Source organism: Halorubrum sp. 2020YC2 (assembly GCF_018623055.1).
In the GTDB taxonomy this organism is placed as follows: Archaea; Halobacteriota; Halobacteria; order Halobacteriales; family Haloferacaceae; genus Halorubrum.
This window is the reverse complement of sequence record NZ_CP076019.1, coordinates 279006-335964: the sequence shown is the minus strand read 5'-3', so window position 1 is coordinate 335964 and position 56959 is coordinate 279006. Positions and strand designations below refer to the sequence as shown.

General features: G+C 70.9%; 47 protein-coding genes and 1 pseudogene (2 of these 48 only partly in view). 30 read left to right on the top strand and 18 right to left on the bottom strand.

The features are described 5' to 3' along the window. Window positions 1-725, top strand: partial view of an archaeal proteasome endopeptidase complex subunit beta gene (gene psmB / locus KI388_RS01675; protein WP_215087680.1) — the 3' portion only. The gene continues 7 nt to the left of window position 1, outside the view; only the last 725 of its 732 coding nucleotides appear in the window; its start codon lies off the left edge, out of view; the stop codon is at window positions 723-725. A 95-nt stretch (window positions 726-820) separates the two neighbouring features. On the opposite strand, the gene KI388_RS01670 is transcribed toward psmB, so the two are convergent. The 3 genes from KI388_RS01670 to KI388_RS01660 all read right to left on the bottom strand — a co-directional run bounded on the left by KI388_RS01670 (window position 821) and on the right by KI388_RS01660 (window position 3208). Next, window positions 821-1561 carry a protein sorting system archaetidylserine synthase gene (locus tag KI388_RS01670; RefSeq protein WP_215087679.1) on the bottom strand — a complete coding sequence of 247 codons (741 nt, stop codon included), beginning with the start codon at window positions 1559-1561 and terminating at the stop codon, window positions 821-823. Window positions 1562-1666: 105 nt separating this feature from the next. Further along, window positions 1667-2719, bottom strand: coding sequence for a Brp/Blh family beta-carotene 15,15'-dioxygenase (locus tag KI388_RS01665; protein ID WP_215087678.1), 1053 nt, complete (start codon window positions 2717-2719; stop codon window positions 1667-1669). Window positions 2720-2827: 108 nt separating this feature from the next. Then, window positions 2828-3208: a SlyX family protein gene (locus KI388_RS01660; RefSeq protein WP_215087677.1), complete on the bottom strand. Its 381-nt coding sequence runs from the start codon at window positions 3206-3208 to the stop codon at window positions 2828-2830. A gap of 271 nt (window positions 3209-3479) precedes the next feature. On the opposite strand from KI388_RS01660, the gene KI388_RS01655 reads away from it, so the two are divergent. Next, on the top strand, window positions 3480-4172 hold the full coding sequence (locus KI388_RS01655) for a bacteriorhodopsin (protein WP_251133181.1): 693 nt from the start codon (window positions 3480-3482) through the stop codon (window positions 4170-4172). 66 nt (window positions 4173-4238) lie between these two features. Next, window positions 4239-4454: a hypothetical protein gene (locus KI388_RS01650; RefSeq protein WP_251133180.1), complete on the top strand. Its 216-nt coding sequence runs from the start codon at window positions 4239-4241 to the stop codon at window positions 4452-4454. Window positions 4455-4520: 66 nt separating this feature from the next. Here KI388_RS01650 and KI388_RS01645 read toward each other — a convergent pair whose 3' ends face one another. After that, the gene (locus tag KI388_RS01645; protein ID WP_215087675.1) at window positions 4521-6590 is read right to left on the bottom strand and encodes an AAA family ATPase; all 2070 of its coding nucleotides are present in this window, start codon (window positions 6588-6590) and stop codon (window positions 4521-4523) included. 218 nt (window positions 6591-6808) lie between these two features. On the opposite strand from KI388_RS01645, the gene KI388_RS01640 reads away from it, so the two are divergent. From KI388_RS01640 to KI388_RS01625, 4 genes are all read left to right on the top strand, one after another. Further along, the gene (locus KI388_RS01640; protein ID WP_215087674.1) at window positions 6809-8815 is read left to right on the top strand and encodes a bacterio-opsin activator domain-containing protein; all 2007 of its coding nucleotides are present in this window, start codon (window positions 6809-6811) and stop codon (window positions 8813-8815) included. A gap of 31 nt (window positions 8816-8846) precedes the next feature. Next, window positions 8847-9314 carry an SRPBCC family protein gene (locus KI388_RS01635; protein WP_215087673.1) on the top strand — a complete coding sequence of 156 codons (468 nt, stop codon included), beginning with the start codon at window positions 8847-8849 and terminating at the stop codon, window positions 9312-9314. A gap of 115 nt (window positions 9315-9429) precedes the next feature. Continuing rightward, window positions 9430-10560, top strand: coding sequence for an SPFH domain-containing protein (locus KI388_RS01630; RefSeq protein WP_215087672.1), 1131 nt, complete (start codon window positions 9430-9432; stop codon window positions 10558-10560). A gap of 92 nt (window positions 10561-10652) precedes the next feature. After that, the gene (locus KI388_RS01625; protein ID WP_215087671.1) at window positions 10653-11261 is read left to right on the top strand and encodes a MarR family transcriptional regulator; all 609 of its coding nucleotides are present in this window, start codon (window positions 10653-10655) and stop codon (window positions 11259-11261) included. Window positions 11262-11285: 24 nt separating this feature from the next. Here the strand turns inward: KI388_RS01625 and KI388_RS01620 are convergent, their stop codons facing one another. The 3 genes from KI388_RS01620 to KI388_RS01610 form a co-directional block, all read right to left on the bottom strand. Further along, the gene (locus tag KI388_RS01620; protein ID WP_215087670.1) at window positions 11286-11540 is read right to left on the bottom strand and encodes a hypothetical protein; all 255 of its coding nucleotides are present in this window, start codon (window positions 11538-11540) and stop codon (window positions 11286-11288) included. A gap of 165 nt (window positions 11541-11705) precedes the next feature. Further along, window positions 11706-12275 carry an inosine/xanthosine triphosphatase gene (locus tag KI388_RS01615; RefSeq protein WP_215087669.1) on the bottom strand — a complete coding sequence of 190 codons (570 nt, stop codon included), beginning with the start codon at window positions 12273-12275 and terminating at the stop codon, window positions 11706-11708. Next, entirely contained in the window at window positions 12272-13069 is a 798-nt protein-coding gene (locus KI388_RS01610) for a cobalamin-binding protein (RefSeq protein ID WP_215087668.1), read from the bottom strand. Before KI388_RS01610 ends, KI388_RS01615 begins: the two co-directional genes overlap by 4 nt. A gap of 210 nt (window positions 13070-13279) precedes the next feature. On the opposite strand from KI388_RS01610, the gene KI388_RS01605 reads away from it, so the two are divergent. From KI388_RS01605 to KI388_RS01585, 5 genes are all read left to right on the top strand, one after another. Beyond that, entirely contained in the window at window positions 13280-14254 is a 975-nt protein-coding gene (locus KI388_RS01605) for a transcription initiation factor IIB (RefSeq protein WP_215087667.1), read from the top strand. 85 nt (window positions 14255-14339) lie between these two features. Beyond that, the gene (locus tag KI388_RS01600; protein WP_215087666.1) at window positions 14340-15050 is read left to right on the top strand and encodes a type I 3-dehydroquinate dehydratase; all 711 of its coding nucleotides are present in this window, start codon (window positions 14340-14342) and stop codon (window positions 15048-15050) included. Between the two features lie 556 nt (window positions 15051-15606). Further along, window positions 15607-16593 (top strand): rhomboid family intramembrane serine protease, encoded by a 987-nt coding sequence (locus KI388_RS01595; RefSeq protein ID WP_215087665.1) that lies wholly within the window; start codon window positions 15607-15609, stop codon window positions 16591-16593. Continuing rightward, window positions 16593-17465: an endonuclease V gene (locus KI388_RS01590; protein WP_215087664.1), complete on the top strand. Its 873-nt coding sequence runs from the start codon at window positions 16593-16595 to the stop codon at window positions 17463-17465. Before KI388_RS01595 ends, KI388_RS01590 begins: the two co-directional genes overlap by 1 nt. 95 nt (window positions 17466-17560) lie before the next feature. Further along, window positions 17561-17833, top strand: a complete 273-nt coding sequence (locus KI388_RS01585) for a hypothetical protein (protein WP_004596496.1) — start codon at window positions 17561-17563, stop codon at window positions 17831-17833. Window positions 17834-17856: 23 nt separating this feature from the next. Here KI388_RS01585 and KI388_RS01580 read toward each other — a convergent pair whose 3' ends face one another. Further along, window positions 17857-19158 (bottom strand): rhodanese-like domain-containing protein, encoded by a 1302-nt coding sequence (locus KI388_RS01580; RefSeq protein ID WP_215087663.1) that lies wholly within the window; start codon window positions 19156-19158, stop codon window positions 17857-17859. 471 nt (window positions 19159-19629) lie between these two features. On the opposite strand from KI388_RS01580, the gene KI388_RS01575 reads away from it, so the two are divergent. The 4 genes from KI388_RS01575 (at window position 19630) to KI388_RS01560 (ending at window position 22720) form a co-directional block, all read left to right on the top strand. Further along, a complete protein-coding gene (locus tag KI388_RS01575; protein WP_215087662.1) occupies window positions 19630-20397 on the top strand; it encodes an AAA family ATPase in 768 nt (255 codons plus the stop codon). Further along, complete coding sequence (locus KI388_RS01570; RefSeq protein ID WP_251133179.1) at window positions 20394-21101, top strand: hypothetical protein; 708 nt, start codon at window positions 20394-20396, stop codon at window positions 21099-21101. The genes KI388_RS01575 and KI388_RS01570 overlap by 4 nt, the downstream gene beginning before the upstream one ends. Before the next feature lie 95 nt (window positions 21102-21196). Further along, entirely contained in the window at window positions 21197-21907 is a 711-nt protein-coding gene (locus tag KI388_RS01565) for a hypothetical protein (protein WP_251133178.1), read from the top strand. Between the two features lie 183 nt (window positions 21908-22090). Next, window positions 22091-22720, top strand: a complete 630-nt coding sequence (locus KI388_RS01560) for a hypothetical protein (protein ID WP_215087661.1) — start codon at window positions 22091-22093, stop codon at window positions 22718-22720. Between the two features lie 344 nt (window positions 22721-23064). On the opposite strand, the gene KI388_RS01555 is transcribed toward KI388_RS01560, so the two are convergent. Further along, window positions 23065-28788 (bottom strand): S8 family serine peptidase, encoded by a 5724-nt coding sequence (locus tag KI388_RS01555; protein ID WP_215087660.1) that lies wholly within the window; start codon window positions 28786-28788, stop codon window positions 23065-23067. 437 nt (window positions 28789-29225) lie between these two features. On the opposite strand from KI388_RS01555, the gene KI388_RS01550 reads away from it, so the two are divergent. Then, a complete protein-coding gene (locus KI388_RS01550; RefSeq protein ID WP_215087659.1) occupies window positions 29226-29996 on the top strand; it encodes a hypothetical protein in 771 nt (256 codons plus the stop codon). Between the two features lie 30 nt (window positions 29997-30026). Here KI388_RS01550 and KI388_RS01545 read toward each other — a convergent pair whose 3' ends face one another. The 3 genes from KI388_RS01545 to KI388_RS01535 form a co-directional block, all read right to left on the bottom strand. Beyond that, window positions 30027-31547, bottom strand: coding sequence for a PGF-CTERM sorting domain-containing protein (locus tag KI388_RS01545; RefSeq protein WP_215087658.1), 1521 nt, complete (start codon window positions 31545-31547; stop codon window positions 30027-30029). 206 nt (window positions 31548-31753) lie between these two features. Continuing rightward, a complete protein-coding gene (locus tag KI388_RS01540; RefSeq protein ID WP_215087657.1) occupies window positions 31754-35221 on the bottom strand; it encodes a S8 family serine peptidase in 3468 nt (1155 codons plus the stop codon). 305 nt (window positions 35222-35526) lie between these two features. After that, a complete protein-coding gene (locus KI388_RS01535) occupies window positions 35527-36153 on the bottom strand; it encodes a hypothetical protein (protein ID WP_215087656.1) in 627 nt (208 codons plus the stop codon). A gap of 227 nt (window positions 36154-36380) precedes the next feature. On the opposite strand from KI388_RS01535, the gene ppsA reads away from it, so the two are divergent. From ppsA to KI388_RS01520, 3 genes are all read left to right on the top strand, one after another. Further along, a complete protein-coding gene (gene ppsA, locus KI388_RS01530) occupies window positions 36381-38726 on the top strand; it encodes a phosphoenolpyruvate synthase (protein ID WP_215087655.1) in 2346 nt (781 codons plus the stop codon). 75 nt (window positions 38727-38801) lie between these two features. Then, complete coding sequence (mfnA, locus tag KI388_RS01525; protein ID WP_215087654.1) at window positions 38802-39875, top strand: tyrosine decarboxylase MfnA; 1074 nt, start codon at window positions 38802-38804, stop codon at window positions 39873-39875. A gap of 494 nt (window positions 39876-40369) precedes the next feature. Then, window positions 40370-41005: a halocyanin domain-containing protein gene (locus tag KI388_RS01520; RefSeq protein WP_215087653.1), complete on the top strand. Its 636-nt coding sequence runs from the start codon at window positions 40370-40372 to the stop codon at window positions 41003-41005. A gap of 38 nt (window positions 41006-41043) precedes the next feature. Here KI388_RS01520 and KI388_RS01515 read toward each other — a convergent pair whose 3' ends face one another. Then, window positions 41044-42093 carry a glycosyltransferase gene (locus KI388_RS01515; RefSeq protein WP_215087652.1) on the bottom strand — a complete coding sequence of 350 codons (1050 nt, stop codon included), beginning with the start codon at window positions 42091-42093 and terminating at the stop codon, window positions 41044-41046. Window positions 42094-42187: 94 nt separating this feature from the next. On the opposite strand from KI388_RS01515, the gene KI388_RS01510 reads away from it, so the two are divergent. The 5 genes and pseudogenes from KI388_RS01510 to KI388_RS01495 form a co-directional block, all read left to right on the top strand. After that, complete coding sequence (locus tag KI388_RS01510) at window positions 42188-42826, top strand: IS6 family transposase (RefSeq protein ID WP_215087541.1); 639 nt, start codon at window positions 42188-42190, stop codon at window positions 42824-42826. Window positions 42827-42956: 130 nt separating this feature from the next. Next, window positions 42957-44807 carry a S9 family peptidase gene (locus KI388_RS01505; protein WP_215087651.1) on the top strand — a complete coding sequence of 617 codons (1851 nt, stop codon included), beginning with the start codon at window positions 42957-42959 and terminating at the stop codon, window positions 44805-44807. A 413-nt stretch (window positions 44808-45220) separates the two neighbouring features. Then, window positions 45221-45343, top strand: a complete 123-nt coding sequence (locus KI388_RS15480; protein ID WP_256441512.1) for a hypothetical protein — start codon at window positions 45221-45223, stop codon at window positions 45341-45343. Window positions 45344-45432: 89 nt separating this feature from the next. Beyond that, window positions 45433-45672, top strand: a complete 240-nt coding sequence (locus tag KI388_RS01500) for a hypothetical protein (protein ID WP_049932464.1) — start codon at window positions 45433-45435, stop codon at window positions 45670-45672. A 133-nt stretch (window positions 45673-45805) separates the two neighbouring features. Next, window positions 45806-46390 (top strand): annotated as a pseudogene (locus KI388_RS01495) (PAS domain-containing protein); the annotation flags it as partial. 68 nt (window positions 46391-46458) lie between these two features. Here KI388_RS01495 and KI388_RS01490 read toward each other — a convergent pair. The 5 genes from KI388_RS01490 to KI388_RS01470 all read right to left on the bottom strand — a co-directional run bounded on the left by KI388_RS01490 (window position 46459) and on the right by KI388_RS01470 (window position 52172). Beyond that, a complete protein-coding gene (locus KI388_RS01490; protein WP_215088710.1) occupies window positions 46459-47244 on the bottom strand; it encodes an aldo/keto reductase in 786 nt (261 codons plus the stop codon). Window positions 47245-47371: 127 nt separating this feature from the next. Continuing rightward, window positions 47372-49948: a cation-translocating P-type ATPase gene (locus KI388_RS01485; RefSeq protein WP_215087650.1), complete on the bottom strand. Its 2577-nt coding sequence runs from the start codon at window positions 49946-49948 to the stop codon at window positions 47372-47374. 1 nt (window position 49949) lies between these two features. Then, a complete protein-coding gene (locus KI388_RS01480) occupies window positions 49950-50783 on the bottom strand; it encodes a sulfite exporter TauE/SafE family protein (protein WP_215087649.1) in 834 nt (277 codons plus the stop codon). Window positions 50784-50895: 112 nt separating this feature from the next. Beyond that, on the bottom strand, window positions 50896-51321 hold the full coding sequence (locus KI388_RS01475; protein ID WP_215087648.1) for a plastocyanin/azurin family copper-binding protein: 426 nt from the start codon (window positions 51319-51321) through the stop codon (window positions 50896-50898). An 83-nt stretch (window positions 51322-51404) separates the two neighbouring features. Continuing rightward, the gene (locus KI388_RS01470; protein WP_215087647.1) at window positions 51405-52172 is read right to left on the bottom strand and encodes a helix-turn-helix domain-containing protein; all 768 of its coding nucleotides are present in this window, start codon (window positions 52170-52172) and stop codon (window positions 51405-51407) included. A gap of 134 nt (window positions 52173-52306) precedes the next feature. Between KI388_RS01470 and crtI the strand changes: the two genes are divergently transcribed. The 5 genes from crtI to KI388_RS01445 form a co-directional block, all read left to right on the top strand. Then, complete coding sequence (crtI, locus tag KI388_RS01465) at window positions 52307-53839, top strand: phytoene desaturase family protein (protein WP_215087646.1); 1533 nt, start codon at window positions 52307-52309, stop codon at window positions 53837-53839. Window positions 53840-54039: 200 nt separating this feature from the next. Further along, on the top strand, window positions 54040-54840 hold the full coding sequence (locus KI388_RS01460; RefSeq protein ID WP_215088709.1) for a bacteriorhodopsin: 801 nt from the start codon (window positions 54040-54042) through the stop codon (window positions 54838-54840). Between the two features lie 111 nt (window positions 54841-54951). Then, a complete protein-coding gene (gene pth2 / locus KI388_RS01455) occupies window positions 54952-55290 on the top strand; it encodes a peptidyl-tRNA hydrolase Pth2 (RefSeq protein ID WP_215087645.1) in 339 nt (112 codons plus the stop codon). Next, the gene (gene truD, locus KI388_RS01450) at window positions 55291-56802 is read left to right on the top strand and encodes a tRNA pseudouridine(13) synthase TruD (protein WP_215087644.1); all 1512 of its coding nucleotides are present in this window, start codon (window positions 55291-55293) and stop codon (window positions 56800-56802) included. Between the two features lie 104 nt (window positions 56803-56906). After that, window positions 56907-56959, top strand: the 5' portion of a protein-coding gene (locus KI388_RS01445; RefSeq protein ID WP_215087643.1) for a GMP synthase subunit A. It continues 502 nt past the right edge of the window; only the first 53 of its 555 coding nucleotides appear in the window; the start codon lies at window positions 56907-56909; the stop codon falls past the right edge of the window.

Here is a 56959-nt window from a genome sequence, read left to right as displayed (position 1 = left end):
CACCGACTGGCGACCTCTCAGACGGCCCGGCGGCGGACCTCGGCCGCGACCAGCCCGTCTTCGGACCGGAGCTCGGCGAGTTCGAACACAGCGAGCGCCGCGCCGCGAAGGCGGACGGCGACGGCGAGATGAAGACCGGGACCACGACGGTGGGAATTAAGGCCGAAGACGGCGTCGTGATGGCGACCGACATGCGCGCCTCCCTCGGCGGTATGGTCTCCTCGAAGGACGTCCAGAAGGTCGAGGAGATCCACCCGCGCGGCGCCCTGACCATCGCCGGCTCCGTCTCGGCGGCCCAGAACCTCATCTCGACGCTCCGCGCCGAGACGAGCCTCTACGAGGCGCGCCGCGGCAAGGACATGTCGATGGAGGCGCTGTCGACCCTCACGGGGAACCTCCTCCGCTCCGGCGCGTTCTACATCGTCCAGCCGATCCTGGGCGGCGTCGACGACGAGGGCGCGCACATCTACTCCATCGACGCCCTCGGCGGCACGACCGAGGAGGAGTACACCGTCACCGGCTCCGGGTCGCAGTACGCGCTCGGCGTCTTAGAACAGGAGTACGACGACGACGTCGACATCGAGGAGGCGAAGAACATCGCCGCGAAGGCGATCCAGTCCGCCGTCGAGCGCGACCTCGCGTCCGGGAACGGAATCAACGTCGCCGTCGTCACCGACGAGGGCGTCGACATCACCCGGTACAAGGAGTTCGACGACCTGCTGTAAGGACTCTCCCGCCGTCGGCGCGGCGTCGTCGACCGATTTTCACCGATATTTTCGACCGACCGCGAGCGGTGGGTCCGCGCTTCGCTACTCCGGCGTCACCGCCGCAGGCCCGGCGGCGCGCGGATCCCGTCGCCCCAGTAGAAGCGCGGGCCGAACAGGAGGTAGCCACAGGAGAGGAACAGCAGCGCGAACGCGAACCCCTCGCCGATCCACGCGGGGAGCGCGCCCGTCGCCATGTGGCCGGCGGGCGTGAGGATCACCGCGGCCTGAACGACGCCCATCACCAAGGCGTCCTGCGCGTGGAGGTCCGGGTACGTCACCGTCGACCCCATGAGCAGCGCGAACGTCACCGTCGCCGCGACGAGGAGGAGCGGGGCGGTGTAACCGGCGATGACGGCGGCCGCGAGCACCGTCGCCGCCAGCGTGGTCGGGACGCCGACCGTCTCGCGGGAGCCGTCCTCGTCGGCCGTGTACAGTCCGAGCCGGGCGACAGCGGCGGCGACGAACAGCGCGCCCGCGCCGACGCCGCCGGCGACGAGCAGGGGGTCCGTCGCGAGCGAGCGCCCGTCGGACACTACCGCGGCGACGAGCGCGGCGGGCGCGACCCCGAAGGAGGCCACGTCGGCGAGCGAGTCGAGGTACGGCCCGGCCGGCGTCGACCCGCGGTGCCGGGCGACGACGCCGTCGAGCCCGTCCGCGACGGCGGCGAGGAGGACGAGTCGGGCCGCGAGCGCGACGTCGACCGTCGCGGCGACGACGGCGAGGAAGCCGACGGCGGCGTTGGCCACGGTCACCGCGTCCGCGAGTCCGAGCCGCCGAGCGAACCGCAGAGGCATACCGTACCGGTCGACGAGCCGGGTTTTAGGGCTTGTTATCTCGTCGACCGCAGGCGGGGAGTCCGTTCCGCGAAGCGCGCGCCGCGGGCCGGAACGCGGCCGCGGTCAGGGGACGTACCAGATGCCGCGCCCGAAGTCGAGCCACTCGCCCACGACGACGTGCGGCATCGCGATGACGCAGACGAAGATCGTGTAGAAGGCGACGGCGCCGGAGAGCAGCGAGCCGCCGGCCAGCGGGTTCGGGGCGACGGTCCACAGGGCGGCCGCGACGGTCGCCGTGACCAGCGCGCCGACGACGAGGACGCCCCACGCGACGACGAGCGAGACGCCTTCCGTCCGGTCGGGCTGCTCCTGCTCGACGACCATGCTCCGCGCCGACTGCCGCAGCGAGTACCACAGCGGGAAGTAGAGCCCGATGGCGACGACCACGGGCACCAAGGCGAAGTACGCGACGAGCAGCAGCGTCTCCGCGGCGTCGAGGAGCCACGACCGACTCACGCCGCCGGTCGAGCGCAGGCTGGTCGCGAGGCCGCCGCCGAGGTGGACGGCCACGCCGAGCCCGAAGGCCGCGCCGAGCGCCGTTGTGAACGTCTCTGGGTTCGACGCCGCCGGCCCGGCGAGTTGGCCGTCGAAGACGCCCAGCATGATACTGGTGAAGCTGTAGTAGGTCTCCGTCCAGAAGACGGCGGGAACGACCATCACGGCCCCGCCGCGGATGAGCGCCGCCAGGGCGCGCTGCGGCCTGGTCGGGAGGTGGTCCGTCCCGACGAGGGCGTCCATCACGCGCAGGTCGCCGTGCCCGCCCTTCGCGACCGCCGTCCCGAACGCGAGCGCGAGCGCCGGCAGCGGCGCGACGACGAACAGCGCCACGAACGACGCGACGAAGCCGAGGTAGAGACCGACGTACCGCGCGCCGAACGGGAGCCCCCGCCGACGGAGGTTCGAGAAGTGCTCGTACCCGCCGTGCGGGAGGTTCAACGCGACCATCCCGACGAGGTACGCGATCATCTGGGTTCGGAGCGACACGTCGGTTCCCGCCGCGGACAGCGCACCGAACCCGACCGCGAGCAGGAGCAACGCCGCGCGCGACGCACCGATGGCCGTCCGTTCCGGTTCCCCGAGCAGCCGCCGTACCGGGCTCGCCGTCGACGTCGACATGGTCGTACGTACGGTCGGGACGGGGTTAGGGGCTCGCCGTTATTATTGGGGCTTTTATGTTCCCCTCCGCGCGCCCGCTGGGCGGACGGGGGGCTCCCGACGCCTCGGTCAGTACGTGTGGATCACTTCCCCGCAACGCGTGCACTCGATCGTGTCCGATCGGAACAACCGCTCCTTCTTCTCCGTCGGCCCGTTACACTCGGGGCAGACGCCGAGGTTCCGGCCGTCCGCCACGCGCGCGGACAGATCGAGGAACTGGTTCTCCAACTTGTCGATCTGTTCCGACTGCGCCTCGACGACCGACTGTAGCTCCTCGATCGTGTCCTCCCGCTCCTCGACCGCGGTGGACAGCTCCTCGATCCGCCGTTCGTACTCGTCTATCGCCTCAACGTCGATGGTGACGTCGTCGGTCGCCTCGGCTTCGACCTCCTGTTCCGCGGTGGTCTCGACGGTCGATTCCGCTTCCGCCTCTGTGTCTTCGTCAGCCATGTCACACTCGTAGTGCCCCAGGCTCATTACTTTCGGGCCGACTACGTTTCCCCGGAGGGAGGACGCGCCGCGGGCGGCGACCCCCCAGACGCCACCGCGCTCTGTCGTCTGGGACGGGCCGTACCTAACTGGGTTGGCATCGATCTCAATAGAGTATATACTGTATGAAAATGTGGGTATGGACCCGATAGCGCTAACGGCAGCCGTTGGAGCGGATCTGCTCGGGGACGGTCGCCCCGAGACGCTCTGGTTGGGTATTGGCACACTACTAATGCTCATTGGGACCTTCTACTTCATCGCCCAAGGATGGGGCGTGACGGACAAGGAGGCCCGTGAGTACTACGCGATCACGATCCTCGTTCCGGGGATCGCATCGGCAGCGTACCTTGCGATGTTCTTCGGCATCGGTGTGACCGAGGTCGAGCTCGCCAGCGGAACGGTGCTCGACATCTACTACGCACGGTACGCTGACTGGCTGTTCACGACGCCGCTGCTGCTGCTTGACCTCGCCCTGCTGGCGAAGGTCGACCGCGTCACGATCGGGACGCTCATCGGCGTCGACGCGCTGATGATCGTCACCGGCCTCATCGGCGCGCTCTCGAAGACGCCGCTCGCGCGGTACACTTGGTGGCTGTTCAGCACGATCGCGTTCCTGTTCGTGCTCTACTACCTCCTCACGAGCCTCCGCAGTGCGGCCGGGGAGCGCTCCGAGGAAGTGCAGACCACGTTCAACACGCTGACCGCGCTGGTCGCCGTCCTCTGGACGGCGTATCCGATTCTGTGGATCGTCGGGACTGAGGGCGCCGGCGTCGTCGGTCTCGGTATCGAGACCCTGGCGTTCATGGTGCTCGACGTGACTGCGAAGGTCGGCTTCGGGTTCGTCCTGCTCCGCAGCCGCGCCATCCTCGGCGAGACCGAGGCTCCCGAGCCGTCGGCTGGTGCCGACGCTCAGGCCGCGGACTGATCGGCAGGCTGACTCGACGCAACCGAACAGCACGGTTTAAACCGCTTTCGCCGTTCATTTTTCGACGTGACCGACACTAACACCGAACAGGCACCGGTGCTGAACACGCGGTCCGTCGTCGGACTCGCCGTCTGCCTCGTGATCGCCCTCTCCGGGATCTTCCTGATCCCGACGCTCGAGTCGCGCGCAGGGTTCGGCCCGACGTTCTGGACGATGATGGCACTAGAGCTGCTCGCCATGCTCGGCGTGGCGTACTTCGTGTTGAACCTTCACGAGGAGTAGACCGGCGACGAACGGTGGTCACCGCGACCGTTGTTCCTCGCTACCGACCGCGCGCCGCCGACGGTCTCACTCCGCCGGCGGTTCGACGTCCTCACGCCCGTCGTGGGTCGACGGCGACGTCGCGGCCAGGGCGCGCTCGAAGTGGTCGCGCCCGACCGTCGGGTCGGCGGGCGGTCCGCCGTCGACGATCGCGTCCTCGATCGCGAGCAGTCCGGCCTCCCGGACCAGCGCCGCGATGTCGCCGCCGCTGTATCCGGTGGTGCGCTCCGCGAGGGAGTCGAGGTCGACGCCGGACGCGACCGGCATCTCCCGCGCGTGAATCCGTAGGATGTCGCGGCGCGCCTCGCGGTCCGGAAGCGGCGTCTCGACCGCCTTCTCGATCCGCCCCGGCCGGAGCAGCGCCTCGTCGATCGTGTCCGGGCGGTTCGTCGCCGCGATGACGGCCACGTCGGTGAGCGGCTCTAACCCGTCGAGCTCGGTCAGCAGCTGCGACACGACGCGCTCGCCGGCGCCGGTGTCGTCGCCGCGCCGCTTCGGGGAGATGGCGTCGACCTCGTCGAAGAAGATCACCGCCGGCGCGTTCTCGCGCGCGGTCGCGAACAGGTCGCGGACGGCCTGCTCGCTCGCGCCGACGTACTTGTCGAGCAGTTCGGGCCCGTTCACCGGGATGAAGTTCGCGTCGCTGAGGCTCGCCGCCGCCCGCGCGAGCAGCGTCTTCCCGGTCCCCGGCGGCCCGTACAGCAGCACGCCGGACGGGGGGTCGATCCCCATCGCCGCGAAGCGGTCGGCGTACTCCAAGGGCCAGTACACCGCGCGCACCAGCTCCCGCTTGGCCTCGTCTAACCCGCCGACCTCGTCCCAGCCGACCGCGGGGAACTCGACGGTGACCTCGCGGAGTCCGGTGGGCTCGACGTCGTCGAGCGCGTCGTCGAAGTCCGCCATCCGGATCGCCGTGCGGCCGTCCCGGCGGACCGCGCGCTCTAGGGCGGCGTCGACGAGGACGGCCAAGTCGGCGAACACGTAGCCGTTGAGCCGCGAGGCGACCGACTCGAAGTCGACGTCCATCGCGAGCGGCGCGCCCTCGCACAGCGCTTCGAGGGCGGCCGCGCGCTCCGCGGCCGTCAGCGGCTCGACCTCCATCTCGCGGTCGAACCGGCCGCCGCGTCGCAGCGCCGAGGGCACGGCGCTCGGGTCGGTCGTGGCCCCGATCACGACCGTCCGGTCCCCGGCGCGGAGCTCGTCGATCGTCGACCGGAGGCGGTCGGCCAGCGCGGAGCCGGCGCCGTCGTCGGCCGCGAGCGCTTCGAGGTCGTCGAGGAGGACCACGGCCGCCTCTCCATCCGGGACGGTCTCGACGACGCGGTCGAGCCGGTCGCCCCGATCGCCGGCCCGCTCGCCCCGGAGGCGCGCTGCGGAGATCCGAACGAGCGCCGCGCCGGTCGCGGCCGCGACGGCCTCGACGAGCGCCGTCTTCCCCGAGCCGCGCGGCCCGTGGAGGAGCAGCCCCAGCGTGGGTGAGCCGGCGGACTCGAAGGCGTCGGCGGCCTCGAACCGGGTCGCGACCGCGTTGCGGAGGCGCTCGAACGTCGCCGTCGGGACGAACCCGTCGCCGGCGCCGGCGTCGCCGGGGGACTCCGCGACGACGTCCGGTCCCCCGTCGTCGGCCGCGACGACGATGTCGGTCTCGTCGGTGACGACCGCGGGCGACGACGGGGTCACGCTCCTGACGTCGAACCGGAGCGTGAGCGCGCCGCCGAGGCGGGTGACTTCGACCTCGTCGCCCACGGCGATAGCCCGGCCGTCGAGCCGGCTGCGGATGGCGTCCTCGCTCCGTTCGAGGTCGACCGACTGGCGGAGCCGCAGGGTGATCGACGACGCGACCGGGAGCTCCGAGGCCGCCACGGTCGCGGCCTCGCCCGGTTCCAGGCCGGCGGTCCGGCGGAGTCGCTCGGGGAGGAAGACGGCCCGAGCCCCGTCGTCGACCGCGACGACGGGGGCGACGACGCGGTGTGCGCCCTCGACCGCGACCGAGTCGCCGAGGCCGATCCCGAGGTCCGCGAGGACGGTCTCGGGGAGACCGACGCGGTCTCCGGGGACGGACGTCGGCGGCTCCCGGACCGGGATTCGCAGGCTCATCGTTCGTGGGCGAGACGCCGCTCGTGGACTCGCTCGCGAGGCGCCCCGCCGGCGACGATCGTCGGCAGCATACGTCGATCGCTACGCGCAGCGAGCACAAAGTAGTCATGGCCTAACGGGACGCGGTCTGCGGGGTTCGGTCACGCCGCCAAGGGGCTCGGAGCCAACGCGTCGGAAGACTGGCAACCATTAACCCGTATCGGAACAAACGGTGGAGCATGGCGAACGCTCGCGCTCTGCTCGTCCATCCGGACGAGGGGAGCGATCGGATCGAGACGGCGCTCGACGCGGCCGGATTCGACGTGACGCGGACGGACACCGCGGCGTCGGCGGTCGCGAAGGCGACGACGGGCGAGTACGACTGCGTCGTCAGCGAGTACGCGCTGGCCGGCGACGACGGCGTGGCGCTAGCGACCGCTATCGAGGAGGCCGACGCCGGCGTGCCGGTCGTGATGTTCACAGAGACCGACGAGGACGGCGTCCCGGAGGCGGCCTTCGAGAGCGGCGTCGACCGGTTCCTCCAGAAGAACGGCTCGGCGTCGATCGAGCAGCTCGTGGCCGACGTCACGGCGGTCTCCTCCGGGGCCACCGCCCCGGAACCGCGTCAGGACGTCTCCGACCACGAGCCGTCCGCGACGGAGGTGACGCGCGCCGTCGAGGACGCGCCGATCGGGATCAGCATCAGCGACCCCGACCTCCCGGACTACCCGCTCGTGTACGTCAACGACGCGTGGAAGGAACACACCGGCTACCCCGTCGAGGAGGTGCTCGGGCGGAACCCCCGGTTCCTCCAGGGGCCGGGGACGGAGCCGGAGACCGTCGAGGAGATCGCGGAGGCGATCGGCAACGAGGAGGAGGTGACCGTCGAGATCCGCAACTACCGACGCGACGGGACTCCGTTCTGGAACGAGCTGACGGTGGCGCCCGTCTACGACGAGGGCGGCGACCTGGCCCACTACGTGGGGTTCCAGAACGACGTCAGCGAGCGGAAGGAGGCGGAGCGGCTCGCGGAGGAGCGGGCGAAGAAGCTCGCGACGGAGCGCCGGGCGCTCGACAGGCTCCTCGGCCGAGTGAACGGCCTCCTCAGCGAGATCAGTCGGATCCTCGTCGAGAACTGGGACCCGGAGGTGATCCCGGAGCGCGTCTGCGAGGTGGTCGCCGGCGAACCCGGATACGCCGGCGCCTGGATCGGGGAGGTCTCCTCCGCGACCGGGCGCTTCGAGGTCGGCGCCGCGAGCGGCGTGGCGGTCGAGCCGGGAACGACGCTCGACGTCGAGGAGACGCCGGCCGAGGTCCGAGAGGCGATCGAGGCGGAAGAGCCCCGCGGCGGGTCGGTGGAGCGGGGCGGCGGGGGCGGCCCGCTCGCGCCGGAGTCCGCCGGTGGGACGCAGCTGCTCGTCGTCCCGCTCACGTACGGGGAGCGTCGGTTCGGCGTGTTGGGGATCTACGGGAACGGCGCGAACGTCCTCGACCGACGGGAGCGGAAGGTGTGCGAGTCGGTCGGAAAGATGATCGCCAACGGCCTCCACTCGGTGGAGACGACGCGGATCCTCACCACCGACCGCGTCTGCGAGATAGTCGTTGAGATCCGGGACCCGTCGTCGTCCCTCACGCGGATCGCCGACGCGGTCGGCGCGGACGTGGAACACCTCGGGACGACGCGCCTCGACGACGACGCCGGCGAGCTGTACTTCCGGGCCGACGGCGACGACGTGGACCTCGACGAGCTCGCGGCGCTGCCGCTGGTCGAGTCGATGCGCCCGGTCGCGGAGACGAACGACGACGTCAGCTTCGCCGTCACCGTCACCGAGTCGCCGCCGCTCGCGCAGCTGGCCGACCACGGCGTCGTCGTCACCGACGCGACCGCCACGGCGGACGCGGCGACGGTAACCATCGAGGCCCCCCCGGAGCACAACGTCCGGTCGATCCTCGACGTGTTCCGCGAGGAGTACGAGGGCGTCGAGCTCCGCTCGCGCGTCGAGCGCGAGAGCCGCGACCGCACCGTCGCGGAGTTCGCGTCGGCGGTCGACGAGCGGCTCACCGAGCGGCAGCGCGCGGCGCTGAAGACGGCCGAGCTGAACGGGTACTTCGAGTGGCCGCGGCCGGTCGACGGCTCCGAGATCGCGGAGCGGATGGGGATCACCCGGCAGACGTTCCATCAGCACCTCCGCGCGGCCGAGCGCAAGCTGGTCGAGGCGTACGTGGACCCCCGGTCGAGCGGATGATCGGGGAGCCGGCGGCGGGGCGTCGAGGCGAATGAGCGACGAGCAGCCGGATTCGGGCGAGGACCCGTTCGCCGCGAGCGACTCGATCGTCGTCGCGGCCGACCCGGAGACCGTGTTCGCGTTCCTCGACGACCCCGCGAACCACGCGGCGATCACGCCCGGACTCACGGACGTGAGGGACGTCGAACCGCTGGACAACGGCGGCAAGCGCCTCGCGTACACGTATCGGATGCCGGGGATCGGGATGGACGGCGAGATCGTCCAGACGGTTCACGAGCCGCCCGGGCGGCACGTCTTCGAGCTCCGCGGGCGACTCACCGGGACCATCGACCTCCGGCTCGCGCCCGTCGACGGGGGGACGGAGCTGACGTACGCCGCGACGTACGGCCTGCCGGAGAACGCGCTCACGAGGGTCGGCGCGCCCGTGATCCGCCGGTTCAACGAGCGACAGCTCCGGGCGGCCTTGGAGAACGTCGCGGCGCGGTTCGACGGGGCGTAGCCGCGCCGAGCGCCCGCCGGAGAGGGCGTGTGTCGCCGCGCCGTCCCTCGGTCGGCGCGCGGCGGTGGCCCCCGGCGTGCGAACTATTAAGCGTGCGATGCTCTAAACGGGAAGTATGGATCTGATTCCCCTCCAATTCGGTTTCGGGCTGGTGAGCGTCGGCCTGCTCGCGCTTCTGCTCGTGGTCGTCACGCTCTGGCAGTCGTTCGAGATCGTCGACGCCACCGAGAAGAAGTCGCTCACCGTCTTCGGTGAGTACCGGAAGCTGCTCGAACCGGGTATCAACCTCATCCCGCCGTTCGTCTCGCGGACGTACGCGTTCGATATGCGGACGCAGACGCTCGACGTGCCCCGTCAGGAGGCGATCACCCGAGACAACTCCCCGGTGACCGCCGACGCGGTCGTCTACATCAAGGTGATGGACGCGAAGAAGGCGTTCCTGGAGGTCGACGACTACAAGAAGGCCGTCTCGAACCTCGCGCAGACCACCCTCCGCGCCGTGCTCGGTGACATGGAACTCGACGACACACTGAACAAGCGACAGGAGATCAACTCGAAGATCCGGAAGGAGCTGGACGAACCCACCGACGAGTGGGGGATCCGCGTCGAGAGCGTCGAGGTCCGCGAGGTCAACCCCTCGAAGGACGTCCAGCAGGCGATGGAGCAGCAGACCTCCGCCGAGCGCCGCCGGCGCGCGATGATCCTCGAAGCGCAGGGGGAACGCCGCTCCGCGGTCGAGCAGGCCGAGGGTGACAAGCAGTCCAACATCATTCGCGCGCAGGGGGAGAAACAGAGCCAGATCCTCGAAGCGCAGGGGGACGCCATCTCCACGGTCCTGCGGGCCCGCTCCGCCGAGTCGATGGGCGAGCGCGCCATCATCGAGCGCGGGATGGAGACCCTCGAAGAGATCGGGAAAGGCGAGTCCACCACCTTCGTCCTCCCGCAGGAGCTCACCAGCCTCGTCGGCCGCTACGGCAAGGCCCTCTCCGGCTCCGACGTTCAGGAGATGGAGGGGCTCGACGGGAAGGAGTTCGACGCGGACACGCGGAAGATGCTCGGCCTCGACGACATCGACGAGATCCTCGGCCAGATAGAGGAGTCCGCGGAGATGAACGTCGAGGAGCTAGAGAAGGAGGCGGAGGCCGTGAAGTCGGGCGACGCCGGCGCGAGCATCAGGTCCGCCGACGAGGTCATCCAGGAGATGGACGAGGAGGAGGCGGCTGCGGAAGTGGAGAAAGAGGAGTAGATCGGCGCGAAGCGCCGCCGAGACCGCGATTTTTCGTCGCGAACCGATCTCGCGAGCGAAGTGCTTTTGTCGGGGCGTAGACTAGTACGGGTGTGACAGAGGGGTTCGACGGGCAGAAACGCGAGACGCTCCGCCGGTTCGCGGCGGTCGGAGCGGCGGCGCCGTTCGTCGGCACCGCGAGCGCCGACGACGGCGACGACGAGAACGAGACGCGGGAGGCGATCCGCGGCTACGTGCCGACGACCCCCGGCGCGCACTTCTCGAAGCTCCGCGACGACCTCCGTCTCGGCACCGGCGAGGCGCAGTACCACCTCCGGAAACTGGAGGAGGCGGACGCGATCGAGTCCGAGAAGGACGCCGACTACCGCCGCTTCTTCCCGGCGGGCCGGTTCGATGAGACCGACAAGCGGGCGCTCGGCTACCTTCGCCGGGAGACGCCCCGCGGGATGATCCTCGCGCTGTTGCGCGACCCGGAGGCCACCGGCGCCGACCTCGCGAGCGCGCTCGGCGTCTCCCGGCCGACGGTAAGCGCCGCGGCCGCGGACCTCGAGGCCGCCGGCCTGCTCGACCGGACCGGCGGATACGCGCTGACCGAGCCGGAGCGACTGCTCACGCTCGTCGTCCGGTACGCCGACTCCTTCGACGCCGAGGCGGTCGCGCTCGCGGACGACGCCGCGTCGCTGGTCGCGTACGACCCCTGACGCGCCCGCCGAGACGACCCCCGGTCAGGCCGTGACCATCCACGTCGTGCCCGACGAGTAGCCCCACTTCTCGACGTCGACATCGGTGGCCGCGTCCGCCACCGCGCCCATGTTCGCGCCGACCTCCTTGGCCGAGAGACCGAGGTCGTCCGCGATCAGCCGCGATTTGAAGTACGTCCGGTCGGACGCGTTCTCGCGGAGGTACCGGAGGATGCGCGCCTGTTTCGCTGAGAGACCGGTCGATTCGGCCGCGACCGCGTCCGGCTGTGCCGTGCTCATACCGGTACCACGTCGTCACCCCGCATAAGGCGGTTGGTAGACCGGGTTAACACGCCGCTGTCGGGCGGTTTCGCGCCGCGACGGGGCCGAGAGCGGCGCCCCACGACCGCGTTTGGGTACGGTCTTCGAACCGGACGGCGACGCGGCGGTGCCGTCGCGTCGGGATCAGTACAGATCGGAGACGAACGGGCCGAGCGCGCCGCTCACGCCGGCCGCGAGCGCCTCGGCGCGACCGACGCGGCCGCCGGTGAGCGCGCCCGCCGCGCCGCCGCGCGTCGCGACGCCGTCGGTCCCGAGACGGTCGTCCATCACGGGACCGAGCTCCTCCCCGTCGTCGATGCGGGCGGCGACGTCCGCCGGGAGCGCGAGGCTCGGACCCGCGGCGCGGCCGACCCGGTCGCCGTCCGTCGCCGCCGCCCACATGATCAGGTAGCGCCCCTCCGTCCCGTCGAACCGCGCGACGCCGCCTTCGACGCCGACGCCGAGGTCGTAGGCCGGTGCGCCGTCTCTCGGTTCCGCTTCGAGAACCGCGGCCGCTCGGTTCTCGGCGCCCGCGATCGTCTCCGCGTGGCCCGTCGGCTGTTCGCTCACGCCGGAGTCGACGGGGACCGACTCGACCGCGACGCCCGTCGGACCGCCGGGGAGGTCGGCGTCGGCCGCCGACCCGAGCGCCAGTTCGACCGCGCGCCGCTTCACCGGGTTGCCGCTGCCGACGCCGACTCGCAGGGTCGTCATGTCCGGGCGTCGTCGCCCGGGGCCGAAAACGCCTCGGGATGGAGCAAGCGCGCCAGCCGCTCGATCCCGTCGAGGAGCGCGGGGCTGGGCTGGTTGAGGAGGGAGTCGTCGATGACGTTCACGGGGGCGTCGACCCAGTCGCGCTCGGCCACGGTCGCGGGGTCGACGCGGTCGCCGTGCCCGCAGACGTGGACGACGACGCGGTCGGGGTCGGCCCGCTCGACGTTCGCGGAGTCGACCTCGCGGGAGCGCTCGCCGGAGTCGACGAACGGGTAGCGGCCGCCCGCGGCGCGGACGGCATCCGGGACCCAGTTGCCGGCCGCCATCGGCGGGTCGGACCACTCCTCGCAGTACACCGTCGGTCGGGGGCGGTCGGCCACGGCCTCCGCGATCCGGTCGAGTCGGGCGCGCGCGTCGGCCGCGAGTCGCTCGCCCGCCTCGGAGCTCCCGACGTCGCTCCCGCGGGCCGCGAACCCGTCGACGGCGTCGTCGAGGGTCGCCGGCTCGCGGTGGGCCACGTCGAGGCCGCGCTCTCGGCAGTCGGCCGCGAGGTCGGCCTGGAGCGCGTCGCTCGTGAGGACGACGTCGGGCTCCAGCCCGGCGACGCGGTCGAGGTCGGGGTTCAGCCACCCCCCGACGACGGTCGGCGGGTCGGTCCCGTGCGCGGAGCCGGCGGCCGCGGGTTCCGGGAGGTCGCAGTGGGCGGTGACGCCGACGAGGCGGTCGGCCGCGTCGAGCGCGGCGACCGTCGCGGTCGCGCTCGGGGCGAGCGAGACGACGCGGGGCGCGGACATGGCCTCCGATCCGGCCGCGACCGTGTCAACGGTTTCGGTCCCGACGGGGCGCCGGTGAGAGCGGGATCAGGAGACCGGCGAAAACACGTGATAGATCGTGTCCTTTCGTCGGGTTTCGAGCGACACGTTCCGGTCGTTTTAAGTTGTGTTCCGCCGACGGTAAGATAAGATCGCTCTCGGGCAGTTTCAGTTTCCGGGGGCCACCGAGCTATGAGTGAACGACTACACACACGGGGGAGTCGCTCCCGAACGGAGACGAACGAGGAGGAATCGGAGGAGACCGACGAGACGCTGAGCTGCCCGGAGTGCGGGGGTCACGTCATCAACGACGAGGAGCACGGCGAGACGGTCTGCAGCGACTGCGGGTTGGTCGTCGAGGCCGACTCGGTCGACCGCGGGCCGGAGTGGCGCGCGTTCGACTCCCGCGAGAAAGACGAGAAGAGCCGCGTCGGCGCCCCGACCACGAACACGATGCACGACAAGGGGCTCTCGACGAACATCGACTGGCGCGACAAGGACGCGTACGGCCGCTCGCTCGGCGCGCGCCAGCGCCAGAAGATGCAGCGGCTCCGCAAGTGGAACGAGCGGTTCCGCACCCGCGACTCCAAGGAGCGCAACCTCAAGCAGGCGCTTGGAGAGATCGACCGGATGGCCTCCGCACAGGGCCTCCCGGACAACGTCCGCGAGACCGCTAGCGTCATCTACCGCCGCGCGCTGGACGAGGACCTGCTCCCCGGGCGCTCCATCGAGGGTGTCTCGACCTCCTGCGTGTACGCCGCCGCCCGGATGGCCGGCGTCCCGCGCAGCCTCGACGAGATCGCCGACGTCTCGCGCGTCGAGAAGGCCGAGATCGCGCGGACGTACCGCTACGTCGTCCGCGAGCTGAAGCTCGAAGTGAAGCCGGCCGACCCCGAGCAGTACGTCCCGCGGTTCGCCTCGGACCTCGAACTCTCCGAGGAGTCGGAGATGCGCGCGAAGAGCCTCCTGCGCAACGCCAAGGAGAAGGGCGTCCACTCGGGCAAGTCGCCGGTGGGCCTCGCTGCGGCCGCCGTCTACGCCGCCGCGCTCCTCACGAACGAGAAGACGACGCAGGCCGCGGTGTCGGAGGTCGCGGACATCTCCGAGGTCACCATCCGGAACCGGTACCATGAGCTCCTCGAGGCCGAGGACGGCCTCGTCGCGTAAGCGGACGCGCTTTTCACGATCCGTCCCGACTTCGCGGACCGTTCTAACCCGACCAGCTAAGACCCCGGCGAGGGAACCGCCGCGTATGTTCGAGGAGTTCGTTCTCGCCGCGAGCACGGCCGACCTCTCCGAGGAGCCGCGCGCCCGCGAGCACGCCGACGCCGTCGAATTCCGGATGGACCTCGCAAACTCCCCGCTCGACCAGCTGGCGAGCTACGACGGCGACCTCCCACTACTCGTCACGAACCGGGCGTCGTGGGAGGGCGGCGAGGCGGCGGACGGAACCGGCCGCTACGACGCCCTCTCGGACGCGATCGGTAACGACGCGGTCGCCGCGGTCGACGTCGAACTCGGCGCGCTGCGCGGGACGCACCCGGACCCGGCCGAGGAGTCGCACGCGACCGCGCTGCGCGACGCGGCGCGCGAGGCGGGCGTCGACGTGGTCGCGTCGGTCCACGACTTCGAGTCCACCCCGGAGCCGGCCGCGCTGGTGGACCTCCTCGCGGACGCCGCGAGCGAGGGTGACGTAGGGAAGCTGGCGACGACCGCGACCGCGCCGGCGGACGCGCTCGCGATGATCGAGGCGACCCACGAGGCGACCGCCGCGGGTCACCGCGTCGCGGCGATGTGTATGGACGAGCCGGGGCGGCACACCCGCGCCGTGACCCCGGTCTACGGCTCGAAAATCGGCTACGCGCCCGTCGACCCCGCGGAGGCGACCGCGCCGGGCCAGTACCCGCTCGCGACGCTCAGAGAGCTCGTCGACCGGCTTCGGGAGGGCGGAACTGTCGAGTGACTGTTTATATGTAACTGACCGCGGTTACAGCGACTACTTATAAATGAAGACGCGGTGCGGCGGCGCGTGCCTGCGAGCGGCCGCCCTCGGCGGCCGCGAGACAGCACGCGCGAGGGACGCGGCGAACGCGAGCGGCGAAGCCGCGAAGCGTGAGCCGCGAGGCTGGGGAGGCGTGAGGTGCGGTTGCTGTGCGGGTGGGGTGGGACTCAAAGGGGCAGCCGTGAGGGCCGCGCAGACGACGTAAGCACCGCAGCGAGTGAGCGGCAGCGAACGAGCAAGGAGCGCAACGAGTGTGCGCGGCCCTCACGGCTGGGGCTTTGGAGGCGTTCACCGCGGAGCCGCCAGCATCTCTTTATTAGCAAGCGGCTGGGGCTTTGGCGGTGTTCGCCGTCGATCCGCCAGCATCTCTTTATTAGCAAGCGGCTGGGGCTTTAGCGGTGTTCACGGCGATACCATCAGACACGATTTATACGCCCTCATCAGGGCCGCCGACTACCTATTGAGGTATCACGTATAGAGCCAAACCGCTTTACGACCGCCCCCGTAAGGACCGCCAATGGCGACGTGCGACGTGTGCGGGGAGTACGAGAACCTCCCGTATCAGTGTGATCGGTGCGGCCAGACGTTCTGTTCCGAACACCGGCTGCCCGAGAACCACGACTGTCCGGGCCTCTCGGAGTGGAACGACCCCGGCGGCGTCTTCGACAGCGGCTTCGACGAGAGCGTCGAGGGCGGCTCGGGGGGCGGCACCGGCGGTCGAACCGGTGGGGGGGGCTCCGAGGGGGTCGTCGGCCGGGTCAAGCGCCGGATCGACCGGGAGACGAGCACCGGGGGAATCGTGAGCTACTTCCGGAACAACGCGACCTACGCCATCCTGCTCGCGATCTGGGTCACCTTCCTCGCGCAGCTGATCGTCTTCTGGGGCGTGAGCCCGGCGCTCCACGACCAGCTGTTCGTGCTCCGGTCGGACGCGCTCGGGCGGGTCTGGACCTGGGTGACCGCCGTGCTCTCTCACTCGCCGGTGAGCCTCTACCACATCATCGGGAACAGCGTCGTCCTGTTCTTCTTCGGTCCCCTCGTCGAGCGCGCGGTGGGGTCGAAGCGCTTCACCGCGTTCTTCTTCCTGTCGGGGATCCTCGCCGGCCTCGGCCACGTCCTCTTCGCGCTCGCGCTCGGCGGGACGACCGGCGTGCTGGGCGCCAGCGGCGCCGGCTTCGCGCTCCTCGGCGTGCTCACCGTCTGGCGGCCGAACATGCAGGTGCTGCTGTTCTTCGTCGTCCCGATGAAGATCAAGTACCTGACGTGGGGGATCGCGCTCGTCTCGGCGGTCCTCGTCGTCCAGAGCGTCCAAGCGGGCGGCGCCGGCAGCGCCGGCGGCATCGCCCACCTCGCGCACCTGATCGGCTTCGCCATCGGGCTCGCGTTCGGCAAGCGCAACGAGGGGCTGGCGCGCTCCGCGGGCGGCATGGGCGGCGTCTCGATGGGCGGCGCGCGCGGTCCGCGCGGCCCCGGGGGTCCGGGCGGTCCCGGTGGGCGGCGCTGATGGCCCTCGCGCGGCCCGACCTCCGGCCCGACCCGTCGCTGTCGCGCGCGGAGATGGAGGCCCTCCAGCGCGACATCGCGGCGGCCGCGACGTTCGCGGACGAGCACGCGCTCGACCCGGCCGCCGTCGCGGTCGAGGAGGCCGCCTCCCTCGCGGACGGACTCCCGCCAGCGCGCACCGACGCACAGGAGCGGCTGGGGACCGACGCGGGACCGAACCCGGCCGGCTCGGCGTCCGGTTCAACGGTCCCCACCGTCGTCGGCGTCGATCAGGCGTTCCTCACCGACCGCGACGACGGCCGTCCCGACGCCGCCGTCTCGGCCGCGGTCGCGCTCCGCGGCGGGACCGTGATCGAGTACGCGAGCGCGACGACGCCGCTGTCGATCCCCTACATTCCCGGCCTGCTCGCGTTCCGGGAGGGCGAGCCGATACTGGCCGCGCTCGACGCGCTCGACGCCGACCCCGACCTGCTGATATGCGACGGCTCCGGTCGGATCCACTACCGTGAAGCCGGGCTGGCGACCCACGTCGGCGTCCTCCGCGACACCCCGAGCGTCGGCGTCGCGAAGAGCCTCCTCTGTGGCGAACCCGACGAGTCGACGGCCGAGCGGCCCGCGGGCTGGCGGACGCCGGTCCGCGCCGACGACGCGGTGACGACCGCCGAGCCGGGGACCGTCATCGGCCACGCGTTCCAGTCGCGCCAGTACCCGAACAGTAAGCGGGTGAACCCGCTGTACGTCAGCCCCGGCCACCGCGCGGGGGCGGAGACCGCGGTCGACCTCGTCGAAGCGCTGTGCGCGGGGTACAAACTCCCCGAGCCGACGCGGCTCGCGGACGCGTACGCGGAGCGCGTGAAGCGGGACGTGGACTGAGCCGTGCGGCGGTGGCGCGGCGGGGCGGCGTCGACTCCGTGTCAGCAGTTGCCACGGCAGTCGGTTTTTAGACGATCGCCCGCAAACGCGATCGCATGGGAGACGACGACGCGGAGAGTCCGATGTCCGCCGAGGAGTTCCGGTCGCTGACCGACGGGCTAGTGCGGCAGAGCTCCGGCGGCGGCACGACCGTTTATAAGAACGCGGCGGGCGTCGGCTGCCCGAACCCCGACTGCGACCGCGGGGTCTTCCAGACGCTGTTCGTCAGCGACCACGGCTGGCAGCAGATCGGCGCGACCCGCGACGGGATCGACCTCTGTTTAGTCAACACGGAGTCGAAGCGGCTCGTCTTCATCCACGACGAGTGAGCCGAGACGAGGGCCGAGGGACCTCAGTCGTCGCCCGCGGCCGAGTCGGCGTCCGGCTCCGCGGCGCAGCGGTTCGGGCCGAGTTCGAGTTCGATCGCCGCGGTCTCGTCGGGCGGCGACTCGACGCCGCGGTTGGCCGCGATCACCGACTCGTAGTTCGGCGGCTTCTCCGGCAGCGTCCGGGTGATACGCTCGACGAAGGCCTCCCGATCGAGACCGAGGACCTCGATATCCCGGCGCGCGTCCCCGACCGTCGCGAAGACGGGTTCGCCCGGGACGACGTCGCCGGTCGTCCCGTCGTTCGCGACCGCGAAGTGACCGGGACAGACGACGACGCCGTCCGGCTGGGCGAGCAGCGTCCCGTGGAGCGAGTCGTACAGCCGGCGGGCCGCGCCCGCGGCGCCCTCGTCGGCGGCTGACTCATCTCCCCCGTCGCCGCCCGCCGAGAACTGGAGCTCCGTCCGGCCGACGCTGTCGGTGAACAGCGTGTCGCCCGTGAGGACCGCCGCGTCGTCGACGAGGTAGCTCGCCCCGTCGTCGGTGTGGCCGGGCGTCGCGAGCGCCTTCAGGTCGACGCCGCCGACGTCGAGCGTCTCGTTGCGCCCGATCGGCTCGAAGGCGTGCGCCACGTCGCGGTCGGCGGCCGCGGCGGGCAGGTAGTACGGCACGCCGAGGTCGTCCGCGAGCGCCCGGCCGCCCGAGAGGTGGTCGGCGTGGACGTGCGTGTCGAGGACGGCCGCGATCGACGCGTCGCGCTCGGCGGCCGCCGCGACCCACTCGTCGCCGTGTCTGGAGACGTCGACGGCGACGGCGACGCGGTCGGAGCCGTCGGAATCGCTCGCGGGACTGTCCGTGAGGGCGTGATCCGCCTCGCCCGCCTCGCGCCCGCCGATGACGAGGTAGCCCAGACACCCCTTCGCGCGGCGCTGGATCTGGACGACGTCGAGCGGCGGGGCGCTAGAGGGCCTGTCCTGTAGCGGAACGTCGGTGCGGTCGTACACCGCGGACCAGCCGCGCATCCCGTCAGCGACGACGACCACGTCATCGTATCCGGCCGCGTCGAGTCCGGCGGCGAAGTCCTCCGATGCCTTCCCCTTCGCGCACAGCGTGATCACGCTGTCGTCGGGCGAGAGCCCGGTCTCGCGCTCGAAGTCGTCGACGTCGAACTCGTGGAACGGCTTGTAGAAGTAGTGGACCGCGTCCGCCACGCGCCACCCCGCGAAGCTCTCTTCGGGTCGCGTGTCGACCACGGTGAAATCTCGATCGCTGCGCCGACGCGCGTCGATCCTGTCGCGGAACTCGTCGGCGGATATCGTCTCGACCATACCGGAGTACTGTTCCGCGTGATCAAAAGCGCTGTTCTCGGTGGACGGAAGATGGAGAGGGATCGTCAGCGGGTGAACTGCGGCGACCACCGCCAAAGCCCCAGCCGCGAGGACTCGTGCGGCTCGCTGTCGTTCGAGACGCCGAAGGCGTCTCGTGATGACGAGAGAGCTTTGCTCTCTCGAACCACGGTCCTCAGTCGCTCACTTCGTTCGCTCCCTGCGGTCCTTACATCGCCGTGCTTCGCCCTCGCGGCTGCCCCTTTGAGTCCCGCCCGCACCGCACAGCGACCGCACCTCACGCCTCCCCAGCCTCGTCGGCCTCCCTACGGTCGGCCGACTCCCTCGCGCGTGCTCCCCGCGGCCGCCTTCGGCGGCCACTCGCAGGCACGCGCCACCGCGATCGGCAGCGGGTGAGCATCGCCGCGACCGGCGATGGTTAGGTTTTACTCGCGGGGGCCGGAGAGCGGGCGTATGGTCGAGGCGTTCGCGGTCGCCAGCGGGAAGGGCGGCACGGGGAAGACGACGAGCACGCTCGCGCTCGGGATGGCGCTCGCGGCCGACCACGACGTGACGGTCGTGGACGCCGACACCGGGATGGCGAACCTCCTCTTTCACGCCGGACTCGACGACGCGGCGGTCACCCTCCACGACCTGCTCGTCGAGGGCACCGCGACGGACGTGAGCGAGGCCACCTACGAGCGGTTCGGACTCTCGGTCGTCCCCTGTGGCACCTCGCTCGCGGGCTTCGAGGCCGCTGAGCCGGAGCGCCTCCGCGACGTGGTGGCGGAACTCGCGCGCGACACCGACGTGCTCCTGCTCGACTCGCCGGCCGCGCTCGGCTCGAAGTCGGCCGTGCTGCCGGTCGTGCTGGCCGACCGGGTGGTGGTCGTCGTCGAGCCGACCATCCCCGCGCTCTCGGACGGCCTGAAGGTCCAGGAGTACGCGCGCTCGTACGGCACGGAGACCGCCGGCGTCCTGTTCAACAAGGTCCGGGACGAGGCCGACGACGTGGCCGCGCAGGCGGAGCGTCACTTCGGCGGCCCCGTCCTCGCGAATATTCCGGAGAGCGACGCGGTCCGGGCGGCGCGTCGCGCGGGGAAACCCCTGCTCGCTCACGCGCCGGAGAGCGAGGCCGCCGCGCGCTTCCGGCGGGCCGCCGACCGGCTCGACGTGCGCGACGGCGACGGCGACGCGGTCGCGGACCGCTTCCGGAGCGCGGTCGTCCCCGACACGCCATGAGCGGGAGCCCGGAGGCGGACGGCGCGGAGTCGGCGGCGCTCACCATCCCGCGGGGGACGCTCCTGCGCTCGCGCGTCGTCTCGGACGTGGGGACGACGCTGTCGCGCGCGCTCGACCGCGGGCTCACCGGTTACGCGACGCTCGTCCCGCAGGAGACGCTGCTCCTGTCCGGCGAGGTCCGCGGCGTGATCACCTTCGACGACGGCGTGCCCGTGCTGGCGTACAACACGGTGACGGACAGCGGCGGTCCGGACGCGCTCGCGGAGCTCGCGGTCCCCGGTCCCTACCGCGTCGAGCTGTACGCCGTCGACGCGAGCGGGCTGGCCGCGGCCCACGAGGAGGAGACGCTGCGCGTCGCGCCCGACGCGGCCGCGACCGAACTGGCAGACGACGCCGACCTCGCGGCGCGGACCCGCGAGGCGGCGCCCGGCGAGCGCCTGCGGGACGCCGGCGACGAGGACGACGCCGTCGCCGCCTTCCTCTCCGACGACGACCGGATCGACGCCATCCGGGAACAGGCGCGGGCGGAGGCCCGCGACCGCGCCGCGGAGTGGGGACTTGACGACGCGCTCGACGACCCCGGCGAGACCGCCGGGTCCGACGGGGGAGCGGCGGCCGAGGCCGACCCGCCGCCGGACGCCGACCGCAACTCGGACCGACCCGACCGCAACTCGGACCGACCCGACCGCGACCCGAACGGCTGACTCGGGGGCGAGAGCGGGCGAGAGGGAGTCAACGGGCGTTTGAAACGTTCACCCCACCGGTAATTTTTTGAATATAGGTCATGTGAAGATATAACATGTCATCCGAGAGAAGTGTGCCGGAGGGGCGGGAGGCCCGGAGCGGCGAGGCGGCCGTCGACTCCGGGGACGCGGCGGACGGCCGCGAGGCGGCGGGCGCCGGCGAGTCGACGGGCGCCGCGGACGCCGCCGGATCAAAAGCGGGCGAGGGCGGCGCGGCGGGCGACGTCGCCGGGGGCGTCCGCGCGAACGAGCTCTTGGAACTGCTCGGGAACCGCCGCCGCCGGCTCCTGTGGCGACACCTCCGCACCGAGGAGCGGGAGGCGGCGCTGTCGGACGCGTCGGGGCGAATCGCCGCGTGGGAGAACGGCGTCGACCCGGGTGACGTGGAGTACGACCAACGGAAGAGCGTGTACACGTCGCTGCGGCAGTTCCACTGTCCGAAGATGGCCGACGCGGGGCTGATCGAGTTCGACGACCGCGACGGGACGGTGCGCCTGACCTCCGACCTCCCCGAGGAGTTGACGATCGAGATCGAGCCGGACACGGAGAACGTCAGGCAGACCGCCCTCGGCGCGCTCGCGCTGGCGACCGGGGTCATCCTCGGCTCGTGGGCCGCCGGACTCCCGGTGTTCGGCCCGCTCTCGTTCGGCGGCGTCGCGTTCGCCGTCGCCGCCGCCGTCGCCGCCGCCGGCCTCGTGTACGCCGTCGCCGTCCGCTCGGACCACGGGGTGTCGCTCGGCGACGCGCTGGCCCGCGTCGACGGCTGACCGGACCGACTCCGGGTGACGACGGACTCTCTCTGAGCCGCCGCGCGCGGCCCGAACGGTTATCTCGGCTCGGTCCCTCCGATCGGTATCACGGTCCTCCGACTCCTGCGCCTGACCTCGCCCGCCGACTTCGCGGACTGGTACGCCGCCGGCCGCGCGTACACGGCGGGCGTCGCGGCGGGGATGGGCTTTCCCGGCGCCGACGCGCTCGACGCCGATCGGATCGCCCGTCGCCTCCGGACGGCGCCCGACGAGCTGACGACGGCCGAGGCCCGCTCCGTCGCGGCGACGCTGCTCGCGGACGGCGCCTTCTCTGAGCCGTACTGCGAGTGGCTCCCGACGTGGTACGAACTGGCGCTGATCGCGCCGGTCCGATACGCCGACTGGCGGCTGCGACGGGTCGCCGGCGCCGTGGCCGCGAGCGCGTCCGTGAGCGCGACGGCGCCGCGCTTCTCGCGGCCGACCGACGTCCGGATCGACGGCGCGCCGGCGCTGTCGCGGGTCGCCGGCTTCCGCGAGCGGTTCCTCCTCGCCGACTCCCTGCTCCATCTGGAGTGGTTCGAACACGTCGCCGCCGCCGACGGGATCGAGGTGCCCGACGACCTCGTCGCGCGGACGCGGGCGGAGTCGCTGTCCTACTACGGCGGCGAGCGCGACCGGCTCTCTCCCGACGTGCGCCGGTTCCAGCGCCACCTGTTCGCCGACGACCGCTGGGTCCGACGCGTGAACGACGCCTACGAACTCGACAGCGACCTGTTCGGACTCTGGGAGCGACTGCTGCGGGACGAGCGGCGACGCCTCGGCGGCGACTGAGGGCGGGCATCGGACGGGCATCGGTCGGCCCGGGCGCACCGATCCCGCCGGAAAGATTGTTACAGGTATTGTAACGTGTTACGGGTTCGGATTGTTGAACGGGAGATAAGTATAGGCGGAGACGGCCCGTTCGAAGTTGTACGAACCGCAGATCGGTTCGCTGTCCCCGACCTTCGGCCCTCGCTTCGCCGGTCATTCTGCCGGGCCTCGCTTTCGGTGAACGGTGTAGCGGCGGCTCCGACCGGTTCGGTCGAGCGGTCCGCGGCGACGCCCCGCGTCTTGGGCCGTCGCGTCCTCGGACGGAAAAAATACCGCGAACCCCGTGAGGGGCGTTGCTCGTCTCGTCAGGCGGGTGTCGCGGTCGGCGCGAGGCTGGGCTGCGTGCCAGCCTCTTCGTCCGCTTCCGCGGCGGAGTCACCGCTGGAGGACGCCGCCATGCTCGCGGCCTCCTCGACGGAGTTCGCGAACAGGGTGACGCCCTCCTCGGTGAAGTCGTCCGGGTCGTCGTGGAAGAAGTCCATCGCGATCGCCGTGTTCAGGACCTCGTTACGGTCCTCGTCGATCGCGACGCCCGGGCCCTCGAACTCGCCCTCGTCGCTCGGGCTGAAGTCCGAGTGGCCGAGCACCTGGCCGTCGTAGTCGTTGAACCAGGCGCCCCACGTCGTGCCGGAGTCGACGACCGGGACCGACTCGCCCTCCTCGCCGACGCCGTCGAATATCGGGTGGTCGGACTGGATGTCGACCTCGACGGGATTCTCGTCGGCGTCGAGCGAGACGGAGTCGCGCTCGGCCGGATCGTCGCGGACGCTGTTGAGGCGGTAGACGCCGTCGGCGTACGCCTCGGCCGTCCCGCCCTGGTCGGAGTCCAGGTAGACGACGGCCTGGTCGTCGCCGAGCGAGTCCGTGAAGTCGGACGCCAGCGAGTCGCTGCCGAACCGCTGGACGACGAACACGTCGTAGCCGTCCATCTCGTCGAGCGCCTCGTCGGCGGTGAGCGTGTCGACGGTGGTGTAGACGTCGTCGTCGAGCGCGTCGGAGAGCGCGTCCGCGATGGCGCCCTCGTGGTAGTTCTGCTCGTCGACGACCGCGACGGAGACGTCCTCGGGTTCGCTCGGCTCCTCACCCGGACCGTCTCCGGGCTGCTGCGGGACGTCCGGAACCTCCGGGTCCAACAGCGCGTCGTAGTCGTCGATCGTCGGGTCCTTCTCCATGTCGGAGAAGACCGTGTAGCCGTCGCCCTCGGCGCCGATGCCGACCCAGTACCCGCCGAACGGGTTGACCGCGGAGTCGGGCACCTCGCCTTGGCCGATGTGGCCGTCGGCGTGCGACTCGGCCATCATCGACGTGCTCGGCGTGTAGTAGTCGCCGTCGCCCTTGTTCGTGCCCTCGGTCCAGAAGGCGTACTCCTCGTCGTGGTACGCCGACGGACTCACGAGGTTCCACCCGTTGTGGAGGTCGACCTGGCCCGGACTGGCGGGCTCGTCGCCGGACTGGAAGTCGAGCGTGGCGTAGGTGTCCTCCTCGGTGACGACGAGAACGGCCGAGAGCGCGCTGAGGCTGTCGTTCGCCGTCAGCATCTGCCAGTCGCCTATCTCGGCGTCGTAGCCGTAGACGGCGCCCTCGAACTCGTCGTTGAAGGCGTCGCCGACGGTCTGGTCGGTGGCCGCCGGGACGCCGACGGTGTAGGTCTCGTTGGCCTCCATCGTCAGGTCCACGGCGATCTCCGTCGTGTTCGTGTCGACCTCGCCGAGGTCGGCGGTGAGGTACGGCGAGTACGTGACGTCGCCCGCGATGCCGCTGTTGGCCTGCGGGCCGCCCTCGCCGAACCAGTTGAGCGGCGCGTCGAACGAGCCGCTCTCCGCGTCCATCGCCGTCTCGGTCTCGGCGAAGTCGTTGAAGTGGACGGTGAGGTCGTCGCCCGCGTCGGACGCCAGCACGCCGGTCGTGGCGTTGACGTCGTTCATCGCGAACTCGCCGCTCGTCGCGCTGCCCGAGAACATGAAGCCGGTGGTGGCGTTCGTGATCTCGTTGTGCGACGCGTCGGCAACGGCGGCGCCGCCCTCCGCGACGACGCCGTAGTCGCTGTCGCTGACGGACGCGTCGGTCAGGTTGCTGACCGCCCCGCCGTCGACGTGGACGCCGTAGTCGGCGTCGGTCACCGACGCGTCGGTGAGGTCGACGCCGCTGGAACTCATCGACGCGACACCCGCCTCGGCGGCGCCCTCGACGGACGCGCCCGAGACGGCGACGTCGGTCGCGCCGTCGAGCATCACGCCGTAGGAGACGTTCGTCGCGCTCGGCGCGTCGACGGCGACGCCCGCGCTGCCGGCGATCCGGACGCCGGTGCCGGCGTCGGTCGCCTCGGCGTCGTGGACGGCGACGGAGTCGCTGTCCGCGACGTGGACGCCGTTGGCCGCGGCGCCCGTGGCGCTGGCGTTCGTGACGGTGACGTCGCTACTGCCGACGACCTGAACCGCGTCGGACGCGCCGGTCACCGAGACGTCGGAGACGGTGACGTCGCTCGTGTCGGAGACGCCGACGCTCGCGAGGCCCGCGGGCGTTTCGAGGTCGAAGCCCTCGAAGTGAGTCCCGCTGGCCTGGATGTCGACGTGCGCGTGGCCGTCGGCGGCGCCGGAGTCGGGCGCGACGATCGTGGCGTCGTCGCCGGTGATCGTGAGGTTCTGCGTCTCGTCGATCGAGACGACCTCGTCGTAGGTGCCTTCAGTGACCTCGATCTCGGCGCCGCTCGGCGCGAGGTCGACGGCCTCCTGGATCGTCTCGACGTCCTCGCCGTCACCGACCGTCAGCGGCTCGTCGTACACCGCGGTCGGGCCGGTGGTAATGGTTATCTCGTGTGAGTCCTCGGGCGCGATGTCGGCGCCGTCACCGACCGCGTCCTCGTTGTTGGCGAACGTGAACGTCGTCTCCAAGATCACCGATCCGACGGTGTCGTCGGTCGATTCGACCTCGACCGTGTAGTCGTCGTCGGTCAGCGGCGGCGAGTAGGCGCGCCACTCGCCCCACGCGTTGATCGACCCGCCGACGTAGAGATCGAGGTTCGACTGGTTGGCGGTGCTGTCCTCGTGGAGCGACACCTTGACCTTCTCCAGCTGCTGGACGCCGTACTCGGCGCCGAACGCCTCGCCGGGCGCGTTCTGTGCGGGCTGGTCCTCGTTGAGGACGACCGGCGGCGTGGTCGCGGCCCACTCGGCCGCGTTCGCCAGCACGGCGTCGGCGTCGCCGCTGTAGTCGCCGGAGCCGACGAAGCTGGTCGAGCCGAACGTCGAGAGGAGCACCTCGCGCTCCTGCGCCAGCGTCGCGGCGGCGGGACCGTCCGTCACGCCGCCGGCCTGGACGTAGCCGACCGTCTGGAAGTCGCTGTCCTCGAACCACGAGTGGTCCGCGAACGTCGCGGAGTGGATGCCGAACGTGTCGCCGACCTCGCCGACGCCCTCGAAGAGCGGGCTGTCCTCGACGATCTCCATCTCGGGGTTCGGGGACGCGAAGCTGTCTTCGGTGTTCGCCGGGTCGCCGAGCGCGCTCGACCGCGCGGGGACGCCGTTGCTACCGCTTCCCCACTGGTCGAGCCACACGACGCCCGTCGAGGCGCCCGCGGTGTTCGACTTCAGGTCCTCGACGTACGTCCCGTCGATGTTCTGGACCACGAACGCCTCGTACTCGTCGTTCGCCGCGGCGTCGACCGCGTCGCTCCCGGTGAGCAGGTCGATCTCGTACGACCCGGGGAGCTCCGCGGTGAGCCGGTCGACGACGTCGTCGCCGTTGACGCCGTCGTCGACGACGGCGATCGAGGTGTACTCCGCGAACACGGTCGTCGGCCCGGTCGTCACGGAGACCGTGTCGCCCGCGCCGGAGAACGTGTGATCGAGCGCGAACTCGCCGTCGGTGTTCGCCTCGGTGGTGACCGTGAGGTTGGCGAGGCCGGTGAGGCCGCCGACGTCGACGTCCTCGCCCTCGCTGATCTCGGCGCCGTTGAGCTCGAACGTGAGGTCGCCCTCGTAGCTGCCGTTCCGCTCGACGGAGTACGTTTCGAGGTTGGCGACGTTCACCTGGACCTCGAACTGCTGGCCGCCCTCGATCGCCTCGGGCTGGCCCGCGACGGGCTCGACGCCGAGCGCGTCGGCCAGCGTGATGTTCTGCTCGACGAACGTCTCGTTGTCCGGGACCGAGACGCTCTCGCTGGCCTCCTCGTAGCCGAAGCCGCTCGCGGTGATCGTGTAGTTGCCCGGCGGCGAGAGCACGGTGTACTCGCCGTCGGGGCCGGTCTCGGCCGCGAAGCCGTTCTCCTCGATCTCGATGGTCGCGCCCTCGATGGCGTCGCCGTCGCCGTCGGAGACGGTGCCGGTGACGCCGCTGTCGAGCGCGACCTGGTCCGCGGCCGCCTTGACGTCGATGATCCCGTTGCCGTACCGCGTGTCGGGCGTTCCCGGCGGCTCCGGGGCGTCGTCGGGCTTCCAGGCGGTGTCCTCCATCGTCTCGATGGCGGTCTCGCGGTCGACGCTGCCGCCGGCCGCGGACAGCATCAGCGCGAACGCGCCCGTCTTGTGGGGCGCGGACATCGAGGTGCCGGAGTAGGTGCCGTCGTAGCCGCCGCCGGGCACGGAGCTCAGCACGTCCACGCCGGGCGCTGCCGCGTCCGGCACGACGTACTCGTCGGGCCAGTAGTCGGACGCGTCGTCGCCCCACGCGGAGGAGGTGTCGACCGTCTCCCCGCTGGAGAAGCTCGCGACCTCCGCGTCCTCGTTGACCGCGCCGCTCGCGAAGTTGGGATACACGTTGCCGGGCGATCCGGTCGTTCCCTCTCCGTCGTTGCCGGCGGACGCGACGAGGATGACGCCCGCGTCGCGCGCGTTCTCGGACGGCTCGATCATGTCGACGCTGTAGCCGGCCGCGCCGAGGCTCATCGAGATGATGTCGACGCCCGCGGTGTCGACCGCCCACTCCATCCCGGCCGCGACCTGGGTGAACGAGCCGCCGCCGCCGGGGATGACCTGCCCGTGGTACAGCTCGACGTCGGGCGCGACGCCGAACGTCGGCACGTCGCCGTCGGGGTTCTCCGCGCCGGCGACCGTCCCGGAGACGTGCGTGCCGTGCCCGCTGGAGTCGGACGGCTCGGAGTCGATCGGGTTCCCGTCGCTGTCCCACGACTGCCAGTGCTCGTCGTCGAGCTCCGGCAGGTCGGGGTGGGAGTCGTCCATCCCGCTGTCGAGCACGGCGACTTCGACGCCCTCGCCCTGGGTGTTGTACGCGTCCCAGACCTCGGTCGCGTTGATCATGTCGAGACCGTACGTCGTCGAGTAGTTCTCGGTCCGCATCGACGACGGCGCGACCGGCTCGGTGTCGGCCGACGGCTCCGAACGCTCCGCGGAGTCGTCGGACGCCGTCTCGTTCGTCACCGTCTCGTTCGTCGCCGTCTCGTTCTCGGACGTCGAGTTCGTCGACGTCGTCTCGTTCTCGGACGCCGACTCGTTCGCGGAGCCGTTCCCGCCGCTGGCCTGCGCCGTCGTCACCTCGAAGTTGACGTGCAGGCGCTCGACGCCCTCGGCGGACGCGATCTCCTCGAGGGAGACGCGGTCGGGGTTGACCTCGAGGAGCACGGCGTTCGTGATCCAGAACTGCCGTTCGAGCTCCACGTGCTCCGACATCTGGGCGAAGCGGACCACGTTCTGCTGGGTCTCGGCGGCGTGGTCCTTCAGCGCGCCGACCGTCGCCTCCTGACCCTGAACCCCGCTCGTGTCCGCGGGCGAGAGCCTGACGACGACGTCTACCGTGTCGCCGTCGGACTCCGCTTGCCCCTCGAACTTGCGCTCGAGCGCGGGGTCGATGTCGACGTCGTCCGCGTCCTGCTGTGCGAACTCGCCGTCACTCGTCTGTTCGTACGATACGTCGTCGGAGAACGCCGGGACGTCCCCGGCCTCCTCCATCGCAGGTGTGGCGTCGCCCGCGTCCGCGGCCACGGCGGCCCCCGCGACGGGAGCCATCATGGAAACGACCATGAGTACCGCGAACAGCGCGGCGAGCGCCTTCGTGTAGTTGTTGGTGCGTATCATGTCTCGTCGCGTCGTGGCACCTCCCCTGCGGGAGGATACCGGACCAACGCCGCGGTGCGCCCGTAGTTATTAACGCAATGTGCGAACACAACCCACGGTTGCGTCGTCACAATCGGCGGTGTCGACGGCGGAGGATCTCGCGATCGGTCCCGTAACGAGCCGTAGCGGCGCGAACGTGTCACCGATCGAAACGGCGCAGAGACGCCGCGTGTCCCGCGTAACGGCCCGTTACGGGAGGCGGTACGGTCCGGTTCGCGGGGTCCGAATGAGGATAGCTGTACAGTAGCCGCCGAAGTCGATAACTCGACGACGAGTGCGGCGTCGAGTCGACGGTAACGGGGTATTACGACGTGTTCCGACGGAACGAGGGCCGAGACCCGTGGGAAGTGGCAGCGTGCCAAGAAGTTATATACATTGAAGATAATTGAAACGTATCGATGCGCCTCCGACATTTGGATCCGAGGACCTGGACGAGTGACGACCGGAACGGGACGGGCGCACGCGGCGACCGGACGGAACGGGACGGAGACGGTCCGACGGGCGACGGACGGGACGGGCCGGCGGCCGGTCGCTCCGCGGGCGACGACGGCGGGTCCTCGACCGGACCCCCCCTACCGACGGACTCCGCGTCCGACAGTCCTCGGACCGACGCCGGCGACCGCTCGACAGCCGACGTGGCCGCCGACGACCTCCTCGAACTGCTGAGCAACCGACGGCGGCGCTACCTCTGGCGGGCCCTCCGTCGCGAACCGAAAGCGGAGGTGGAGCTGTCCGACGCCTCCCGGCTGATCGCGGCGTGGGAGAACGACGTCGCCGTCGGGGAAGTCGAGTACGACCAGCGAAAAAGCGTGTACAACTCGCTTCACCAGTTCCACTGCCCGAAGATGGCCGACGCGGGGCTCGTCGAGTTCGACAAGCGGAGTTCGACGGTGCGGCTCGCGGCCGAGCTTCCGGCGCAGTTGACCGTGACGGTTGAGCCGGACACGGAAGACGTCCGCAACACGGCCTTCGGTGCGCTCGCGCTCGCCGCCGGCGTCGTGCTCGGTGCGTGGGCGCTCGACCTGCCCGTCTTCGGCACGCTGTCGCTCGGCGCGGTCGGTCTCTCGCTCGGCATCGGCGCGAGCGCGGCGCTGCTCGTCTACACGCTCTTCCTCCGGACCGAGTTCGGCCTGTCGCTCGCTGACGCGCTCAGCCGCGTCGACGGCTGAGCGGGACTGGCCCGGTCGAGCCGACCCCGCTCAGCGACGCCGGGCGATCAGCGCAGCCGCGACCGCCGCGATCAGCGCGGTAAGCACGCCGAACCCGGGCGTCTGCTCTTCGAGGACCGGGCCGCCGTCGCCGCCGGACGACGAGCCGCTTCCGTCGCCGCTCTCCGAGTCGCCGCTCGTCGAACCGTCGCCGTCGGCGTCGCCCGAACCGTCCGAGCCGTCGTCGCCGTCGGTCGAGTCGTCACCGCCGGCCGCCGAGTCGCCGTCGTCGCCCGCCGAGCCATCGTCCGCGTCCGCCGCGACCTGTGAGACGGCGAAGTACGAGAATCCGGGCGTCTCGGCCGTGTAGACGCCGTCGCCTTCGTGGGTCGTCTCCAGGGCTGTCCACTCGCCGTCGACCAGCCGGAACAGGCGAACGTCCTCGGGCGCCGCGCCGAGCGCGTCGGCGTCGGCGGTGAACGAGACCGTGGCGTTCGCGACGGCGTCGGACGCGACGCCGTCGGCCGCGAACTCGAAGTAGGAGGCCGCGTCGGCGCCGTCGAGCGCCGGCGCGTCCCCGGGCAGGTCGCCGGAGCCGACGGAGCGCGCCTCGAGGTCGAGCGAGTCGACCGCGGCCGCGGTCTCGACCGACACGGCGTCGACCGTGACGTCCTCGTCGCCCACCGCGTCACCGAGGTCCGCCTCGACGGTCGAACCGGCGTCGACGTCCGCCGCGGACAGGGTCGCGCCCCCGTCCGTGGTCGTGACCTCTGCCTCGATCACCGCGGGCGCGTCGTCGCCGCTCGGCGGCGTCGCGCCGCCGGAGCCGCCGTCGCTTCCATCGCTGCCGCCGCTACCGTCTCCGCCGTCACTGCCGTCTCCGCCGTCACTGCCGTCGCCGCCGTCTCCGCCGTCGCCGCCATCTCCGCCGTCACCGCCGTCACCGCCGTCTCCGCCATCTCCGCCGTCACCGCCGTCTCCGCCGTCGCTTCCGTCGCCGCCGAGCGTGACCCCGTTCCGGGTGAGGTCGGTGACGTCTTCGGGTTCGCTCGTCGAGACCAGCGAGTCCCCGGCGACGAACGCGACGTCGGTCGGCGCGTCCGGCGTCTCGAAGACGATCGTCGCCATCGTCGGGGCGTCGACACCGCTGTCCGGCGCGCTCCCGGCGATCGCGTTGAACTGGACGGTGCCGTTCTCGTTGTCGACGTTCGTCACCGGGTCGCCGTCGAACTCCCCCTCGCCGCCGGAGACGTTCACCACGGCGGTCGCGTTCGAGTCGAAGGTGAGGTGCGCCTGATAGCCCGCGACGTCCTCGACGGTCGTCGAGAGCGTCACGGTCACCGTGTCGTCGCCCTCGTCGGTGGTGGTCAATGTCAGTTCGCCCGCCGGCTCAGTCTGTTCGACCGCCGTCGACGCGCCGGAGAGATCGGCCGCGTCGGCGCCGTCGGAGACCGGACCGGGGGCGTCGGCGCTCGCGCCCAGCGCGGCCGCCCCGCCGGCGAGCGGGGCGAGCGCAACGGTCGCGACGATGAGACAGGCGAGCAGGCGTTCGGGTAGTGTGTTGGTCGTCATTTGTGGGATGGGTCGCGTGGTGTGTGTCGGGATTCGGCTCGGGTCTCGTTCGGGGCTGCGGCGTCGAAAAGCCGTCTCGACTACCACCGTATAAAAATCGCCGCCCGCGCGGCGAGGGTGCGTGGTAGCGTACGGTGCGAGAGCCGACGCGCGCCGCGCCGGCGCGGTCGGCCGGTCGCGGCGCGGTCAGTCGGCGTCCGACGCGGTTACGGGACCGTGACCGAGGCCGTGTCGGTCGCGTTCACCTCCGTGTCGACCGTTTCGGGGGAGTCAGCTCCGTCGTTGTCAGCGAGGGCCTCGTTGAGGATGGCGAGGACGTCGCTGGTGGTGACCGAGCCGTCGCCGGTAACGTCGGCGAGCGCGGGGTTGAAGTCGTCGGCCAGGTCCTGCCCGGCGATGTACTGCTGGACCAGGATGGCGTCACCGACGGTCACCTCGCCGTCGGTGTTGACGTCACCGAGCACGCCGCTGACGACCCCGGCGTCGCGGTAGTCGACCTCGATCTCATCGGTGTTCGGATCGAGCACCTCGGAGTCCTCGGCGTCGAACGCGATGTCGGCGGAGCCGCCCTCCTCGCCCTCGTAGGTGACTTCGAGAGCGAAGAGGACGGACGGCGACCCGCCGTTCGCCTGGGCCTGCCCGACGGAGGCCGTGCCGTTCTCGTTGTCGATGTTCTTGCTGAACGCGCCGGAGAGGTTGCCGGCGGAGGCGCTCTCGACCGTGATCGTCTCGGGGTCGAACTCGACTTGCGCCTCGTAGCCCGCGACCGACTCGGCGTCGGTCTCGACGAGCAGCGTCCGGGTCTCACCGGGACCGAACACGTACTCCTCCTGCGCGAACTGGACCGAGGGCACCCCGTCGACGTCGATCGTCGCGGTCTGCCCGTCGTTGTCGGTGAAGACGCCGTGCTCGAAGGTCCCGTCGACGTTCGGCACGGTGACGTTCGCGAACGTCACGACCTCGCTTTCGGACGAGTCGAGCGAGACGTTCTGGCTCGCCGCGACGGTGTCGTTGAACACGAAGTCGACGCTCTGCTCGCCGGCGTCGGTGCCGACGTTCGTGACGTTCGCGCTCACGTCGATCTGGTCGCCGGCCTCGGCCGACGCCGGTGCGGTGAGGTCGCTCACCTGGAAGAACGTGCCGTTCGCCACGACGGTGAACGGCGCGGTTCCCTCGTCGGTGACGTTCGGTGCGGGCGCGGCGCTCGGGTCGAGGTTCTCGCCGACCTGCTGGACCGCCTCCAGCTCGTCGCCGGGACCGAAGTCCGTGCCGAGCGCGGCGTTGATCCCCGCGATCGATCCGAAGTTCGTCTCGAGGGTCTGCGTCTCGCCCGGCGGGAGGTCGGTGACGTCGCTCGGCGGGAAGTAGATGAAGTTGTCGTCACCTCCCGTCGCGGCGTCCTGGATCGCCGTCAGCGTCTGCGTCGAGCCGGTCTGGTCACCGACGTTCTCGACGGTCGCGGTGATGACGATGGACTCGCTCGGCGTGACGTCCTCCTGAACGTCGACGCTCGCGACCTCGAACTCGGGGCCCTGAAGCTCGTCGACGGTCGTGGTCGGGCCGGTCTCGACGACAAGCTCCTCGCCCGCTCCCGCGAAGGTGTGTTCGAGCGAGAAGCTCTCGTCGAGCGGCGCGTCCTCGGCGATGTCGACCGTGACCGGGACGGCGTCGTCGTCGAGGTTATCGAAGGTCGTCTCGTTGCCGAGGTCGACCTCGCTGCCCGCGACCGACACGGTCAGGTCGGAGGCGTTGAGCTCCGAGTCGTCGGTGAGGTCGACCGTCAGCCCGTCGAGGTTGCGGACGTCGAGGACGAGGGTGACGTCGCCGCCGGTCGGCGCGAACGGAGCCTGGCCCTCGATCAGGTCGACGGCGAGTTGCGGTTCGAGCGCGAACTCCGTCGCCGCGCCGCCGCTCACCTCGGTCGTCTCCTCGGCGTTGCCGAACTGATCGGCGGTGACCGTGGCCGCCTCCTCGGTGGTTTCGAGGGTGTACTCGCCGTTCTCGTCGGTCGTCGTCAGCGACCCGGCGTCGGTGCCGACGGTGGCGCCGACCACCGGCTCGCCGGTCGCGTTGTCCGTGACCGTGCCCTCGATCGTCTGCGTCTCGTTGAGCGCCTGCGCGGCCGCGTGGACGTCGATGATCCCGGTGCCGTACCGGATGTCGCGGCCGTCGGCGCTCGGGAAGTCGTTGTCGGGCTTCTCGGCGGTCTCCGCGAGCGCCGCCTTGATCGTCCCGGGCGCGAGGTCCTCGTCCGTGGCCGACTGGAGCAGCGCGACGGCGCCCGCGTAGTGCGGGGCGGCCATCGACGTGCCGTCGGAGTAGGAGTACGTCGCGTTCGGGTCGCCGATGTCGCCGCCGAGCGGCCCGGAGCTCAGGACCTCCTGTCCGGGGGCCGCGACGTCGGGCTTGACGTACTCGTGCGGGAACGTCTCGGGGAGCGTACCGTTCTCGGGGCCGACGATTTCGACGTCGTCGTCGGAGATTACGTCGCCGCTGGAGAAGGTCGCGATGGTCCCGGCCTCGGTGGACGCGCCGACCGACGCCGAGCGGAAGTTCGTCGCCGGCGAGGTGACCGGCCCGCCGCCGTCGCCGCTGCCGGAGTTCCCGGCGGAGACGACCGCGACGGTTCCGGCCGCGTTCACGTCTTCGACCGTCTCGATGTAAGCGGGCTGGAACGTCGACAGACCGGTCGAGGACGGGAAGCCGAGGCTGAAGCTCGCCGCGTCGGCGTCGTTCTCGGCGGCCCACTGCATCGAGGCGATGATGTCCTCGGAGAACGCGCCGCCGCCCGCGAACACGTCGGCCATCAAGAGGTCCGCCTCGGGGGCGACGCCGTAGCGGGGCACGTCGCCCGCCGGGTGCGCCGCGCCGGTCGCGGTGCCCGCCGTGTGCTCGCCGTGCGAGCCCTCGTTACCGCCGACGAGGGTTCCCTCGTCGACGGTGCCGTTCTGGACGATCGCCTCCTTTGCGAACTCGAGGTCAGGGTGACCCTCCTCGGGGTTCGAGACGCCGTCGTCGCCGATCATGACGGTGGCGCCCTCGCCTTGGACGCCGAACTCGTCTTCGAACTCGGGGACGCCGATCTGTTCGAGCCCGTACGTGTACTCGCCGTCGTGGCTCGCGGGCGCCGCGTCGTCGCCGGCGGCGGCGGGCGGCTCGGGCCGCTCGTACCGCACGTTCGGCGAGACGGATTTTACCCCGTCGATCGACGCCAACCGCTCGAGGTCGACCGCGTCGAGGTCGACTTCGGCGGTGACGATGTTGCCCGCCCAGAAGCGCTCGCGGACGTCCGCCCCGAGCGCGTTCAGCTCGGTGGCGACCGGCTCCAGCGTCGCCTCGGAGTCGGCGCGGATCCGGTCGACCGAGAGCTCGCCGTCCGCGGACGCGGCCCGCAGGTCGAGTTCGCGCTCGACGGCGAGGAGAACCACCGTCTCGTCGCTGGCGGACCGGAGCGCCGGGTCAATTCTGACCGACTCTTCGGCGTCGGTCTCGTTCGCTTCCTGGCTCGGTTCCGTCTGTGGCTGTACGTCTGCGTCGACGTCGGCCGGCCCGGCGTCGGTCGCGTCGCCGCCGGTCCCGCCCATGGCCGCCGCCGCACCCGCGGTCGGCGCGAACATGGACGCGACCATGACGGCCGCGAAAAGCGTCGCAAAGAGTGTTTTTCGTGATACCATCGATCGTTCGCCTCCACCGTGCGGAGGTGTCACGGTACAGCAGGCCATGGGACGTGATTATTCGGAATATAAGCCGTTCCCACCGCGTGAAAATCCGACAACGAGTCGTGTCTCCCGGAGATTTTCGTCGGTTTCTCGCGGGAGCGGCGGCGGGAGTGACCTGACGCGCGAGGGGCGGGGACGACGGAACTCGACGGCGGGTCGACCAACCGAACAGGACGAAAGGTCAGATACCAGACAAGATGGCGGGTCGGCCTAGCGAGCAGGAGGACAGGTCGGTCCGCCGAACACGACGGTGGGGCGACCTAGCGGAGTCGCCGGAGAACCTCGTCGAAGTCGACGGCGCGGGCGGACCTGACGACGGCGTAGTAGAGCGAGCACGCGGTCACCGCGGCGATGCCGAGGGAGACGGCGAGCGCTTCGGGGGTGAGCGCGCCGAACACCGGAAGCCCGAATCGCCACGCACCGGCCGTGACGAGCGCCGACAGGCCGACGGCGGCGAGGACGGTCCTCCCCACGCGTCGCCGGTCGGGCTCCAGTTCGACGACCAGGTTCGACCCCTCGCAGGGGGCGACCCGGGCGGCGCGGCGGTCGAACTCGATGAGTCCGGCGTCGGCCATCTTCGGACAGTGGAACTGGAGCAGCGAGGTGTACACGCTCTTGCGCTCGTCGTAGGTCACGGCCGACGGCGGCTTGTCGAGTTCGCGGGCCGCGATCACTCTGGACGCCTCTTGGAGGGGAATCTCCTCCCCTTCGCGTCGAAGGTGCTGCCAGAGGTACCGCCGGCGCGAGTTGGCGAGCAGTTCGATCAGCGCCTCGGACCGGTCGAGTGGAGGGTCGTCGGCGTCCGACGACGACGCCGCCCGCTCGTCGTCGTCGAACCCCGCGGACTCGGCGTCGGGAGTGTAGGGAGATGCGGACTGACGGGCCACTATGAACAACAGGTAGTAGTTTTTATTTAAGAAAATTGTGTATGTGGCTCCGTTTCCGGAACGAGACCTGTAACATCCCGCTCCGGGCGTCGGAACGGCGTTCGGGCGCTGCGAGGGACGAACCGCCGCGTCGCCGCGGACACAACTCGGGACCGAGTTGTCTTCTATTCACCGTTGCGTTTGCCGGAAGCTTCATACGTTACCTCGCGGATCCTCCGAGTACACGAATGGCAGTACTCTTGCTGGAGGATGTCGATGCCGACGACGTCGGGACCGTCGGCGGGAAGGCGGCGTCGCTCGGCGAACTCATCGGCGCGGGGCTCCCGGTGCCGCCGGGATTCGCCGTCACCGCGGGCACGTACCGCACCTTCATCGAGGAGGCGGGGATCGACGAGGAGCTGTTCGACGCGGTCGACGTCGACCCCGAGGACTCCGCCGCGCTCCGCGCGGCCGAGGAGCGCGCGGAGGAGCTCATCCTCGGGACGCCGTTCCCGGAGTCGGTGCGCGAGGAGATCCTCGCGCAGTACCGGGCGATGGGCGAGGACGGCGAGCAGGCGTTCGTCGCGGTCCGCTCGTCGGCCACGGCCGAGGACCTGCCCGACTCCTCGTTTGCCGGCCAGCAGGAGACGTTCCTCAACGTCCGCGAGGACGACCTGCTCCGGCGCGTCAAGGAGTGCTGGGCGTCGCTTTTCACCCAGCGCGCGATCTACTACCGCCAGCAGCGGGGGTTCCCGCACTCTGAGGTCGACATCGCGGTCGTCGTCCAGCGGATGGTCGACGCCGACAAGTCCGGCGTGATGTTCACCAGCCACCCCTCGACGGGCGAGCCGCAGGTCACCATCGAGGCCGCGTGGGGGCTCGGTGAGGCGGTCGTCTCCGGCACCGTCTCGCCAGACAACTACGTGTACGACCGCGGGCGGGGCGAGGTCGACGAGGTCACCGTCGCGGACAAGAAGGTGGAGATGGTGAAAGACGACGAGACCGGCGAGACGGTCCAGCTCGACGTCGACGAGGACCGCCGGAACGAGCGGGTGCTCTCGGACGCGGAGATAGGCGACCTCGTCGAGCTCGGCGAGCGCGTCGAGGACCACTACGGCGCCCCCCAAGACGTCGAGTGGGCGATCTACGACGGCGAGATATACATGCTCCAGTCGCGCCCGATCACCACGATCCAAGAGGACGCCGGCGACGGGGCGGGCGCGAGCGGCGACGCGGGCGGCGACGGCGCCGCGCCGGGAACCGAACCGAGCGACCGGGCGAGCGCGAACGGCGGAGACGGGGGGGACGACGACGCGGACGTCCTCGTCGACGGGCTCGGCGCCAGCCCGGGCGCCGTCTCCGGCACCGTCCGGATCGTCCACAAGCTCGACCACCTCGATCAGGTCCAGGAGGGCGACGTGATGGTGACGGAGATGACGATGCCCGACATGGTGCCCGCCATGAAACGCGCCGCCGGCATCGTCACCGACGAGGGGGGGATGACGAGCCACGCGGCGATCATCTCCCGCGAGCTCGGCGTCCCCGCGGTCGTCGGGACCGGCAACGGGACCCGCGTCCTCGAGGACGGCCAGCACGTCACCCTCGACGGCGACAAGGGGACGATCCGGGCGGGCGAAGACGAGTCGGCCGAGCCGGGCGAGGAGTTCGAGCCGGTGGAGGCCGCGCGCCCCGAGACCCCCGTCAAGCCGATGACGGCGACGGAGGTGAAGGTGAACGTCTCGATCCCGGAGGCCGCGGAGCGCGCCGCCGCGACCGGCGCCGACGGCGTCGGCCTGCTCCGGATCGAACACATGGTGCTGTCGCTCGGGAAGACCCCGGAGAAGTACATCGCTGACCACGGCGCGCGGGCGTACCAGGAGGAGCTCATCGAGGGGGTCCGGCGCGTCGCGGACGAGTTCTACCCGCGACCGGTCCGGGTGCGGACCATCGACGCGCCCACCGACGAGTTCCGCGAACTGGAGGGCGGCGAGGGCGAGCCGGTCGAGCCCAACCCGATGCTCGGCTGGCGGGGGACCCGGCGGAGCCTCGACAAGCCGGAGCCGTTCCGGCAGGAGCTCACCGCGTTCGCGCGGCTCCACGAGATGGGGTACGACAACCTGGAGGTGATGTTCCCCTTAGTCAACGACGCCGCCGACGTGGAGGGGATCACGCGCCACATGCGCGAGGCCGGGATCGACCCCGAGACGCACCGCTGGGGCGTGATGATCGAGACGCCCGCCAGCGCGCTCCAGATCGAGGAGCTGGCGGCCGCCGGCATCGACTTCGCCTCCTTCGGCACCAACGACCTCACGCAGTACACGCTCGCGGTCGACCGCAACAACGGGCACGTCGCGGACCGGTTCGACGAGCTCCACCCCGCAGTGTTGCGGCTCATCGGTGACACGATCGAGTCGTGCCGCGAACTCGGCGTCGACACCAGCATCTGCGGACAGGCCGGCTCGAAGCCCGAGATGGTCGAGTTCCTCGTCGAGAAGGGCGTCTCCTCCATCTCCGCGAACATCGACGCGGTCCGCGACGTCCAACACGAGGTCAAGCGGACCGAGCAGCGCCTCCTGCTCGACTCGGTTCGCTGAGGGGGCTCGCGGTCGGTTTCCTGAGACACCCCAGAGCGGAACGGGTAAGAGCCGCCCCGCGTAAGAGCAGGGCAGATGCGTCAGCCGGAACCCGAGCCGCAGTCGTTCGATCGGGTGCTCTCCTCGATGTGTACCGAGCCGCACCCGGCGGCCCGCGAGGCCGCCGAGCGCTTCCTCGCGACGAACCCCGGCGACCCCGCCACCTACGATGCGGTCGCGGAGCTAGAGGCGCGCGCGGTCGAGGGGCTCGCGGCGTTAGCCGACCACCCGGCCCCGGCCGAGGCCGCCGGGTACGTCACCTCCGGCGGCACCGAGGCGAACGTTCAGGCGGTGCGGTCGGCGCGGAACCGGCACGACGGGACCGATCTCAACGTCGTCGCGCCGGCGAGCGCGCACTTCTCGTTCACCAAGGCGGCAGAGGTGCTCGGCGTGGAGCTACGGACGGTCCCCCTCGACGACGACCACCGGGCCGACCCCGATGCGGTCGCGGCCGCGGTCGACGGCGCGACCGCGCTCGTCGTCGGCGTCGCCGGCAGCACGGAGTACGGCCGGGTCGACCCGATCCCTGAGCTGGCGGCGATAGCCGAGGAGCGCGGGGCGCGGCTCCACGTCGACGCCGCGTGGGGCGGGTTCGTCCTCCCCTTCACCGACCGCGACTGGTCGTTCGCGGACGCGCCGGTCGACACGCTGACGATCGACCCCCACAAGTTCGGGCAGGCGCCGGTGCCGGCGGGCGGCCTGCTCGCCCGCGAGGACGCCGCGCTCGACGCGCTCGCGGTCGACACCCCCTACTTGGAGTCCCGGTCGCAGGCGACGCTGACCGGGACCCGGAGCGGCGCGGGCGTCGCGGGCGCCGTCGCGGCGATGGACGCGCTGTGGCCCGACGGCTACCGCGAGGCGGCCGAGCGCGCGGCCGACAACGCCGACTGGCTCGCCGCCGAACTCGCGGCCCGCGGGTACGACGTCGTCGACCCCGAACTCCCGCTCGTCGCGGCCGACGTGCCCGAGTCGGAGTTCGCGGCGCTCCGCGACGCCGGCTGGAAGGTGTCGCGGACCGGCAGCGGAGAGCTCCGCGTGGTGTGTATGCCGCACGTGACGCGCTCGGCGCTGCGGGCGTTCATCGACGACCTCGACGGGATCCGACGGTAGGCCTCATTTAAATACGTGACCGCGGCTGCGACTGTTCTTTATAAATGAACAAGGCTGCGGCGTCGCCGGCGGCTCTGCCGCCGGCTGCAAGAGGCGCGTCGCGCCTCCCTGCGTGCCTGCGAGCGGCCGCCCTCGGCGGCCGCGAGACAGCACGCGCGAGGGAGTCGGCGCGGCGAGGGCGACCGAAGGGAGCCCGAAGACGCGTCCGACGAGGCTGGGGAGGCGTGAGGTGCGGGGCGGGACTCGAAGGGGCAGTCGCGAGGCGGGCGCAGGTGACGTAAGGACCGCAGCGAGTGAGTGAAACGAACGAACGAGGACCGCAGCGAGCGTGCGCCCGCCTCGCGACTGGGGCTTCGAGAGCGGTCGCGTTGCTCGTCGGTTTATAACCAACCACGGACAGCCGAGCGGCTGGGGCTTCGGGGGCGGTCGCCGTTTATTGGTGATCCCGCGTTCGGATCAACATATTCACTACGGGCCGTTACGAACCGGGTGGTATGAGTTCGGACGACGTCTCTCGGCGCGCGTTCATGCGGACGGCCGGCGGTGCGGCGGCCGCCGCCGGCGCGGCGACGGCGACGGCGGGGACGGCGGCTGCACAGGAAGTGGAACCCGACTGGCCGAGCGCCGCCGAAGGCAACGTCGGGTCCTACACCGACGCCCGCGGCCAAGACTCGGTAACCATCTCGGTCGGCGCCGGCGACCAGGGCCTCGCGTTCGACCCGACCCTCGTGTGGGTCGACGAGGGGACGACGGTCGTCTGGGAGTGGACCGGCGCCGGCGGCGCGCACAACGTCCAGACCGTCGACGACGGCGGCCCGGCAAGCCTCGACAGCGGCGACCCCGTGGGCGAGGAGGGGAACACCTACGAGTACGAGACCTCCGGCGAGGACGCCGGCATCACCCACTACCACTGCGTGCCTCACACCGCGACCGGCATGCACGCCGGCATCGCCGTGGGCGAGGACGTCGCCACCGTCGAGGTCGGCGGGGGGAGTTCGGACGCGGTGTTCGTCCCGGACGCCGCCCGCGCGCTCGGCATCGCGACGTTCATCGCGATGGTGAGCACGCTGGGGCTGGCGTTCGTCTTCATGAAGTACGGCGGTACGATTACCCGGCAGGAGCAGGCGTAGCAGACGCCCTCTTTCTCTCCGCTCGTCCGCGCGGCCCGTCACTCCCCGTCGACGAGTTCCTCGTACAGCGCCACGTAGCGGTCCGTGACCGCCTCGTGGTCGAACGAGGCGAACTCCCGGTCGACCGCCCGGCGTTCGAGATCCCCGACCGCGACGAACTCGTCGGCCAGCTCCGCCGGGCTGGTCACGAGCCGCCCGCGCTCGCGCCCCTCCACGAGTTCGTGCGCGCCGGAGTCCGCCTGGTACTCGACGAGGGCGACGCAGCCGCACGCGACCGCCCACAGCAGGTCGGTCGCGAACGTCTCCCACGTCGCGGTCGCGACCGCGACGTGTGTCCCCTTGAATATCGGAATCCGCGCTTCGGTCGGAACGTCACCGAGGAACTCGACGCGGTCGTCGATGCGGAGGTCGCTCGCGGTCGCCTCGATCCGGCCGCGCTCGGGACCATCACCGATCACCGCCGCGGTCCAGTCGCGGCCCCGTAGCTCCGCCAGCCCGAGCAGGAACGTCTCGACGTTGGCATGGCGGTCGAGCCGCCGCGAGTACACCGCGTCGAAGCGGTCGTCGACGCCCGCGGACTCGACGGCGTCGAAGTCGATGCTCTCGGGGAGCACCCGCACGTCGTCGCCGTCGGCGCCGTGTTCGCGGACGCGCGTCTTGGTGGTCCGCGAGGGGGTCGCGACCGCGTCGGCGCGCCGCGCGAGCGGCCGGTACCAGCGGCGGGCGTCGGCCGGGTGGTCGCGCCACCAGTCGACGACGACCGGGACCCGAGAGAGCGACCCCGCGACCGTGGCGGCGAGCGCGGGCGTCGGCGGGCTGTTGACCGCGTGGACGACGTCGGGGGCGACGCGCCGGAGCGCGGCCGGGAGCTTCGCGGCGAACCCGACGGGCGACGGCTCGACGGTGACCGAGCGGTACTCGATCCCCTCGTCGTCGAACGCGTCGTGGTCGCCGCCCCACCACTGCGCGCACAGCCAGACCACGTCGTGCCCGCGGGCGGCGAGCCGGCGGGCGGTTCGGAGCGTCCGCGTCCGCGCCGGGGTCTCCCCGTGTTCGGGGGTGAAAAGCGAGACGAACGCGACGCGCATACGCCGACCGCACGGGGGGCGCCGGTAAAAAGACACGGCATCCGGGCGGCGTCGCGTTAAGTTAGAGGATGAGGCGCTCGACTTCAGAGTGTCTATGGCCGAAACCGAGCGCCTCAGCGAACGTATCGCGTGGATCGACTTGTCGTTTGTGGAGCGAGATCGAACGCCGCGATGGGCGATTGAAGTAGGGATCCGCTGTCACTTGGCCGGTATGTCATTGCGAGAGGTAAGTAAGCATCTTGAGCTGTTTGGGATCAAGCGGAGTCACGTCGCGATCCATAACTGGGTTCATAAGGCCGAACTACAGCCGATCTCGACCGTCTCCGAGGATCAAATCGCGGTTGACGAAAAGATGATCCGCCTCCACGGCCAGAAGTTCTGGCTGTACGGCGCGGTTGATCCGCAGACGAACGAGATCCTTCACGTGAGTATCTATCCGACCGCAAATAAACAGACGACGCGATGGTTTCTCACCGAGCTTCACCGGCGCTATCAGCTCGATAGCGTGGAATTTCTCGTCGATGACGCAGACTATCTCGGATCAGTTCTCGATGAAGACGGCTATCGATTTCAAGTCATTCAACATGGAAATCGGAATGCTATCGAACGTGTCTTTTGGGAAATAGAACGACGAACATCATCGTTTGCGAATAGTTTCAGCAATGTCGCGCTAGAGACAGCTCAAAACTGGCTAGAAGCCTTCGCCGTCTACCACAATTCACGCCAAACTTAACGCGACCCCGGGCGGGAGACGGCGGGGCTGCGGTGAGCAATGCCGACCCCGCGCCGGTCGGACCGGTCGCGCGCCGCGGCGAGGGTCCGGCACCCGAAACGGTTTCACGCGGCGCGCGGAACCGAGTGGCATGCGACAGTACGACATCGAGCGCTACCTCAACGTGCGGAACGCGGGCGGCGCCGACCTCGGTCCCGACGGGCGGCTCTCCTTCCTGCTCGACACGACCGGCACGGGGCAGGTGTGGTCGGTCCGCGAGCCGGAGTCGTGGCCGGAACAGCACACGTTCTTCGAGGAGTCCGTCTCCTTCGTCGACTCCTCCCCGGAGCGCTCGGAGGCCGTCTTCGGCATGGACGAGGGGGGCAACGAGCGCGCGCAGCTCTACCGGCTCGACTACGAGTCCGGCGACATCACGGACCTCACCGACATGCCCGAAGCGAAACACCGGTGGGGCGGCTGGGACTCGACGGGCGACCGGTTCGCGTTCGCGTCGAACCGGCGCGACGAGGCCGTCTTCGACGTGTACGTTCAGGGCCGCGACGAGACCGGCGACGACGCCGAACTCGTGTACGAGGGCGACGGCTGGCTCTCGGTCGCCGGCTGGTCCCCGAGCGACGACCGGCTGATCGTCCACGAGGCGCACTCCTCGTTCGACCACGACGTGTACACCCTCGATATCTCGACCGGCGACCTCACCCACCACACGCCCCACGAGGGGGACGTGCGGTACTCCGGCCCGGAGTGGGGCCCCGACGGTGAGGGGGTCTACCTCGTCACCGACCGCGACACGGACACGCTGCGCTTGGAGCGGCTGGACCTCGCGACCGGCGAGTTCGACGTCGTCGCGGACGGCGGCGAGTGGAACGTCGACGGCGTCGCGATAGACGAGGACTCGCGGCGGCTCGTCTACTCCCGGAACGTCGACGGCTACACCGAACTCACCGCGGGGGAACTCGTCGCGCCCGACCGGATCGACGAGTTCCCGGCGCCGGACCTGCCGGACGGCGTCGCGGGCGGCGTGAGCTTCGGTCCCGAGGGCGAGCGGTTCGCGGTGACGGCGACGGGCAGCACGCACAACGCGAACGTCTACGTCGTCGACGCGACCACCGGCGAGGCGGAGCGCTGGACCCGCGCCTCGACCGCGGGGATCCCCGCGGACACGTTCGTCGAGCGAGAACTGGTCCACTACCCGACCTTCGACGTCGACGAACGACGTTCGTCGGCCAGCGAGACGTCGTCTCGCACTGGGCGGGAGATTCCCGCGTTCTTCTCCGTGCCGGAGACGGAGCCGCCGGAGTCGGGCTACCCGGTCGTCGTCGACATCCACGGCGGGCCGGAGTCGCAGCGGCGGCCCTCCTTCGCCTCGGTCACGCAGTACCTGCTGAACAACGGGTATGCCGTCTTCGAGCCGAACGTCCGCGGCTCCTCGGGGTACGGGAAGGTGTACTCCGGGCTTGACGACGTGGAGAACCGGATGGACTCGGTGAAGGACATCCGCGAGGGCGTCGGCTGGCTCCACGACCACCCCGAGGTCGACCCCGACCGCGTCGTCGCGATGGGCGGCTCCTACGGCGGCTTCATGGTGCTCGCGTCGCTGACCGAGTACCCGGATCTGTGGGCCGCGGGCGTCGACATCGTCGGCATCGCGAACTTCGTCACGTTCTTGGAGAACACCGGCGACTGGCGGCGGTCGCTGCGCGAGGCCGAGTACGGCTCGCTGGCCGAGGACCGCGAGTTCCTCGAGTCCGTCTCCCCGATCAACAACATCGACCGGATCGAGGCCCCGCTGTTCGTCCTCCACGGCGAGAACGACCCGCGGGTGCCCGTCGGAGAGGCCGAGCAGATCGTCGAGGAGGCGCGCGCGCAGGGCGTCCCCGTCCGGAAGCTGATCTTCGACGACGAGGGACACGGCTTCGCGAAGCTCGACAACCGGATCGAGGCGTACCGCGGGATCGTCGACTTCCTCGCGGAACACGTCTGAAGGGTCGCCGCCCGGTCCCCCGTCGCCGCGCTCATAACCGGCACGCCCGTCGCCGTGGCCGTCGAAGAGTCGGTGCGCCGTGGCCGCCGAATGCGGGCCCGGTGCGGACGGGGCGGGACGGCCGTCACCGTCGTTCGTCTCTCCGATTTTTCCAGAGCGGATACAACTCTACGAGCGCGATCAGTGAGATCGCCACACCCGCTACCAACATCAGCGCGTCCGGGTCAATGTCACGCATGCTCCCGGTACGGTCCGCGGCCTCAAATCGTTTCGTGCGGTTCGTGGGAAGGTGGGCCGGCCGTCGGCGGTCCGAGCGACGGCGTCCGCTCGTGCGGAGTCGCCGGTGTTGACGGGGATGAAGCGCGTTCGTCGCTGATACCGAGATACATTAGCGTGGGGGCCGTACCGGAAGTATGCTCCAAGATCCGGTCGACGCTGTGATAGGCGACGAGCGCGTGTTCGCGGCGGTCATGATCGTGTTGTCGGTCCTGATCTTCGTGCTCGTGTTTCGGAGCGAGCGGTCGAGGTCGTCGTGACGCCGCCGCCGGCGACGTGAGACGAATACGGCCAGAAGTAGGGCACACACCAAGGAAACACATATCCCCGTCTGGGGCGTTTATCGTATGTGAGCGATACAACAGAAGAGACGGCGGCCGAAGTTGTCGAAGAGGTCGGTAGTGACGGACTCGGACCCGCGGTGTTCGCGTCAGTGGGGTCGGTGGCGCTCGCGCTGTACTTCTACTACGTGCGCGGCGACAAGCAGCGCGGACAGTTCGTCGGTCTGTGGCCCGTGACGATACTCGGTCTCGCATCGTATTTCAAGCTGGAAGAGATTCGAGAGGCGCTCTCGGCGAGCGACGACTGAACGGAGTCCACTCGGACCGTCCGATTGCGTCCCGACACGCCGTGGTCCATTCGAGTACCGTAGTTCGTCCGTGACCGCCGGCGGACACGGACGGTAGTGACGGTTATGCGCGTACGCGTGGGAACATGGGGGAATGAACGGGTCCGAACCGCTCGGGCTGCTGCTCGACCAGGCCCAAGACAAGGTCGCCCTCTTGGACGACGCCGGGAGGTACACGTACGCCAACGAGGCCGTCGAACGGACCTTGGGCTACGACCCCGAGGAGCTCGTCGGGACGAACGCCTTCGAGTACATGCACCCGGACGACCGGGAGGCGGTGCGGCGGACGTTCGAGGAGGCGGTCCGGACGGCGGAGTTTACCGAGGTCACCGCGGAGTACCGACACCGGACCGCGGACGGGTCGTGGGCCTGGCTGGAGAGCCGCATGTCGAACCTCACCGACGAGACGCTCGACGGGTTCGTGGTCAGCTCGCGGGACGTCACCGACCGCGTCCGGGCGGAAGACGAGCGCGCGGAGACCGCCTCCCACCTCGAGGGGCTCGCCTCGGTCTCCGGCGACGTGCTCTGGATGTTCAGCGCCGACTGGGCTGAGCTCCTCTTCGCGAACCCCGCCTACGAGGAGATATACGGCGCGTCGGTCGAGGGGCTCCGCGGCGACCCCGGCGCGTTCCTCGACGCGATCCACCCAGACGACCGCCCCGCCGTCGAGGAGGCGATGGCACGCGCGGAAACCGGATCACGGTGTCGCTGCCGCGCGCGGAGGAGTGAAGAAGGTTCCCGCGGGGCCTACCAGTCCGGCCCGAAGTCGGGGTTGAGCTGGCGGTCGGTCCGGCCGAGGGTGTCGATCGCCTCGACGTCCTCGTCGTCGAGGTCGAGGTCGACGCTCGCGAGGTTGTCGCGGATGTGGTCGGTCCCGGTGGCTTTCGGGATGGCGGTCACGCCCTTCTCGCGGAGCCACGCGAGGCTCACCTGTGCGGCGCTGACGCCGTGCGTCTCCGCGATGTCGACGATCGCCGGGTCGTCGAGGATCTCCCCGCGGGCGAGCGGCGAGTAGGCCACCAGCTCGACGCCGTTGGCGTCGGCGTACTCGCGAAGCTCCTCCTGTCGGAGCAGCGGGTGCATCTCGACCTGATTCGCGAACGGCGCTTCACCGAGCGCGTCCGTCGCGGCGTCGAGGTGGTGCGGCTCGAAGTTGGAGACGCCGATGCGGTCGATCAGGCCGTCGTCGCGAAGCTCCGCGAACGCCGGCAGCGTCTCTTCCGGCTCGTACTCTCCGGCCGGCCAGTGGACGTACATGAGATCGACGGAGTCGACGCCGAGTTTGTCGAGGCTCTCGCGGGTCGACGAGGCCACGTCGGCGGGCGCGAGGTTGTCGATCCACACCTTCGACGCGAGGAAGACCTCCTCGCGGTCGACGTCGCTCCGCGCGATCCCCTTCCCGACGGCGGTCTCGTTGCCGTAGATCTGGGCGGTGTCGACGTGGCGGTAGCCGGCGTCGAGCGCGTTCGCGACCGATTCGGTGCACTGCGCCGGGTCGTCGTTCTCCCACGTGCCGAGCCCGAGGACGGGCATCCCGCTCCGGGTCGGTACCGCAGGCTGTTGCTGTTGGTCTGTCATCGCCTCGGCCTACTCGCGTGAGCCGAAAGTCGTTTGCGGTAGGGGCGGACGCGGCCGCGTCGCGGGCGCGGCGAGCGCCGGGTCAGTCCTCGGAGAGCAGCGCCCGCGAGGAGTTCGTCACCACGAGCAGGCTCGACGCGCCCATCGCGACCGCGGCGAACAGCGGGTTCAGGAGGCCGGTCGCCGCGAGCGGGATGGCGACCGCGTTGTAGCAGAACGCCCAGCCGATGTTCCCCCTGACGCGCCGGCCGGCCGCCCGGGCGAGTTCGAAGACGGTCGCCACGGAGCCGAGTTCGTCGTCGACGATGGCCACGTCGGCGGCGTCGGCCGCCATCGCGGTGCCGCCGCCGAGCGCGACCCCGAGGTCCGCCGCGGCCAGCGCCGGCGCGTCGTTCGTCCCGTCGCCCACCATCACCGTGACGCCGCGCTCCTTCAGCCGCCCGACCGCCTCGGCTTTCCCCTCCGGCGGCACGCCGGCGAACACCGACGAGACCGCGTCGTGCTCCGCGAACACGGTCGCGGCGCGCTCGTCGTCGCCGGTGAGGACGATCACCTCGACCCCGGACTCGTCGAGCGCCGTCACCGTCTCCTCCCACCCCTCCCGTAGCTCGTCGCCCACCACGACGAACCCCTCGGCGGCGCCGTCGCGGCCGACCGCGACCGGGACGCGACCCACGTCGCGGGCGTCCGCGACCGCCTCGCGGACCTCGTCGGGGACGGTCCAGCCCCGCTCGTCGAACAGGTCCGGGTGGCCGACGACGACCTCGACGCCGTCGACGACGCCGGAGACGCCGCGGGCGTGGCTCTCGAAGGACTCGACGGTCGGCTCGGACTCGCCCCCCGGCCCGGGCGCGTCGACCGCCTCGGTCCCGCCGTCAGCGACCGCCGGCGTCGCGCCGTCGTCGGTCGACCCTCCGAGGGCGGCGGCGCCGTCGAAGCCGGCCCGGGCGGCCGCGACCGCCTGTCCGACCGGGTGCGCGGACCGCGATTCGAGGGCGGCCGCGAGCCGGAGCAGGTCGTCGTCGACCTCGCGGTCGATCAGCCGCATCTCGCCCGTCGTCAGCGTCCCGGTCTTGTCGAAGACGACCGTGTCGGCGTCGCGGATCCGCTCGAAGACGGTGTCGTCGAAGACGACGATGTTGCGTTCGAGGGCGTCGCGGATCCCCGCGGCGACCGCGAGCGGCGTCGCCAGCCCGAGCGCGCACGGGCAGGAGACGATCAGCACCGTCAGCCCGACGAGCATCGCGTCGGTCGGCGCGCCGCCGAGCGCGAGCGACGCGCCGGCGGCGACGACCGCGATGACGAGGACCGCCGGGACGAACACCGTCGCGAGCCGGTCCGCGAGCTTCTGGACGCCGTGGTTCCCGCTCTGGAGGTCGTACACCAGCTCCGCGACGCGGTCGAGGCTGGAGGTCGCGTCCGGCCCGACCGCGACCGTGAGCGAGCCGTCCGCGACGACCGAGCCGCCGACGACCGCGTCGCCCGCGACCTTCCGGACCGGCAGCGACTCGCCGGTGACGACCGACTCGTCGACCGCGGCGTCGCCGTCGACCGCCTCGCCGTCGACCGGGACTCGCTCGCCCGCGCGCACGAGCAGCCGGTCGCCCGGTTCGAGCGCCTCGACGGCGACCGACTCGGCGTCGCCGTCCGCGGTCAGCCGCCGGGCGTCGTCCACCTGGACCGCGGTGACCTCGGAGAGCAGCTCCGTCGCGCGCTCTTTCACCGAGTCCTCGTAGTGGTTCCCCACCGTGACGATGACGATGATCGCCACCGTCACGTCGTAGTATATCGAGGGCGACTCGACGAATATCACCGCGAGGGTGCTGTAGAGGTACGCGCTCACCGCCGCAATGGCGACGAGCAGGTCCATGTTCGGGGAGCGCGTCTTCGCGCTGACGTACGCCCCGCGCAGGATCGGCTTCCCGGTGAAGAGGAGGACGATGGTTGTCAACACCCCGATGACGATGAAGAAGTACGTGCCGGAGGTCGAGGCCATCGCCTCGTTGAGGTAGTCGAGGGTCCGTTGGTCGTAGAACGGGAACGCGAAGTACGTCGGGTAGATTAAGACGATGTACTGTAGCATGACCGCCATCCCGACGAGGACGCCCGCCGCGAGCCGGGCGGTCGCCAAGTTGTGCGCCTGCCGGCGCGAGAAGGCGTCGTCGCGGGCGTACGCGCTGTACCCCAGCCCGCTCACCGTCTCCGTGAGGTCCTCGACTGTGACGGCGTCGGGGTCGCGGTCGATCCGGACGGTGTCGGTGACGTAGCTCGCGCTCGCGCCGCTGACGCCCGCCGCGTCGGTCGCCACCGTCTCGATGAACGCCTCGCAGGTCGCGCAGTGCATCCCGTCGACCTCCAAGTACGTCGGCTCGTGGCCGTCGGGGACGTCGCGGTCGCCGTCGGCGGCGTCCGCTCCGTCGCCGTCGTCCCCCGCCTGCCGGCGCTCTCGGACCGCGTCGGCGTCCACGTCTGCGTCCCCGAGGGCGCCGTACACGTCCCGGCAGCCGGTACAACAGAAGCGGTTGCCCTCGCCGTCTGTGACGTCGACGCCCTCGGTCGGGAGCTCACAGAGGGTACACGCCGAGGGGTCGTCGCTCGGGCCCGAGCCGGGACGCGCCTCGTCGCTCTCGCCCGGCGCCGGGTCGGGGGTTCCGCTCATCTCACATCCCCCCCATGCCCGCGTCGAGCGGGTTCCAGAACGGGAGCCGCGGGTGCGGCACGCGGATCCCGACGGACATCAGCCCGTGCGCGAACAGCACGTAGCCGAGCGCGACGAACGCGACGCCCAGCAGCCGGTGGATCCGGCGGCGGTGGACGGGGTCGACGCTCTCGATCAGCGTCCCGTAGGCGAAGACGGCGGGGATCGTCCCGAGTCCGAGCGCGCCGAGCGCGACGCCGCCCGCGACCGCCGAGCCGCTCGCGAACGCGTACAGGTACGCCGGGTAGAGGATCGGACAGGGGAGCAGCCCGTGGACCGCGCCGAGCGCGACGATGCCCGGCCCGTTCGCGAGTCGGTCGACGTGCCCCGTGAGCCACCCGGTGACGCGTTCGAGCCCGGGGAGGTGGACCCCGCCGGTCGCGCCGCCGAGGAGGTACCGAATGCCGACGAAGATCACGGCCGCGCCCACGAGGAGGCCGACCCCGCCGCGAACGGTCTCCGCGGCGCCCGTCAGGGTCGCGGTGGTGACGAGGACCGCACCGCCGAGCGCGCCGAGGAGGGTCCCGATCGTCGCGTAACTCGCCGCGCGCCCGAGGTTGAACAGCGCGTGCTGGCGGACCTCGTAGGTGGTCAGGTGGCCCTCGCGGCCGGTCGGCGCGCTCGCGGTCGGCGCGGCGTCCGCCCCGCCGCCGTCGGTCCGGCCGGCGTCGGCGTCCATCCGGCTCGCGTAGACGGTGACGAGCGGGCCGCACATGCCGATGCAGTGGGCGCCGCCGAGCAGCCCGATGGCGGCGAACAGCAGCACGTCGGTCCCGAGGAGCGGCGAGAGGGCCATCGGTCAGTCACCCCTCGTTCGGGGCGCGGGCGGGAAGGAGTTTCGTCGGGCGACGGCCGCGACCGAGAGACAGGTCCGTCGGACGCGGGCGGTGGACCGGGTCACGCGCGGCTCACTCCTCCACGACGACGGTCCCGTACATCCCGCCCTCGCGGTGGGGGATACAGACGTACTCGTACGCGCCGGGGACGGTGAACGTGTGCTCGAAGCGGTCGCCGCTCTCGAGGATGCCGCCGAAGTCGGACTGCCACGCCGACAGGGCGGACTCGTAGTCGTCGAACCCGCCGGAGGCGAAGAACTCGGCGCCGTCCGGGACCCCGCCCTCGGTCGCGGTGACCGTGTGCGCCCGGGCGCTCGTGTTCTCCCAGACGACGGTCGCACCGACGGAGACCGTGATCTCTCGCGGCTGGTACGCGGCGGCGAGCATGCCGACGTCGGGGTCCGGTTTGCCGTCGACGCCCGCGCACCCGGCGAGACCGACGGCCGCCGCCGCGCTCCCGACGGCGCCGGCCTCTCGGAGGAACCGTCTGCGATACATACCCTATCTGAGGCCCAGAACGGTTTTAATATCGCGGTCGCCCCCGTCGAGTGGGAAGGGGTCAGCCGTCAAGTAGGACCGAGTCAGCCGCCGACGAGGTCCTCGAAGACGCGGTGCTGCGCGGCCGCGAGGTGTTCCGAGAACGTGGCGCGGGCGATGCCGATGGCGTCGGCCACCTCGGTTGCGCTCGCCCCACGGGGGTGTTCGAAGTAGCCGAGCCGCTGGGCGGTCCGGATCACCTCTCGCTGCCGCTCCGTGAGCCGTCCGCGGTCGACGACGACCGGGTCCGATCGGGTGTCGGCCCCGCCGGAGCTGGTGAGCCGTTCGAGCCGGACCGACCCGCCGGTCGCCTCCAGCGCGTCGATCACATCCCCGAGCGGATCGGCGGCGGGCAGCGACAGCCCCAGTCGGACGCGGTCGGGCGCCGTGCGGACCGTGACCGTGGACACGGGGTAGCCGAGCGACTCGACGGCGTCGGCCGGGAACGGACCCGACGCGCCGCTCCGACAGCGGTAGACGAGTTCGTCGCCGCCGTCGAACACCAGCTCCGCGTCGACCGTGCGGTCGGCTCGGAACTGCGAGACGACCGCGCCGTCGACGCGAACGCGGTCGACGTCCTCGGCCACCGCCCCCGGCGGGAGCGCCTCCGCCACCGGGGCGGGCGTCGGGTCGCGGACGACGATTTCGACGCGGACCCCCGCGTCGTCGCCCGCCCGTCCGCTTCGCGACGCGTCCGAGCCGTCTCGAGTCGCGTCCGCGCCGGCGGCGCCGTCGGACCCGGCCGTTCCGGCCGACGGGGGTCCGAGGCGTTCGGTAGGGGAAGAGTCGGACGACTGCGACCGCCGTCTCATACCCTGATCGTACGGTCGAAGTCGGAAAAAAAGCGAGCCGAACGAGTACGCGTCGAGGCGGCCCGGCGGGTAGACTGATAAAACACCGTCGAGAGTTGGCAACGACTGACGTGGGAAAGGCCCGTACCGTACCCATGAGCGACGAGGCGCTCCGCGAGCAGTCGGTGGGGGTAGTCGGAGCGGGCATCGGCGGGCTCTCGGCGGCCGCGTACCTCGCGGCCGCCGGCGCGGAGGTGACGGTGTACGAGCGCGCCGAGCGCGTCGGCGGGGTGGCCGGTCGGCTCGAGGTCGACGGATTCCAGTTCGACACCGGGCCGTCGTGGTACCTGCTGCCGGACCTCTTCGAGCGGTTCTTCGAGGACTTCGGCCGGTCGCCGGAGGAGTTCTACGAGCTGACGCGGCTCGATCCGCACTACCGCGTGTTCTGGGACGACGGCGACCGCGCCGACGTGCCCGCCGACCCGGCGGCCGCCGCCGACCTGTTCGAGTCGTACGAGGCGGGCGCCGGCGAGGCGTTCCGCGAGTACCTCGACGACGCCGAGCGGGCGTACGACGCGGGGATGGAGCGGTTCGTCCTCCCCGGCCGGTCGCGGTTCCGCGACTACCTCTCGCTCGACGTCGTCGCCGGCGGGCGAGAGCTGGACCTCCTCTCCAGCCTCGACGAGCGGGTCGGGTCGTACGTCGACCACCCGAAGCTCAGACAGCTGCTGGAGTACACCCTCGTGTTCCTCGGCGGGTCGCCGCACAACACGCCGGCGCTGTACCAGCTGATGAGCCACGTCGACTACGGGCTGGGCGTCTACTACCCGATGGGCGGGATGTACGAGGTCGTCGAGGCGGTCGAGACGGTCGCCCGCGACGCCGGGGCCGACGTCCACACGGGCGTCGGGGTGACGGGACTGGAGCCGCTCGACGACGGGGTCGGCGTCGAACTGAGCGGCGACCGCTACGTCCACGACCGCGTCGTCTGTAACGCGCCGCCGGCGCACGTCGAGCGCGAACTGCTCCCCGAGGGGACGGTGCCGCGGTTCGGGGACTACTGGGACCGGCGGACGTACGGCCCCTCCGCGCACCTGCTGTACCTCGGCGTCGAGGGAGAGCTACCGGAGCTGGAACACCACACGCTCGCGCTCCCGACGGACTGGGACCCGCACTTCGAGGCGATATTCGACGACCCCGCGTGGCCGACCGGGGAGACGGAGCCGGTGGTGTACGTGAACGTCCCGTCGCGGACCGACCCGTCGGTCGCGCCCGACGGTCACGAGGCGGTGGTGACACTGGTGCCGCTCGCGCCGGGGCTTGACGACACGCCCGAGCGCCGGGCGGCGCTCAGAGAGCGGGTCCTCGATGCGGTGGCGTCGCGGGCCGGCGTCGACCTCCGCGACCGGATCGCCGTCGAGGAGTCGGCGTGCGTCTCCGAGTTCGCGGAGCGGTTCGACCAGCCCGGCGGGACCGCGCTCGGGCTGGCGCACACGGTGCGACAGACCGGGCCGCTCCGGCCCGGGCCGCGGGTCCGGGGGACCGACCGGCTCTACTACGTCGGCGGGAGCAGCAACCCCGGCATCGGCGTGCCGATGTGCCTGCTCGGCGGCGAACACTGCGCGGCCGCGGTTGAGGCGGACGTCGCCGGCGGACCGTTCGACCGACTGCCGCTGGTCGGGCGGTGAGAGCGGGACCGGAAAACGCTCGTCCGGGTCTGATCTGTATAATCGAAACATTTTGGATAATCGGTTCACCCGTCGGAATGCGTTAAGAAACCTTACCAGTCAGGTTGGTGGATTTAATAAACACGCGGCATACTTTCGGACGTCGCATGATCGAAACAGCAGCGGCCGACTTACTCACAAGCGGAACAGTCCCGCTCGAAATGACGCAGACGCAGATCTTCGAGGCCATACAGGGGAACACGCTCCTAGCCTCGTCGCTCTGGATAAACATCGCCCTCGCCGGCCTCTCGATCCTCCTGTTCGTGTACATGGGTCGGAACGTGGAGGACCCGCGCGCACAGTTGATCTTCGTCGCCACGCTGATGGTCCCGCTGGTGTCCATCTCCAGTTACACCGGGCTCGTCTCGGGACTCACGGTCAGTTTCCTCGAGATGCCGGCCGGACACGCGCTGGCCGGTCAGGAGGTACTCACCCCGTGGGGTCGGTATCTCACGTGGGCGCTGTCGACGCCGATGATCCTCATCGCGCTCGGCCTGCTCGCCGGGTCGAACATGACGAAGCTGTTCACCGCCGTCGTGGCCGACATCGGGATGTGCGTCACCGGCCTCGCGGCCGCGCTGACCACGTCTTCCCACCTGCTGCGCTGGGTGTGGTACATCATCAGCTGCGCGTTCTTCGTCGTCGTCCTCTACATCCTGCTGGCCGAGTGGGCCGAGGACGCCGAGGTCGCCGGCACCGCCGAGATATTCAACACGCTGAAGATCCTCACCGTCGTCCTCTGGCTCGGCTACCCGATCTTCTGGGCGCTCGGCGCCGAAGGGCTCGCGGTGCTCGACGTCGCGATCACCTCGTGGGCCTACAGCGGGATGGACATCATCGCGAAGTACCTCTTCGCGTTCCTCCTGCTGCGCTGGGTCGCCGACAACGAGCGCACGGTCGCTGACGTGGCGTCCGGTCTCGGCTCGGTCTCCCGCGGCGGCGCGGCGCCGGCTGACGACTAACGGCGCGGTCGGTCTCTGCGGTTTCTCTTTTTCGCCGCTCCGACGCCCGCCAGCGGCGGGCACGGCGGGCGAGAGCGAAGCGCTAAACCCCCGGCGGCGGTGAGACGAGACATGAAGCAGGCCATCGTCGCCCGGACGGACATCGGCATGGGCGAGGGGAAACTCGCCGCGCAGGTCGCGCACGCGTCGCTGTCGGCGTACCAGGACGCTGGCAAGCGGGCGCGGAAGAAGTGGCAGGGCGAGGGACAGAAGAAGGTCGTCCTGAAGGGGAACTCCGAGGGTCAGCTGTTCGAGTTGGCCGACAAGGCCGACAGGGAGGGGCTTCCCTACGCGGTCGTCCGCGACGCCGGTCACACGCAACTCGAATCGGGAACCGTCACCGCGCTCGCGGTCGGTCCCGCCCGCGACGACAGCGTCGACCGGGTGACCGGCGACCTCTCGCTGTATTAAATGCCCCCCGAGCACGCCCTCCGCGAGGCGCACCCGACCGAGCGCGCGGTCGGCATCGAGCACTACGTCAGCGACGCCGACGGGATCGGTGGGCGCCTCCGCGAGTCGCCCGATGACTTTCGGGTCCGGGAGCTGGAGGCGTTCGACGCGGAGCCGCTCGACGCCGACACCGGGAGTTATCCCGAACTGGTCGTCCGGGCGACGCTCCGCGACTGGGACACGAACGACTTCGCGCGCCGGCTCTCTGACGCGCTCGGAGTCAGCCGCGAGCGCGTCTCGTGGGCGGGGACGAAGGACAAGCGCGCCGTCACCACCCAGCTGTTCACCGTGCGCGGCGTCGACGCCGCGGACCTCCCCGAGGTGCGCGGCGCCGATATCGAGGCGCTCGGGCGGGCGGGGCGGAGCCTCTCGTTCGGTGACCTCGCCGGTAACGCGTTCGAGATCCGGGTCGCGGACGCGGTCGACGACGCCCCCGAGCGCGTCGCGGCCGCGGTGCGGGACCTCCGGGCGTTCGCGGGCGAGGCGGAAGGCGCCGACGGAGAGGAAACGGACGCCGCCAACCTCCCGGTCGACGCGACCGTCGGCGTCCCGAACTACTTCGGCCAGCAGCGGTTCGGCAGCCGGCGGCCGGTCACCCACGTCGTCGGACTCGCGGTCGCGCGGGACGACCCCCGCGAGGCGGTCCGGCTGTACGCCGGCAACCCGGCGGAGACGGAGCCGGACGATACCCGGGCCGCGCGCGACCGAGTCGACGCCGCGTTCGGCGTAGACGACGCGGTCGCCGACGAGAGCGTCGCGGCCGAGGGCGCCGCCGCGGACGCCGAGCGCTCGGCCGCCGACGGCACGGGCGACGGCGACTGGGGAGCCTGCCTCGACGCGATCCCCGGGAAGCTCCGGTTCGAGCGGTCGATGGTCCACCGGCTCTCGGACCGCGACGTCGACCCCGACGCGCCGCCCGACCACGAGGACTGGTGGCACGCGTTGGAGGCGGTCCCCTCGAACCTCCAGCGGCTGTTCGTCAACGCCGCGCAGTCGTTCCTCTTCAACCGGACCGTCAGCAAGCGGCTGCGGCGGGGGATCCCGTTCGACCGCCCCGTCGCCGGCGACGTGGTCTGTTTCGCGGACGCCGACGCGCCCGGGGAGCTGTACGCGCCCGACGCGGACCGGCTCCAGCGTGTCGACGCCGACCGGGTCGACGTGGTCTCGCGGCACTGCGAGCGCGGGCGGGCGTTCGTCACCGCGCCGCTCGTCGGCACGGAGACGGAGCTGGGCGACGGCGAGCCGGGAGCGATAGAGCGCGAGGTCCTCGCGGACGCCGGGATCGAGCCGGGCGACTTCGCGCTCCCCGGCGAGTTCGACTCCCGCGGGACCCGGCGGGCGATCCTCCTCCGCACCGACCTCAACGTGACGTTCGAGGCCGGAGACCCCCGCTTCGCGTTCGCGCTCCCGAGCGGATCCTACGCGACCGTGCTGCTCCGCGAGTTCACGAAGCGCGGCCCGCTCGACCTCTGATCGATCCGCGTTCGTGGTGTGTTGCGGATTTCCAATCCCCGAGATAACCACATTACTGTGTCACGTTCCGAGCCGCTTTTGTGCGGGAGTCCGCAATCGAGGGCATGACCCGGATCGTCGTCATCGACCTCCACGGCCAGTTCACGCACCTCGAACG

Bases quoted from the DNA above. Each gene is read 5' to 3' on its own strand.
- KI388_RS01605 (WP_215087667.1), top strand. From the start codon at position 13,280: ATGAGTGAACGACTACACACACGGGGGAGTCGCTCCCGAACGGAGACG.
- KI388_RS01470 (WP_215087647.1), bottom strand. From the start codon at position 52,172: ATGAGACGGCGGTCGCAGTCGTCCGACTCTTCCCCTACCGAACGCCTC.
- KI388_RS01520 (WP_215087653.1), top strand. From the start codon at position 40,370: ATGAGTTCGGACGACGTCTCTCGGCGCGCGTTCATGCGGACGGCCGGC.
- KI388_RS01475 (WP_215087648.1), bottom strand. From the start codon at position 51,321: ATGTATCGCAGACGGTTCCTCCGAGAGGCCGGCGCCGTCGGGAGCGCG.
- KI388_RS01630 (WP_215087672.1), top strand. From the start codon at position 9,430: ATGGATCTGATTCCCCTCCAATTCGGTTTCGGGCTGGTGAGCGTCGGC.
- KI388_RS01480 (WP_215087649.1), bottom strand. From the start codon at position 50,783: ATGGCCCTCTCGCCGCTCCTCGGGACCGACGTGCTGCTGTTCGCCGCC.
- KI388_RS01610 (WP_215087668.1), bottom strand. From the start codon at position 13,069: ATGTCCGCGCCCCGCGTCGTCTCGCTCGCCCCGAGCGCGACCGCGACG.
- KI388_RS01550 (WP_215087659.1), top strand. From the start codon at position 29,226: ATGCGCCTCCGACATTTGGATCCGAGGACCTGGACGAGTGACGACCGG.
- KI388_RS01485 (WP_215087650.1), bottom strand. From the start codon at position 49,948: ATGAGCGGAACCCCCGACCCGGCGCCGGGCGAGAGCGACGAGGCGCGT.
- mfnA (WP_215087654.1), top strand. From the start codon at position 38,802: ATGCGTCAGCCGGAACCCGAGCCGCAGTCGTTCGATCGGGTGCTCTCC.
- KI388_RS01665 (WP_215087678.1), bottom strand. From the start codon at position 2,719: ATGTCGACGTCGACGGCGAGCCCGGTACGGCGGCTGCTCGGGGAACCG.
- KI388_RS01670 (WP_215087679.1), bottom strand. From the start codon at position 1,561: ATGCCTCTGCGGTTCGCTCGGCGGCTCGGACTCGCGGACGCGGTGACC.
- KI388_RS01575 (WP_215087662.1), top strand. From the start codon at position 19,630: ATGGTCGAGGCGTTCGCGGTCGCCAGCGGGAAGGGCGGCACGGGGAAG.
- KI388_RS01565 (WP_251133178.1), top strand. From the start codon at position 21,197: ATGTCATCCGAGAGAAGTGTGCCGGAGGGGCGGGAGGCCCGGAGCGGC.
- KI388_RS15480 (WP_256441512.1), top strand. From the start codon at position 45,221: ATGCTCCAAGATCCGGTCGACGCTGTGATAGGCGACGAGCGCGTGTTC.
- KI388_RS01600 (WP_215087666.1), top strand. From the start codon at position 14,340: ATGTTCGAGGAGTTCGTTCTCGCCGCGAGCACGGCCGACCTCTCCGAG.
- KI388_RS01540 (WP_215087657.1), bottom strand. From the start codon at position 35,221: ATGGTATCACGAAAAACACTCTTTGCGACGCTTTTCGCGGCCGTCATG.
- KI388_RS01585 (WP_004596496.1), top strand. From the start codon at position 17,561: ATGGGAGACGACGACGCGGAGAGTCCGATGTCCGCCGAGGAGTTCCGG.
- KI388_RS01505 (WP_215087651.1), top strand. From the start codon at position 42,957: ATGCGACAGTACGACATCGAGCGCTACCTCAACGTGCGGAACGCGGGC.
- KI388_RS01620 (WP_215087670.1), bottom strand. From the start codon at position 11,540: ATGAGCACGGCACAGCCGGACGCGGTCGCGGCCGAATCGACCGGTCTC.
- crtI (WP_215087646.1), top strand. From the start codon at position 52,307: ATGAGCGACGAGGCGCTCCGCGAGCAGTCGGTGGGGGTAGTCGGAGCG.
- KI388_RS01655 (WP_251133181.1), top strand. From the start codon at position 3,480: ATGCTCATTGGGACCTTCTACTTCATCGCCCAAGGATGGGGCGTGACG.
- truD (WP_215087644.1), top strand. From the start codon at position 55,291: ATGCCCCCCGAGCACGCCCTCCGCGAGGCGCACCCGACCGAGCGCGCG.
- KI388_RS01555 (WP_215087660.1), bottom strand. From the start codon at position 28,788: ATGATACGCACCAACAACTACACGAAGGCGCTCGCCGCGCTGTTCGCG.
- KI388_RS01635 (WP_215087673.1), top strand. From the start codon at position 8,847: ATGAGCGACGAGCAGCCGGATTCGGGCGAGGACCCGTTCGCCGCGAGC.
- KI388_RS01590 (WP_215087664.1), top strand. From the start codon at position 16,593: ATGGCCCTCGCGCGGCCCGACCTCCGGCCCGACCCGTCGCTGTCGCGC.
- KI388_RS01490 (WP_215088710.1), bottom strand. From the start codon at position 47,244: ATGCCCGTCCTCGGGCTCGGCACGTGGGAGAACGACGACCCGGCGCAG.
- KI388_RS01560 (WP_215087661.1), top strand. From the start codon at position 22,091: ATGGGCTTTCCCGGCGCCGACGCGCTCGACGCCGATCGGATCGCCCGT.
- KI388_RS01645 (WP_215087675.1), bottom strand. From the start codon at position 6,590: ATGAGCCTGCGAATCCCGGTCCGGGAGCCGCCGACGTCCGTCCCCGGA.
- KI388_RS01510 (WP_215087541.1), top strand. From the start codon at position 42,188: ATGGCCGAAACCGAGCGCCTCAGCGAACGTATCGCGTGGATCGACTTG.
- KI388_RS01545 (WP_215087658.1), bottom strand. From the start codon at position 31,547: ATGACGACCAACACACTACCCGAACGCCTGCTCGCCTGTCTCATCGTC.
- ppsA (WP_215087655.1), top strand. From the start codon at position 36,381: ATGGCAGTACTCTTGCTGGAGGATGTCGATGCCGACGACGTCGGGACC.
- KI388_RS01640 (WP_215087674.1), top strand. From the start codon at position 6,809: ATGGCGAACGCTCGCGCTCTGCTCGTCCATCCGGACGAGGGGAGCGAT.
- KI388_RS01515 (WP_215087652.1), bottom strand. From the start codon at position 42,093: ATGCGCGTCGCGTTCGTCTCGCTTTTCACCCCCGAACACGGGGAGACC.
- KI388_RS01660 (WP_215087677.1), bottom strand. From the start codon at position 3,208: ATGGCTGACGAAGACACAGAGGCGGAAGCGGAATCGACCGTCGAGACC.
- KI388_RS01570 (WP_251133179.1), top strand. From the start codon at position 20,394: ATGAGCGGGAGCCCGGAGGCGGACGGCGCGGAGTCGGCGGCGCTCACC.
- KI388_RS01595 (WP_215087665.1), top strand. From the start codon at position 15,607: ATGGCGACGTGCGACGTGTGCGGGGAGTACGAGAACCTCCCGTATCAG.
- KI388_RS01460 (WP_215088709.1), top strand. From the start codon at position 54,040: ATGACGCAGACGCAGATCTTCGAGGCCATACAGGGGAACACGCTCCTA.
- KI388_RS01580 (WP_215087663.1), bottom strand. From the start codon at position 19,158: ATGGTCGAGACGATATCCGCCGACGAGTTCCGCGACAGGATCGACGCG.
- pth2 (WP_215087645.1), top strand. From the start codon at position 54,952: ATGAAGCAGGCCATCGTCGCCCGGACGGACATCGGCATGGGCGAGGGG.
- KI388_RS01615 (WP_215087669.1), bottom strand. From the start codon at position 12,275: ATGACGACCCTGCGAGTCGGCGTCGGCAGCGGCAACCCGGTGAAGCGG.